Source organism: Shewanella basaltis (genome assembly GCF_023283885.1).
Taxonomy (GTDB): Bacteria; Pseudomonadota; Gammaproteobacteria; order Enterobacterales; family Shewanellaceae; genus Shewanella; species Shewanella basaltis.
Window position 1 is genome coordinate 57,672 of sequence record NZ_JAKILA010000008.1, and the last position, 57,671, is coordinate 115,342.

Annotated in this window: 50 protein-coding genes and 3 tRNA genes (2 of these 53 cut by a window edge); 32 read left to right on the top strand and 21 right to left on the bottom strand. The window is 43.0% G+C overall.

From position 1 onward, the window contains the following. Window positions 1-466, bottom strand: partial view of a peptidylprolyl isomerase gene (locus L2703_RS07940; protein ID WP_248970572.1) — the 5' portion only. The gene continues 29 nt to the left of window position 1, outside the view; the window shows 466 of its 495 coding nt (coding positions 1-466); it begins with the start codon at window positions 464-466; its stop codon lies off the left edge, out of view. A 143-nt stretch (window positions 467-609) separates the two neighbouring features. On the opposite strand from L2703_RS07940, the gene cysS reads away from it, so the two are divergent. Further along, complete coding sequence (gene cysS, locus L2703_RS07945; RefSeq protein ID WP_248970573.1) at window positions 610-1,989, top strand: cysteine--tRNA ligase; 1,380 nt, start codon at window positions 610-612, stop codon at window positions 1,987-1,989. An 88-nt stretch (window positions 1,990-2,077) separates the two neighbouring features. Here cysS and folD read toward each other — a convergent pair whose 3' ends face one another. Beyond that, entirely contained in the window at window positions 2,078-2,932 is an 855-nt protein-coding gene (gene folD, locus L2703_RS07950; protein ID WP_248970574.1) for a bifunctional methylenetetrahydrofolate dehydrogenase/methenyltetrahydrofolate cyclohydrolase FolD, read from the bottom strand. Between the two features lie 280 nt (window positions 2,933-3,212). Between folD and L2703_RS07955 the strand changes: the two genes are divergently transcribed. The 10 genes from L2703_RS07955 (at window position 3,213) to L2703_RS19050 (ending at window position 13,491) form a co-directional block, all read left to right on the top strand. Next, window positions 3,213-3,289 (top strand) — tRNA-Pro (locus L2703_RS07955). Window positions 3,290-3,385: 96 nt separating this feature from the next. After that, window positions 3,386-3,462, top strand: a tRNA-Arg gene (locus L2703_RS07960). 8 nt (window positions 3,463-3,470) lie between these two features. Beyond that, a tRNA-His gene (locus L2703_RS07965) sits at window positions 3,471-3,546 on the top strand. A gap of 380 nt (window positions 3,547-3,926) precedes the next feature. Next, entirely contained in the window at window positions 3,927-5,231 is a 1,305-nt protein-coding gene (tig, locus tag L2703_RS07970; protein WP_248970575.1) for a trigger factor, read from the top strand. Between the two features lie 90 nt (window positions 5,232-5,321). Further along, entirely contained in the window at window positions 5,322-5,933 is a 612-nt protein-coding gene (clpP, locus tag L2703_RS07975) for an ATP-dependent Clp endopeptidase proteolytic subunit ClpP (protein WP_160053354.1), read from the top strand. Window positions 5,934-6,061: 128 nt separating this feature from the next. Beyond that, window positions 6,062-7,342, top strand: a complete 1,281-nt coding sequence (gene clpX / locus L2703_RS07980; RefSeq protein WP_248970576.1) for an ATP-dependent protease ATP-binding subunit ClpX — start codon at window positions 6,062-6,064, stop codon at window positions 7,340-7,342. Between the two features lie 131 nt (window positions 7,343-7,473). Beyond that, the gene (gene lon, locus L2703_RS07985) at window positions 7,474-9,825 is read left to right on the top strand and encodes an endopeptidase La (protein ID WP_248970577.1); all 2,352 of its coding nucleotides are present in this window, start codon (window positions 7,474-7,476) and stop codon (window positions 9,823-9,825) included. A gap of 264 nt (window positions 9,826-10,089) precedes the next feature. Next, window positions 10,090-10,362 carry a nucleoid-associated protein HU-beta gene (gene hupB, locus L2703_RS07990; RefSeq protein ID WP_160053351.1) on the top strand — a complete coding sequence of 91 codons (273 nt, stop codon included), beginning with the start codon at window positions 10,090-10,092 and terminating at the stop codon, window positions 10,360-10,362. A gap of 220 nt (window positions 10,363-10,582) precedes the next feature. Continuing rightward, a complete protein-coding gene (locus tag L2703_RS07995; RefSeq protein WP_248970578.1) occupies window positions 10,583-12,460 on the top strand; it encodes a SurA N-terminal domain-containing protein in 1,878 nt (625 codons plus the stop codon). A 125-nt stretch (window positions 12,461-12,585) separates the two neighbouring features. Then, window positions 12,586-13,491 (top strand): AraC family transcriptional regulator, encoded by a 906-nt coding sequence (locus tag L2703_RS19050; protein ID WP_248970579.1) that lies wholly within the window; start codon window positions 12,586-12,588, stop codon window positions 13,489-13,491. A 319-nt stretch (window positions 13,492-13,810) separates the two neighbouring features. Here the strand turns inward: L2703_RS19050 and fabV are convergent, their stop codons facing one another. From fabV to pspF, 7 genes are all read right to left on the bottom strand, one after another. Next, a complete protein-coding gene (gene fabV / locus L2703_RS08005; protein ID WP_248970580.1) occupies window positions 13,811-15,013 on the bottom strand; it encodes an enoyl-ACP reductase FabV in 1,203 nt (400 codons plus the stop codon). Between the two features lie 105 nt (window positions 15,014-15,118). Then, a complete protein-coding gene (locus L2703_RS08010; RefSeq protein ID WP_248970581.1) occupies window positions 15,119-15,907 on the bottom strand; it encodes a peptide ABC transporter ATP-binding protein in 789 nt (262 codons plus the stop codon). Continuing rightward, window positions 15,885-16,895 carry an oligopeptide/dipeptide ABC transporter ATP-binding protein gene (locus L2703_RS08015; protein WP_248970582.1) on the bottom strand — a complete coding sequence of 337 codons (1,011 nt, stop codon included), beginning with the start codon at window positions 16,893-16,895 and terminating at the stop codon, window positions 15,885-15,887. Before L2703_RS08015 ends, L2703_RS08010 begins: the two co-directional genes overlap by 23 nt. A 3-nt stretch (window positions 16,896-16,898) precedes the next feature. After that, window positions 16,899-17,789, bottom strand: coding sequence for an ABC transporter permease subunit (locus L2703_RS08020; RefSeq protein ID WP_248970583.1), 891 nt, complete (start codon window positions 17,787-17,789; stop codon window positions 16,899-16,901). Then, window positions 17,776-18,807: an ABC transporter permease gene (locus L2703_RS08025; protein WP_248970584.1), complete on the bottom strand. Its 1,032-nt coding sequence runs from the start codon at window positions 18,805-18,807 to the stop codon at window positions 17,776-17,778. The genes L2703_RS08020 and L2703_RS08025 overlap by 14 nt, the downstream gene beginning before the upstream one ends. After that, window positions 18,808-20,433, bottom strand: a complete 1,626-nt coding sequence (locus L2703_RS08030) for an ABC transporter substrate-binding protein (protein ID WP_248970585.1) — start codon at window positions 20,431-20,433, stop codon at window positions 18,808-18,810. A gap of 81 nt (window positions 20,434-20,514) precedes the next feature. After that, window positions 20,515-21,588, bottom strand: a complete 1,074-nt coding sequence (pspF, locus tag L2703_RS08035; RefSeq protein ID WP_248970586.1) for a phage shock protein operon transcriptional activator — start codon at window positions 21,586-21,588, stop codon at window positions 20,515-20,517. 192 nt (window positions 21,589-21,780) lie between these two features. Here pspF and pspA point away from each other — a divergent pair, with 192 nt between their 5' ends. The 6 genes from pspA (at window position 21,781) to L2703_RS08065 (ending at window position 26,206) form a co-directional block, all read left to right on the top strand. After that, window positions 21,781-22,464, top strand: coding sequence for a phage shock protein PspA (gene pspA, locus L2703_RS08040; protein ID WP_248970587.1), 684 nt, complete (start codon window positions 21,781-21,783; stop codon window positions 22,462-22,464). Between the two features lie 20 nt (window positions 22,465-22,484). Further along, window positions 22,485-22,724, top strand: a complete 240-nt coding sequence (pspB, locus tag L2703_RS08045; protein WP_238103304.1) for an envelope stress response membrane protein PspB — start codon at window positions 22,485-22,487, stop codon at window positions 22,722-22,724. Next, a complete protein-coding gene (gene pspC, locus L2703_RS08050) occupies window positions 22,711-23,106 on the top strand; it encodes an envelope stress response membrane protein PspC (RefSeq protein WP_248970588.1) in 396 nt (131 codons plus the stop codon). Before pspB ends, pspC begins: the two co-directional genes overlap by 14 nt. A gap of 68 nt (window positions 23,107-23,174) precedes the next feature. Next, window positions 23,175-24,620 carry a YcjX family GTP-binding protein gene (locus L2703_RS08055; RefSeq protein ID WP_248970589.1) on the top strand — a complete coding sequence of 482 codons (1,446 nt, stop codon included), beginning with the start codon at window positions 23,175-23,177 and terminating at the stop codon, window positions 24,618-24,620. A gap of 21 nt (window positions 24,621-24,641) precedes the next feature. Beyond that, window positions 24,642-25,733: a TIGR01620 family protein gene (locus tag L2703_RS08060; protein WP_248970590.1), complete on the top strand. Its 1,092-nt coding sequence runs from the start codon at window positions 24,642-24,644 to the stop codon at window positions 25,731-25,733. 140 nt (window positions 25,734-25,873) lie between these two features. After that, on the top strand, window positions 25,874-26,206 hold the full coding sequence (locus L2703_RS08065) for a ComEA family DNA-binding protein (RefSeq protein ID WP_248970591.1): 333 nt from the start codon (window positions 25,874-25,876) through the stop codon (window positions 26,204-26,206). 120 nt (window positions 26,207-26,326) lie between these two features. Here L2703_RS08065 and L2703_RS08070 read toward each other — a convergent pair whose 3' ends face one another. After that, a complete protein-coding gene (locus tag L2703_RS08070; protein WP_248970592.1) occupies window positions 26,327-27,067 on the bottom strand; it encodes a YciK family oxidoreductase in 741 nt (246 codons plus the stop codon). A 259-nt stretch (window positions 27,068-27,326) separates the two neighbouring features. On the opposite strand from L2703_RS08070, the gene L2703_RS08075 reads away from it, so the two are divergent. After that, the gene (locus L2703_RS08075) at window positions 27,327-29,816 is read left to right on the top strand and encodes a VolA/Pla-1 family phospholipase (protein WP_248970593.1); all 2,490 of its coding nucleotides are present in this window, start codon (window positions 27,327-27,329) and stop codon (window positions 29,814-29,816) included. Between the two features lie 121 nt (window positions 29,817-29,937). After that, a complete protein-coding gene (gene sohB / locus L2703_RS08080; protein WP_248970594.1) occupies window positions 29,938-30,948 on the top strand; it encodes a protease SohB in 1,011 nt (336 codons plus the stop codon). Window positions 30,949-31,003: 55 nt separating this feature from the next. Here the strand turns inward: sohB and L2703_RS08085 are convergent, their stop codons facing one another. Both L2703_RS08085 and L2703_RS08090 read right to left on the bottom strand, forming a co-directional pair. Then, window positions 31,004-32,074, bottom strand: a complete 1,071-nt coding sequence (locus L2703_RS08085) for a DUF3083 family protein (protein WP_248970595.1) — start codon at window positions 32,072-32,074, stop codon at window positions 31,004-31,006. 440 nt (window positions 32,075-32,514) lie between these two features. Continuing rightward, window positions 32,515-33,072: an arylesterase gene (locus tag L2703_RS08090; RefSeq protein ID WP_248970647.1), complete on the bottom strand. Its 558-nt coding sequence runs from the start codon at window positions 33,070-33,072 to the stop codon at window positions 32,515-32,517. A gap of 61 nt (window positions 33,073-33,133) precedes the next feature. On the opposite strand from L2703_RS08090, the gene L2703_RS08095 reads away from it, so the two are divergent. Then, window positions 33,134-33,883 (top strand): ABC transporter ATP-binding protein, encoded by a 750-nt coding sequence (locus L2703_RS08095; RefSeq protein WP_248970596.1) that lies wholly within the window; start codon window positions 33,134-33,136, stop codon window positions 33,881-33,883. Further along, window positions 33,883-36,366, top strand: coding sequence for an ABC transporter permease (locus tag L2703_RS08100; protein ID WP_248970597.1), 2,484 nt, complete (start codon window positions 33,883-33,885; stop codon window positions 36,364-36,366). Before L2703_RS08095 ends, L2703_RS08100 begins: the two co-directional genes overlap by 1 nt. A gap of 89 nt (window positions 36,367-36,455) precedes the next feature. Here L2703_RS08100 and L2703_RS08105 read toward each other — a convergent pair whose 3' ends face one another. Beyond that, on the bottom strand, window positions 36,456-36,740 hold the full coding sequence (locus L2703_RS08105; protein ID WP_248970598.1) for a TIGR03643 family protein: 285 nt from the start codon (window positions 36,738-36,740) through the stop codon (window positions 36,456-36,458). Between the two features lie 290 nt (window positions 36,741-37,030). On the opposite strand from L2703_RS08105, the gene L2703_RS08110 reads away from it, so the two are divergent. Further along, on the top strand, window positions 37,031-37,750 hold the full coding sequence (locus L2703_RS08110) for a pseudouridine synthase (RefSeq protein WP_248970599.1): 720 nt from the start codon (window positions 37,031-37,033) through the stop codon (window positions 37,748-37,750). Between the two features lie 100 nt (window positions 37,751-37,850). Next, window positions 37,851-38,747 carry a LysR family transcriptional regulator gene (locus tag L2703_RS08115; protein WP_248970600.1) on the top strand — a complete coding sequence of 299 codons (897 nt, stop codon included), beginning with the start codon at window positions 37,851-37,853 and terminating at the stop codon, window positions 38,745-38,747. 294 nt (window positions 38,748-39,041) lie between these two features. Here the strand turns inward: L2703_RS08115 and L2703_RS08120 are convergent, their stop codons facing one another. Further along, the gene (locus L2703_RS08120) at window positions 39,042-39,932 is read right to left on the bottom strand and encodes a TIGR01777 family oxidoreductase (RefSeq protein ID WP_248970601.1); all 891 of its coding nucleotides are present in this window, start codon (window positions 39,930-39,932) and stop codon (window positions 39,042-39,044) included. Between the two features lie 85 nt (window positions 39,933-40,017). Beyond that, on the bottom strand, window positions 40,018-40,386 hold the full coding sequence (folX, locus tag L2703_RS08125) for a dihydroneopterin triphosphate 2'-epimerase (protein WP_248970602.1): 369 nt from the start codon (window positions 40,384-40,386) through the stop codon (window positions 40,018-40,020). Window positions 40,387-40,539: 153 nt separating this feature from the next. On the opposite strand from folX, the gene L2703_RS08130 reads away from it, so the two are divergent. From L2703_RS08130 to L2703_RS08160, 7 genes are all read left to right on the top strand, one after another. Further along, the gene (locus tag L2703_RS08130) at window positions 40,540-41,688 is read left to right on the top strand and encodes an AI-2E family transporter (protein WP_248970603.1); all 1,149 of its coding nucleotides are present in this window, start codon (window positions 40,540-40,542) and stop codon (window positions 41,686-41,688) included. A 33-nt stretch (window positions 41,689-41,721) separates the two neighbouring features. Beyond that, window positions 41,722-42,630, top strand: a complete 909-nt coding sequence (locus L2703_RS08135) for a class I SAM-dependent methyltransferase (RefSeq protein ID WP_248970604.1) — start codon at window positions 41,722-41,724, stop codon at window positions 42,628-42,630. A 366-nt stretch (window positions 42,631-42,996) separates the two neighbouring features. Then, window positions 42,997-43,155 (top strand): periplasmic nitrate reductase, NapE protein, encoded by a 159-nt coding sequence (locus L2703_RS08140; protein ID WP_248970605.1) that lies wholly within the window; start codon window positions 42,997-42,999, stop codon window positions 43,153-43,155. Between the two features lie 44 nt (window positions 43,156-43,199). Then, entirely contained in the window at window positions 43,200-43,457 is a 258-nt protein-coding gene (locus tag L2703_RS08145) for a chaperone NapD (RefSeq protein ID WP_248970606.1), read from the top strand. 2 nt (window positions 43,458-43,459) lie between these two features. After that, the gene (napA, locus tag L2703_RS08150; protein ID WP_248970607.1) at window positions 43,460-45,949 is read left to right on the top strand and encodes a nitrate reductase catalytic subunit NapA; all 2,490 of its coding nucleotides are present in this window, start codon (window positions 43,460-43,462) and stop codon (window positions 45,947-45,949) included. Between the two features lie 11 nt (window positions 45,950-45,960). Next, window positions 45,961-46,428 carry a nitrate reductase cytochrome c-type subunit gene (locus tag L2703_RS08155; RefSeq protein ID WP_248970608.1) on the top strand — a complete coding sequence of 156 codons (468 nt, stop codon included), beginning with the start codon at window positions 45,961-45,963 and terminating at the stop codon, window positions 46,426-46,428. Window positions 46,429-46,448: 20 nt separating this feature from the next. Then, on the top strand, window positions 46,449-47,036 hold the full coding sequence (locus L2703_RS08160; protein ID WP_248970648.1) for a cytochrome c3 family protein: 588 nt from the start codon (window positions 46,449-46,451) through the stop codon (window positions 47,034-47,036). A 107-nt stretch (window positions 47,037-47,143) separates the two neighbouring features. Here the strand turns inward: L2703_RS08160 and L2703_RS08165 are convergent, their stop codons facing one another. Together L2703_RS08165 and L2703_RS08170 are read right to left on the bottom strand one after the other, a co-directional pair. Beyond that, window positions 47,144-48,154: a D-alanine--D-alanine ligase gene (locus L2703_RS08165; RefSeq protein ID WP_248970609.1), complete on the bottom strand. Its 1,011-nt coding sequence runs from the start codon at window positions 48,152-48,154 to the stop codon at window positions 47,144-47,146. Between the two features lie 639 nt (window positions 48,155-48,793). Then, on the bottom strand, window positions 48,794-50,896 hold the full coding sequence (locus L2703_RS08170) for a TonB-dependent siderophore receptor (protein WP_248970610.1): 2,103 nt from the start codon (window positions 50,894-50,896) through the stop codon (window positions 48,794-48,796). 253 nt (window positions 50,897-51,149) lie between these two features. Between L2703_RS08170 and L2703_RS08175 the strand changes: the two genes are divergently transcribed. Both L2703_RS08175 and L2703_RS08180 read left to right on the top strand, forming a co-directional pair. Then, on the top strand, window positions 51,150-52,319 hold the full coding sequence (locus tag L2703_RS08175) for a PepSY-associated TM helix domain-containing protein (RefSeq protein ID WP_248970611.1): 1,170 nt from the start codon (window positions 51,150-51,152) through the stop codon (window positions 52,317-52,319). Then, entirely contained in the window at window positions 52,319-52,792 is a 474-nt protein-coding gene (locus L2703_RS08180; RefSeq protein WP_248970612.1) for a hypothetical protein, read from the top strand. Before L2703_RS08175 ends, L2703_RS08180 begins: the two co-directional genes overlap by 1 nt. Window positions 52,793-52,856: 64 nt before the next feature. On the opposite strand, the gene L2703_RS08185 is transcribed toward L2703_RS08180, so the two are convergent. The 4 genes from L2703_RS08185 to recB all read right to left on the bottom strand — a co-directional run. Further along, window positions 52,857-53,213, bottom strand: coding sequence for a YkgJ family cysteine cluster protein (locus tag L2703_RS08185; protein ID WP_238103268.1), 357 nt, complete (start codon window positions 53,211-53,213; stop codon window positions 52,857-52,859). Window positions 53,214-53,637: 424 nt separating this feature from the next. Beyond that, window positions 53,638-54,072, bottom strand: coding sequence for an excinuclease (locus tag L2703_RS08190; RefSeq protein ID WP_248970613.1), 435 nt, complete (start codon window positions 54,070-54,072; stop codon window positions 53,638-53,640). Between the two features lie 142 nt (window positions 54,073-54,214). Continuing rightward, window positions 54,215-56,275 carry an exodeoxyribonuclease V subunit alpha gene (recD, locus tag L2703_RS08195; RefSeq protein ID WP_248970614.1) on the bottom strand — a complete coding sequence of 687 codons (2,061 nt, stop codon included), beginning with the start codon at window positions 56,273-56,275 and terminating at the stop codon, window positions 54,215-54,217. After that, window positions 56,269-57,671 carry the final stretch of an exodeoxyribonuclease V subunit beta gene (gene recB, locus L2703_RS08200; protein ID WP_248970615.1) on the bottom strand. 2,335 nt of this gene lie beyond the right edge of the window, so the window shows 1,403 of its 3,738 coding nt (coding positions 2,336-3,738); its start codon lies off the right edge, out of view; the stop codon is at window positions 56,269-56,271. Before recB ends, recD begins: the two co-directional genes overlap by 7 nt.

The window sequence follows — 57,671 nt, forward strand, 5'->3', positions numbered from 1 at the left end:
CGACAGCTTCTAAAGGGACATTTTGGTGCATACCGCGGTTACCAGTGGCTACCGCTTTAATTTTTTCCACAACATCCATACCTTCTACGACTTCGCCAAATACACAGTAACCCCAACCTTGAGTTGTTTCTGATTTAAAGTCTAAAAAGGTGTTGTCGTTGATGTTAATAAAAAATTGCGCAGTAGCAGAATGCGGATCCGATGTGCGAGCCATAGCAATAGTGCCTTTGCGGTTTGATAAACCATTGTTGGCTTCATTTTTTACTGTTTCATTGCAACGTTTTTGCGCCATGTCTTCGGTAAAACCGCCACCTTGGATCATAAAGCCATCAATAACACGGTGAAAAATGGTGCTGTCATAAAAACCTTCATCAACATATTTCATAAAGTTAGCAACAGTTAACGGTGCTTTTTCTGCATCAAGTTGTAAAGTGATGTCGCCAAAATTTGTGTGTAAAGTAACCATTGGTATTCGCCTAATATAAATAAGTTGCGCGATTCTAACTTATCTTGATTGCAGCTTAAAGTGCAGTGTTCAAAACAGTCCACATCATGCTAGACTCGACATTAGTATTTACCTTTATAAATTAGTGTAAAAGAGAACTTTCGATGTTGAAAATTTACAATAGTATCAGTCGTGAAAAACAAGAATTTAAACCAATAACTCCAGGTAAAATTGGCATGTACGTGTGTGGCGTGACAATTTACGATTTATGTCATATTGGTCACGGACGTACTTTTGTTTCATTTGACATGATAGTGCGTTATTTACGTTATGTTGGTTACGAGGTTAATTTTCAGCGCAATATTACCGATGTCGATGATAAAATCATCAAACGTGCTGCTGAAAATAATGAGTCATGTGATTCGCTAACAGAGCGTTTAACCGTTGAGATGCATCGCGATTTTGATGCGTTAAATATGTTGCGTCCCGATTTTGAACCTCGTGCCACTTTGCACATGCCAGAAATTATTGACATGGTGCAATTATTACTCGATCGCGGCCATGCCTACGTAGCCCCTGATGGTGATGTGCTCTTTAGCGTTGCTTCTTACAAAGATTATGGCCGTTTATCCGGGCAAAACCTCGACCAGTTGCAGGCTGGCGCGCGAGTTGAAGTGGATCAAACTAAACAAAATCCAATGGACTTTGTATTATGGAAAATGTCAAAGCCGGGTGAACCTACATGGGAGTCACCATGGGGCCCTGGGCGTCCTGGTTGGCACATTGAGTGTTCAGCAATGAACAGCAAACATTTAGGCGTACATTTTGACATTCATGGTGGTGGCAGTGATTTACAGTTCCCACATCATGAGAATGAAATTGCTCAGTCATGCTGTGCTCACGATACACCTTACGTTAACTACTGGATGCATTCTGGTATGGTGATGGTCGACCGTGAGAAAATGTCTAAGTCTTTAGGTAATTTCTTTACTATTCGTGATGTGCTTGAACATTATGATCCAGAAACCGTGCGTTACTTTTTATTGTCTGGTCATTACCGTAGCCAACTAAATTATTCAGAAGATAACTTAAAGCAAGCTCGTGCAGCACTAGAGCGTTTATATACTGCCTTTAAAGATTTAGATTTAACCGTTGCCCCAGCAAACGCAGAGCAATATGTGGCTAAATTTAAACAGGCTATGGATGATGACTTTAATACTCCAGAAGCGTATTCGGTGCTATTTGACATGGTACGTGAAATCAATCGCCTTAAATTAACAGATATGGCAGCTGCATCAGCGCTTGGTGTTAGCCTTAAGCAATTAACTGACGTCTTAGGTCTTGTCAATCAAACACCTGAAGCTTTCTTTAAAGGTGAGGGCAGCGATGATGAAGTGGCTGAAATTGAGGCATTAATTGTTGAGCGTAACCGCGCTCGTACTGAAAAGGATTGGCCTGCAGCTGATGTCGCCCGAAATCGTCTTAATGAACTTGGGGTGATTTTAGAAGACGGCCCAAGCGGCACTACGTGGCGCAAAAAATAGTTACAGGTAGTCTTCGAGATAGTCATAAACAAAAGCCTGCAAGTTGCAGGCTTTTTTAATGTTTTACCGTTGGTTTAACCACGATAAGTTAGCTGTGATATTGCTCACAGGCATAAAGGGTATTTTCTAAAAGACTGGCAATCGTCATGGGACCGACGCCGCCAGGTACAGGTGTAATAAAGGCTGCATGTTGCGCCGCCACATCAAATTCTACATCACCTACTAAGGTGCCATCGTCTAAACGATTAATACCCACATCAATAACAATTGCCCCCGGTTTTATCCACTCACCAGGAATAAAGCCCGGTTTGCCCACAGCAACGACCAATAAATCTGCTTGACGCACTTTTTGCTCTAAGTTTTTTGTAAAACGGTGGCATGTTGTTGTGGTGCAACCTGCTAAAAGTAATTCTAATGTCATTGGACGACCCACAATATTTGATGCGCCCACCACAGTGGCATCTAATCCGTAGGTATCGACACCAGTGGATTTAATTAAAGTCATGATGCCCATTGGGGTACATGAGCGCAGTACGGGAATACGTTGCGCTAAACGTCCTACGTTATATGGGTGGAATCCATCAACATCTTTATCTGGACGAATACGTTCAATGACCTTAGAGTCGTCAATATGATCAGGCAATGGTAATTGGACTAAAATGCCGTCTATTTGAGGGTTGTTATTGCATTCATCTATTAGGGCTAATAATTCGGCTTCGGATGTGCTGGCATCAAGATCAAAAGATTGCGATTTAAATCCGACTTCCTCACATGCTTTGCGTTTACTGCCCACATATACTTGCGATGCCGCATCACTGCCGACTAAAATAACAGCCAGTCCTGGTACACGAAGGCCTGCTTCTTTACGAGCGTTTACCTTGTGTTTGAGAGTACTTCGAATTGATTGTGCAATGGCTTTACCGTCAATAAGTTGAGCAGTCATGGCTGTAGAGTTTCCTTTGAATGACGCAGGTTGAGGCTGATGAATAAAACGGTGTGTATTCTAACAGGCGATTAAAAGAGTGTCATTTGCTAGACAGGGAAATACAGTGAATAAACTATTCGCGCTATGATGCTAATCACTCTTTTTGCTGCTAAATTCAGCATATAAACAATTAGTACAAAAAAATCGTTGACGATAACAAAGTGACTCGTTAAGATGCGCTCCGTTCTTGAGACAAGATGATGATAACCACAGTGTTTAATCGTTAAAGAACACAACTCGGTGATTAGCGCAGCCCGGTAGCGCATCTGCTTTGGGAGCAGAGGGTCAGAGGTTCGAATCCTCTATCACCGACCAAATTCAATTATTTGTTTCAGTCAATCACTAAACAAATAATCAAACAAGTGTTAAACTTGTTTAGCCAGACAGGAAGCAGCATTATTGTTGCAACATGCGCCCGTAGCTCAGTTGGATAGAGCACCCGCCTTCTAAGCGGGTGGTCGCAGGTTCGAACCCTGCCGGGCGTACCATTTCAGTGGTGATTGTAGCTCAGTTGGTAGAGTCCCGGATTGTGATTCCGGTTGTCGTGGGTTCGAGCCCCATCAGTCACCCCATTTTTCTTTTATGAAACCATGTCAGTGCAAAAAAATGCCTGCTGGCAGTCTTTAAAAAAGAACCCTTCCGATAGTTTATTTCAGTTGTTGCATCACAGAGTAATTAGCACATTAAACGTGCAAACACGTCAAAATGGCTAGAACTGGTCGGTTTTATCGCTTAAATCGGCCTTTTCAGGCTCGACTATGCGAAAAACGGTGGCTATAATGTCGCGTCTTGATAAATATCAAAAATAAGCTACCTGAACCAACAGCGTCTTCAGCATCATTAATTTCGCTGTGCTGGCGGCCTTAGCTAAACACACGGTCAAGAAACGAATATCAAATAGTTGAGTTGTCGACTATTACAAAGAACGTTAGACATATTTCGAGGTAAAACAATGCAAGTTTCTGTTGAAACAACTCAAGGCCTAGAGCGTCGCCTAACTATTTCTGTACCTGCTGAGCAAATCGAGAAATTGGTTAAAGACAACGTATTACGTGAAGCAAAACGTGCTCGTCTTCCTGGTTTCCGCCCTGGTAAAGTACCAGTCTCTGAAATCAACAAGCGTTACGGTAAAGCCATTCGTCAAGACATCACTGGTGAAGTGATGCAACGTAACTTTATTGAAGCAATCGTCGCTGAAAAATTAAACCCAGCAGGTGCACCAGTATTTACACCTGGTACTACTGAAGGTGACACTTTCCAGTTTGTTGCGACATTCGAAATCTACCCAGAAGTAACGTTAACTGGTTTAGACACTATTACCGTTGAACAGCCAAAAGCTGAAGTTAACGATGCCGATGTTGACACTATGATTGAAACGCTACGCAAGCAACATGCAACTTATGCAGCTGTTGAGCGTGAAGCCGCTGATGGCGACAAAGTGAAAATGAACTTTGTTGGCTCAATCGACGGCGAAGAGTTTGAAGGCGGCAAAGCTGATGATTTCGAACTTCAAATCGGTTCAAACCGTATGATCCCTGGTTTTGAAACGGGTGTTGTTGGCCATAAAGCCGGTGAAACGTTCGATATCGAAGTGTCATTCCCAGAAGATTACCACGCTGAAAACTTAAAAGGTAAAGCGGCTAAATTCGCGATTACGTTAACTGAAGTTCAAGGTGCCAGCTTACCAGAAGTGAACGACGAATTTGCTTCACTATTTGGTATTGCTGAAGGCGGTTTAGAAGCGCTTAAAGCTGAAATCCGTAAAAACATGACTCGTGAGCTAGAGCAAGCGCTTAAAGCTAACGTGAAAGAGCAAGTGATTACTGGTTTGTTAGCGGCTAACGACATCGTTATCCCTAAAGCATTGGTTGATGGTGAAGTTAACGTATTACGTCAACAAGCTATGCAACGTTTTGGCGGTCAAACTGAAAACATGCCTGAGCTACCAGCTGAATTATTCACTGAACAAGCAGAGCGTCGTGTGAAGATTGGTTTGCTATTAGGCGAAGTCATCAAAACAAATGAGCTAAAAGCTGAAGAAGATCGTGTTAATGCATTGATCGAATCTATGGCTTCTGCGTATGAAGATCCATCTGAAGTTGTTGCTTATTACAACTCAAATAAAGAACTCATGCAAAACATGCGCAACGTTGCACTTGAAGAGCAAGCTGTTGAAGCCCTACTAAAATCAGCTAAAGTGACCACTAAAGACGTCGCTTTTGAAGAATTTATGAACAAGGCTACAGGCAGAGCGTAAGCTAAGCTTGACTTAACAAGGCGTTCGCCATTTATAATGGCTCGTATGAGGTTCCTCATGCGGGCCATTTTTATTTTAGGGAAATGAATAATGCATAAAGCACCAGAATCAGTACTCAATGCGCTTGTACCTATGGTTGTTGAACAAACAGCGAAAGGTGAACGTTCTTATGATATTTACTCTCGTTTATTAAAAGAGCGTGTTATTTTTTTAGTTGGCCAAGTTGAAGAGCATATGGCTAACCTCATTGTGGCCCAACTATTATTTCTTGAGTCAGAAAGCCCAGATAAAGACATTTACCTTTACATCAATTCACCTGGTGGTTCTGTGACAGCAGGGATGGCCATTTATGACACCATGCAATTTATTAAACCAAATGTAAGCACTGTATGTATGGGACAGGCTGCGAGTATGGGGGCGTTTTTACTTGCTGGTGGTACAAAAGGTAAGCGTCATTGTTTACCTAACTCTCGCGTGATGATCCACCAACCATTAGGTGGGTTCCAAGGTCAAGCATCTGATATCGCCATTCATGCACAAGAGATTTTAGGCATTAAGAATAAATTGAACCAAATGTTAGCCGATCACACAGGCCAACCGCTAGAAGTGATCGAGCGTGACACTGATCGTGATAACTTTATGAGTGCCCCTCAAGCAGTTGAATACGGTTTAGTAGACTCGGTATTAACCACACGTAGTTAATACAGGCTGATTTTTTATTGTGACTGGGTTATTCTTCATCCTAATGAATAATCCAGATATACAGTCAGTATGCATATCGACAAGCAGAGCTCAGATGTAAAGTCTAGGCTGCAACCAGAGGTAGAATAATGGGCGATAACAAAAATAACGGTGACAGCGGCAAATTGCTGTACTGCTCTTTTTGCGGAAAAAGTCAACATGAAGTCAGAAAGCTGATTGCTGGCCCATCGGTTTATGTGTGTGATGAATGTGTTGATTTATGCAACGACATCATCCGCGAAGAAATCAAAGAGATTTCACCTAAGCGTGATGAAGACAAATTACCGACACCACATGAACTACGCCAGCATTTAGACGACTATGTCATTGGCCAAGACCAAGCTAAGAAAGTACTGGCCGTAGCTGTGTATAACCACTACAAACGCTTGCGCAATGGTGTGGCCAAAGGTGGTGTAGAACTTGGTAAAAGTAACATTTTGCTTATTGGTCCAACCGGTAGCGGTAAAACCTTGCTGGCAGAAACCTTAGCCCGTTCACTTAATGTGCCGTTTACCATGGCTGATGCCACCACATTAACTGAAGCCGGTTATGTGGGGGAAGATGTTGAAAACATCATCCAAAAGCTACTGCAAAAATGTGATTATGACGTAGAGAAAGCTGAGCGCGGCATTGTTTACATCGATGAAATCGACAAAATTAGCCGTAAATCAGACAATCCATCGATCACTCGAGACGTGTCTGGTGAAGGTGTACAACAAGCTTTACTTAAGCTCATTGAAGGAACGGTTGCCTCTGTGCCTCCTCAAGGCGGGCGTAAGCATCCACAACAAGAATTTTTACAGGTAGACACTTCTAAAATTTTGTTTATCTGTGGTGGCGCATTCGCAGGGCTTGAAAAAGTGATTGAGCAACGTGCTCACACAGGCACTGGTATTGGTTTTGGTGCAGAAGTGAAAGGCGAAGCCGATAAAGCAACCATTTCACAAATTTTAGGCCAAGTAGAGCCGGGTGATTTAGTTAAATTCGGTTTAATCCCTGAGTTTATCGGTCGCTTGCCTGTTGTTGCTACATTAACAGAGTTAGACGAAGCAGCACTGGTACAGATTCTATCTGAACCTAAAAATGCGTTAACTAAGCAATATGGCGCGTTATTTGAAATGGAAAACGTAGAACTAGAGTTCCGCGAAGATGCATTACAAGCCATTGCCCATAAAGCCATGTCACGTAAAACGGGTGCCCGTGGATTACGTTCGATTGTTGAAAGTATTCTGCTTGATACTATGTACGATATTCCGTCAACAGAAGGCGTGATTAAAGCCGTCATTGACGAGTCGGTGGTGAAAGGTGAGTCTGCCCCGATCTTAATTTACGAAAACACCGACACTCAGGTCGCATCAGGCGAACAATAATTACCCTGATAGTCAGTAAATTGAAAAATAAGGAGTCCATTGGGCTCCTTTTTTCGTATAAACCATTGAAACTGACAACATCACCCCAATATACTCAGTATTAAGTCTATTTCATTAAACGGAATCGAGCCATGACCCAAGAGCGTGAAGCGCATATCGAACTCCCCGTATTACCACTGCGAGATGTGGTGGTTTACCCGCATATGGTAATTCCGCTATTCGTAGGACGGGAAAAATCCATTCGTTGCCTAGAATCGGCAATGGAACAAGACAAGCAAATTTTATTAGTCGCCCAGCGTGATGCCGATCTCGACGAGCCAACAAAAGACGATATTTTTGATATCGGTACTGTCGCGTCGATTTTACAGTTGTTAAAACTGCCAGACGGCACGGTAAAAGTACTTGTGGAAGGTGGTCAGCGCGCAAAAATTAAACGGTATACTCAAGAAGAAGAGTTTTTTACCGCAACGGCTGAATACCTAGAATCTCAAGTATTAAGTGACAAAGAAGAAGAAGTACTTGTCCGAAGTGCCATTGGCCAATTTGAAGGTTACATAAAGCTAAATAAAAAAATCCCGCCAGAGGTGCTGACTTCATTGTCGGGCATTGATGAAGCCGCGCGTTTAGCCGACACCATGGCCGCACACATGCCGCTAAAGCTTGAAGACAAGCAATCGGTATTAGAAATGATCAATGTGGGCGAGCGTCTGGAATACCTAATGGCGATGATGGAATCGGAAATCGACTTGCTACAAGTTGAGAAACGTATCCGTACCCGCGTTAAAAAGCAAATGGAAAAAAGCCAACGCGAATACTATTTGAATGAGCAAATGAAAGCCATTCAAAAAGAGCTAGGCGACATTGACGAAAGCCATGACGAATTTGAAGTATTGGCGCGTAAAATTGAAGAAGCGGGCATGCCAACTGACGCCAAAGAAAAGGCCAGTGCTGAACTCAATAAATTGAAAATGATGTCTCCGATGTCAGCAGAAGCGACGGTGGTGCGCAGTTATGTTGATTGGATGACATCTGTACCTTGGAAGCAACGCTCTAAAATTAAGCGTGATTTAGCCAAAGCACAAGAAGTGCTAGACACAGATCACCATGGTCTTGAAAAAGTCAAAGAGCGTATTCTTGAGTATTTAGCGGTACAAAGCCGAGTTAAACAGCTTAAAGGCCCAATTTTGTGTTTAGTAGGACCACCAGGTGTTGGTAAGACTTCACTAGGACAATCTATTGCGAAAGCCACAGGTCGTAAGTATGTGCGCGTGGCATTAGGTGGCGTTCGTGATGAAGCGGAAATTCGTGGTCATCGCCGAACTTACATTGGCTCGATGCCTGGTAAAGTGATTCAGAAAATGGCAAAAGTTGGTGTTAAAAACCCATTGTTCTTACTTGATGAAATAGACAAGATGAGCTCTGACATGCGTGGCGATCCATCATCAGCCTTGTTAGAAGTACTCGACCCAGAACAAAACGCGACTTTTAATGACCATTATTTAGAAGTGGATTACGATTTATCTGACGTGATGTTTGTGGCGACTTCAAACTCAATGGACATTCCTGGTCCACTACTTGACCGTATGGAAGTGATCCGTTTGTCGGGCTACACCGAAGATGAAAAATTGAACATTGCCAAGCAACATTTACTGCCAAAGCAAGTTGAACGTAATGGTCTTAAAGCAAAAGAAATCATTGTCGATGACAGTGCTATTTTAGGCATTATCCGTTATTACACTCGTGAAGCGGGTGTGCGCTCTTTAGAACGCGAATTGTCTAAAATATGCCGTAAAGTGGTTAAACAAATCTTATTAGATAAAACCGTTACAGTGGTTGAAGTTAATCAAGATAATTTAAAATCGTTTTTAGGTGTACAACGTTTTGACTTTGGCAAAGCAGAGTCGAGTAATCAAATTGGTCAAGTGACTGGTCTTGCCTGGACTCAAGTTGGCGGCGATTTGTTGACAATTGAAGCGACCTCTGTTGCCGGTAAAGGTAAATTAACTTATACCGGTTCGCTTGGCGATGTTATGAAAGAGTCGATTCAAGCGGCGATGACGGTAGTACGTGCTCGCGCTGAAAATTTAGGCATTAATAACGACTTTTATGAAAAGCGCGATATTCATGTGCATGTGCCCGAAGGCGCAACGCCAAAAGACGGTCCGTCAGCCGGTGCGGCAATGTGTACCGCCTTAGTATCGAGTTTAACAGGTAATCCTGTGCGAAGTGACGTTGCCATGACTGGCGAAATTACTTTACGTGGTGAAGTATTGCCTATCGGTGGATTGAAAGAGAAGCTATTGGCAGCACATCGCGGCGGAATAAAACACGTATTGATCCCGAAAGAGAACGAACGTGATTTGGAAGAGATTCCGGCAAATGTGATTGCTGATTTAACCATTCACCCTGTACGTTGGGTTGATGAAGTCTTGAAACTGGCGCTTGAGCGACCAGTTGAAGGGTTTGAAGTGGTTAAAAAATAGCTTATCAGTAAAAAAATTGCTGTAGAGCATAAAAAAAGTGAAAAAAGGGGCTTAACAAAACGCTGACCTGTGGTAGCCTAGGTCTGTGGAGAGTCAGACGCACCAAGCCCTTGGGGCATCTGACATTGAGCTGTATCCAATTTTATTTTTTTTGGTTTTCATACTAAGTTTGATGCGTTATCAAACTTATTACAATAAAGCCTCCGCAGACCGCTCTAAACACGGATTTGGTTGCGGCGCGACAATAACATTCAAGGGGATGACATGAACAAATCTGAACTAATCGAGAAAATCGCATCTGGTGCTGATATTTCTAAAGCTGCCGCTGGCCGCGCACTAGACTCATTTATCGCTGCGGTAACTGAAGGTCTTAAAGAAGGCGATAAGATTTCTCTAGTTGGTTTTGGTACATTTGAAGTACGTCAACGTGCTGAACGTACTGGCCGTAACCCACAAACGGGTAAAGAAATTAAAATTGCTGCTGCGAACATTCCTGCGTTCAAAGCTGGCAAAGCGCTTAAAGACGCTGTTAACTAAAAAAGTTAGCAACGTAGCCTTTGTAAGGCATTCGTAATACAAGCACTGCTTAGGCGGTGCTTTTTACGAAAAGCAATATTGTTATGTATACATAATGAATATTGGGAGTATTGGGTTATACCCGTGGTAGCGTCTGATAACTCCATATAATTTACATTAAGGCGCATCCACAAGGTGATGCGCCTTTTTATTTTATTAATCGCAACAAGCGAGAATTCAGATGTTAGAAAAAATCCGTGAAGGATCACAAGGGGTTGTTGCTAAGACAATTCTTGTACTTGTGATACTTTCTTTTGCTTTTGCCGGTGTGAGTAGCTACTTAGGCTCTAATACTGGTGTTCCGGCTGCCATCGTTAACGGTGAAGAAGTCAGCGCCAACGATCTTGAAACTGCATTCCAAAACGAACGTTCGCGCATTGAGCAACAGCTAGGCGAAATGTTTAATGCATTAGCCGCCGATGACAACTACATGAATAGCATCAAGCAAGGCGTGCTAGACCGTTTAGTGGCTGATAAGTTAATTGACCAAGCAGCAAATAAACTGGGTTTACGTGTATCAGATGAGCAAATTAAAAAAGCCATTATCGATGAGCCTGCGTTTCAAACCGATGGTAAATTTGATAATGATCGCTATTTAGCGGTAATTCGCCAATTAGGCTACCAAACCACCAGTTTCAGAAATATGATGCGTGTTGACATGACTCGTCGTCAGTTACTTAATGCCATCGTAGGCAGTGAGTTTGTATTAGACGGTGAAGCAAAACAACTTGCTCAGGTGCAAGGTCAAACCCGTGACATTCGTTATTTAGTGGTGGACTCGACGCCATATTTAGCAAGTGTGTCAGTGTCTGATGAAGAAGCACAAAGTTATTATGATGCAAACCTAGCTCAATTTATGAGCCCAGAGCAGGTTAGTTTAGAATACGTGGAACTTAACGTGGCTGATATGGCTAAAAATAGCCAAACCACAGACGAAGAAGTTAAAGCGTATTACGACGAGCACCAATCTCAATATAAAACCCCTGAAAAACGTTTAGCTGCACATATCTTTGTTGCTGCAACCGATGATGATAGCGCTGATAAAGCTAAAGCAGACGCAATCGTTGCTAAATTGAATGCTGGTGAAGATTTTGCTGCAGTTGCTAAAACTGATTCAGATGATCAGTTAAGCGCAGAACAAGGCGGTAAATTAGATTGGTTTGAACAAGGGGTAATGGATCCTGCTTTTGATGAAGCATTATTTGCATTGCAACAAGACCAAGTATCATCTGTCGTTAAGAGTGAATTTGGATACCACATTATTAAGTTACTTGACTTGCAAGCAAGCCAAGCAACTGCCTTTGATGATGTAAAAGCAAAAATTGTTGCTCAATTGCAAGAAAAGAAAGCCTTAGATGTTTTCTACGGTTTGCAGAGCAAACTGGCTGACACCAGCTATGAAATCCCAGATACGTTAATCGATACAGCTCAAGCCATTGGTGCTAAAGTACAAACTACTGAGCTTTTCTCGCGTGACAGGGTTCCTGCTAAATTTAATAATCCAGAGCTCATCAAAGCTGCTTTCTCTGATCAAGTACTTGCTAGCGGTATGAACAGTGATGTGATTGAACTTGCACCTAACCATGTTGTTGTTATCCGTATGAAACAACATACAATGGCTGGTACTATGGCATTTGCTGATGTAAAAGCTGACATTACAGAACGCCTAAAACAAGACAAAGCTAACGAAAGCGCCCGTGAAAAAGCCGCTGAGTACATGGCTCAATTAAAGGCTGGCAATGATACATTAACGGATGCAACATTAATCGCGTTACCTAAGTTAGGTCGTTTTAATCAAGATATCGATCAAGCGATTACTGACAAAGCCTTTAAGATTGCCGCCCCAGCAGCAAACAGTGTAACCATTGATACTGCTGCATTAGCAACAGGTTATGCGGTTATTGTGGTTGATAAAGTCAATGAAGCACAAGGGATTAACGACAACTTAATCAATACCCTTAAGCAACGCTTAGCGCCACAATACAGCGAAGCAGATTATCGCGCTGTAATTGCAACGCTTAAAGCCGATGCTGAAATTGAGTATCCCGTCGCTGAATAATTAACGGACAATAAATTGCGTTAATCGTCTTAGCGTCAATTCGATTTAGTCAGTTACATTAGTGAAGTAGAAAAGACCTAGGCATACTGTCTAGGTCTTTTTCTTTTATGTCATAAGGAAAACAAGTGAGCCATAAACTCGATCAAGCATTTGAAAAAGCACTCGCCTATATCGACTCTAATATTGCAGCGCCACTGAATATTGATAGCCTAGCAACGATTGCCGACCTGCCAGCGTGTCATTTTCAGCACTTGTTTTACTCGCTATACCGTTTGTCGATAGAGCAATACGTCGAGTTACTTAAAAGTTTGCAGGCGGCTCATCAATTGGGGTTTGGCGAACAAATTCCACTTGAGGCTATCGCGATAAATTTAGGTTATAGCAATGAAGCTGACTTTGTTGACTCGTTCACCCATAGTATTGGCCAAAGCCCTCAATCATTTAGACAAGCGCCCGATTGGAATAATTTTTTTGCTAAACAGCAACCGCTTAAATCGTTTCAATCACCTCAAGATGGAATGTTCTCTGCAGACGTTGAAATAGTGTCAATGAATGCTTTAACGCTGGCTAGTGTTACGCACAATGGCCCCATGAAGGCAATGCCTAAGACTATCGAGCGTTTTATTCGATGGCGTCAACAGTACGCTGTGGGGCCAGGTGTTGGCCGAACCTTTAATCTGGTACACAGTCTGCCACAAGCACAGCCATATCGTATGGATATTGGTGTATCACTTGATGACGAAACGTATGCAAAATTAACGTCAACAGGTTTAACAGAGGAGGGGATTGAGACCAACATTATTGTTGCAGGCCGTTATGCAAAATTATCGGTAACAACAGATAAGCAAAATAGCGATATCAATGCAGTGTTGCACGCAGCAGTTGATTACCTTTATCGTATTTGGTTAAACGAGCATCCATACTCATTACGCAATAGCCCCTTAATGTTTGAGCGACTCAGTATTGGCAGGAGTGTCGAGCCGGGCACTGAGCTGCAACAATCGGTCGACATCTACTTACCTTTGCAATAAATTGACTGATAGTTTGTACTCATTATAGGCGGCTGTGGCTAATAGCCGTTAAATGCAGAGTTAAGGTTTATTAATACCAATCAGCATAAATAAGTGAAAAGAGATTGCGTAGGACAAATCGCTTATAACAAGGCAGATGTTGCATTGAGCAGGTTGTTCTATTTTTAACATGTCATACGAGGTGATAAGCAATGTTAACTTGTAAGCATGGTCACATTTTGTGCTGATAGGTATAGGCTTAAATAAATAAAAAAGCCGCAATACAGTGCATCGCGGCTTTCGTTAATTTAACCTCTTTTAATGAGCATAAAATGGATAGTTACAGCTCAATAACATCAAATTTAACGTTAGGATCCACGTCAGCGTCATAATCGATACCGTCAATACCAAAGCCGAACAGTTTTAAAAACTCTTCTTTGTACTCATTGTAATCGGTTAATTCACTTAGGTTTTCAGTGGTCACTTGTGGCCATAAGTCGCGGCAGTGTTGCTGAATGTCTTCACGCAATTCCCAATCGTCTAAACGAAGACGGTTTTCGCTATCAACAACCGGAGCCTGCATATCTGCGCGATACAAGCGCTCGCTAAACATGCGGTAGATTTGCTCCATACAACCTTCATGCAGGCCTTCTTGGCGCATTTTTTTAAACACCATGGCGATGTACAGTGGCATAACAGGGATTGCAGAACTGGCCTGTGTTACAACACTCTTGAGTACCGCTACATTGGCCGAACCACCCGTCGCAGCAAGTTGAGTGTTAAGCGCATGTGCAGCACGGTCTAAATCCATTTTGGCTTGACCTAACGCACCATGCCAGTAAATTGGCCAAGTTAGCTCTGTGCCAATGTAACTATAAGCTACGGTTTTACAACCATCAGCTAATACACCAGCATCACTTAGCGCGCTCATCCATAATTCCCAGTCTTGGCCGCCCATCACGGTTACAGTATCGGCAATTTCTTGCTCTGTTGCAGGCTCGACAGAGGTTTCAATGATGGTGTTTTTATTGGTATCAACTGCTGTTGCCGTATAAATTTGACCAATAGGTTTTAGTGAGGAGCGGATCACTTCGCCAGTGTCTGGTAATTTACGCACCGGTGATGCTAATGAGTAAACCACCATGTCGATTTGACCTAAATCTTGCTTGATAAGCTCAATCACTTGCTGCTTTGCTTCATGGCTAAAGGCGTCACAGTTAATGCTTTTAGAATATAAGCCTTCAGCTTTAGCAAACTTGTCAAATGCTGCAGAATTATACCAACCTGCAGTGCCAGGTTTGGTTTCTGAACTTGGCTTTTCGAAAAACACGCCAATTGTTGCCGCATCACTGCCAAAGGCTGAAGCAATACGAGATGACAAGCCATAGCCGCTAGAAGAGCCCACAACAAGGACTTTTTTTGGGCCGTTAGCTATTTTTCCTTTGGCTTTAGTGAGCTCAATTTGTTCTTTTACGTTTGCCTCACAGCCAACAGGGTGAGTGGTTGTACAAATAAAGCCACGGATCTTAGGTTTAATAATCATAGTTTGGTTTCTTCCTTTAACTTTGGCTCTAGGATAATTAGTTCAGCGCCTAAATGGCACTGATTTTTGCGAAAATACGTTGAAAACCACAGTGGTTGGAGCAGTTTAGCGTCGTTGCATAAATTGACTTTGCTCTTGGATCAGCCTTTGGGTGTATTCATGTTGAGGTGAGTTAAATAAGGCTTCGGTTGTGGTTTTCTCAACCATAATACCGTTTTGTAACACCATGACTTTGTCGCTCACATGACGGACGATATTAAGGTTATGGGATACAAAAATATACGACAATCCCATCTCTTTTTGGAGATCTAATAATAGGTTGATAATTTGCGAGCGTACTGACATATCCAGCGCTGTTAAAGCTTCGTCAGCAATAATGATTTTAGGGTTGAGCATCAAGGCACGCGCAACGGCTACACGTTGTTTTTGCCCCTCTGAAATCATGTGTGGATAGAAGTTAGCATGTTCAGGCAGTAATCCAACTTTGCGTAGGGTTTCAATCACCAAATCTTTACGTTCTTGGCTATTGAGTGTGGTGTTAAACCGCAAGGGCTCTTTTAGCAAGTTACCAATAGAGAGACGCGGATTAAGCGATGTGGTTGGATCTTGGAAAATCATTCTGATCAATCGACAACGTTGTTTTTGGTTGCGAGTCTCTAATGCTTCACCTTCAAAAAATATTTCACCGCCACTGCGTCTCTCTGCGCCGACTAAAATACGTGCCAACGTACTTTTACCTGAGCCGACAGAGCCGACAATTGCCATCGTTTCGCCACGTTCTAGCTCAAATGAAACAGGCGCTAAAGCCTGATAATATTGAGGTTTAAAACGTTTATAACCGGTGACATATTGTTTGCACAAATTGTTCACTTTAAGCAATGGCGTCGTCGTCATCTTCTTGCTCACTTTGGTAAGGGAAATGGCAGGCGAAATAACGACCTTTACTGTGTTCAAGGTTAGGTTGTTTTACGCATTTACGCTGCGCTTCAGGGCAGCGTGGGCCAAGTCGGCAGCCTGCTGGTAAATGCTGCATTGAGGGTGACGAACCTTGTAATGTCGGTAAGTCAGACTTATGGCGCATCTTTTTGGTGTGATCAGGTAAATTCTTTAATAATGCTCGGGTATAAGGGTGAAACGGCAACTCTGCCATGGCCTCCGCAGGGCCAGATTCCATTACCTGACCACTGTATAAAATGGTTAAATTATCACACCAGTTCACCATAATTTCGAGTTCGTGGCTTACCAGCAATATAGACACATTCTGTAGCTGGTTAAGTTGAGATAATAATCGGAAAATCTGTGCCTGAGTGTTCAGTTCCATAGAGTTGGTGGGTTCGTCTGCGATAAGCAGTTTAGGGTGATTTGCAACCGCCATCGCAATCATGACTTTTTGACATTCGCCCTCAGATAATTCCCACGGATAACATTTCATCAGTTGTTTAGGCGTTTTGATGCCAACTTTATGCAACCATTTTTGGGCATTAAGATAGGTATCGCGACTACGACGCCAAAATGGAACACTTTTATTGGGCATCATGGCTTCAATGAGCTGGCTACCTATGGTTTTTACTGGATCTAAACTACCGGATGGATCTTGAAAAATCATGGCCATATCGCAACCCATTAAATTACGCCGATCTTTAGCGCTCATTTCTAATAGGTTTTTTCCATCCCACATCATACGGTCTGCAACAATATGCCAATTCGGGCCCAGTACCCCAAGAATCGCTTTCGCGAGTAAACTTCGGCCAGAACCCGACTCGCCAACCAAACCGTGGATTTCACCAGGATTGATTGTTAGGCTGACTTTTTCAAGTACTTTGACTCGGCCTTGCGCTGTGTCGAGTTCAATAGTGAGGTTACGTACATCGAGTAATGGCATAGGTTAATTTCTTATTGGTGCAAGTGCTGAACGTAGACCATCACCCACTAAGTTTACCGATAATACGGTAAATAAGATGGCAACCCCTGGTATAGCGACAGTCCATGGTGCAAGCAGCAAATTATCTAGACCTTGTGCCACCATCGCGCCCCATTCAGGGCTTGGTGCCTGGGCGCCTAGGTTTAAAAACCCCAATGCAGCGATATCTAATATGGCTGCCGAAATGGCCATCGTTACCTGAATAATCACCACATCCCACACGTTAGGCATAATCACATACCAAAAAATTTGCAGCGAATTTGCCCCATCTAACCGAGCTGCAGTGACATATTCTTTTTGTAATTCTTCGTGAACGGCCTGGTGAATCACTCTCACAAACTGCGGAACCATGGCAATACCAACACCCCAAAATACATTGTTTAAGCCCGGTCCCATCACAGCGACCACTAAAATAGCCATAAGCAATGACGGAATTGACAATAATGCATCGAGCAAGTGACTTAATACGCTAGATTTTATTCCGCGCATCATTCCCGACAATGAACCAATAACAAACCCAAAAAATAACGATGCACCGACAACTAATAACGACATACCAAAGGTTAATTGTACGCCGTGTAAAATGCGACTAAAAATATCACGCCCGAGATCGTCTGTGCCAAAAAAGTGTTCTACCTTTCCGGCAGGATCCCAAGACGGAGGCAATAGCAGAACTTGTTGATCTTGTGCTTCAGCCGAGAAGGGTGCGATGAAAGGCGCGAATATGGTCAACACCAGCAAAAAAAGCACAGCCCATAATCCGATTAACGCAAAAGGATTAGACGAAAAGCTTTGCCACACGCGCCACATTGGTGAGTCAATATGGTCTTCGTGGTAGATTTTAATGCGAGGCATATAGTTCCTTTCTACTCATCGGATTGATTGCTGTATGCAATAGCTCAATCAAAATGCTTAAGAAAATGATCAGTAGTGATACAGATAAAATCCCTGCTTGAATCACAGTATAGTCTCGCTGATAGATGCCAGACACCAGCCAACTGCCAACTCCCGGCCACGAAAATATCACCTCTACCACGATGCCATAACTAGCAAATGACCCCAGCATTAAGCCAATGCTTTTCAATACTGGGATTAATGCGTTTGGCAAAGCATGACGGACTAGAATTTTAAATGTATGTAATCCTCTGGCTTCTGCTGCGCGGATATAGGTTTGATTCATGACATTGATCATCGCTTGGCGAGTGATTCGAACCACAAGGGTAAAGGGTAGTACCGCCAAGGTTACCGCAGGGAGAATTAGGTGTAATAACGCGTCGTGAAAAGCGGGGATACGGTAAGTAGATTCCGACAACAAGGTGTCAACTAGCATAAACCCTGTTACGGGTTCGATTTCATAAAGTAAATTGATTTGTCCTGATATGGGTAACCAGCCTAAATTAACACCTAACCACATGGCCAGTGTCAGTCCAAGCCAAAACACCGGCATAGAATAACCCGTTAAAGTAAAAGCCAAAATACTGTGCTGTAACATTTTATTTCGGCTTAAAGCGGCTATAACCCCAATGGGTACACCGAAAAATACGGCAATAAAACCAGAAAACAAAGACAATTCGAACGAGGCGGGTAATACCGATGCCAGCTCACCAGCCACTGATTGCTGCGAATTACTTGAAATCCCCAAATTACCCGACAAGCGTTGCCTAAGGTACGCGGTAAATTGCAAGAGTGCGTTGTCGTTTAATTGATAATCGAGTTCTATTTGTTGTTGCTGCAGCGCAGTTGGGTATTGAATACCCGATAACGAATAGGCTTTGTTTGCTGGAAATAATCCAGTAGCAATAAATAAGACCGCTATCATGACTAATGATGTGGCAACAAAAAGGGTGATGCGTCTAAAAAGATAACGCCACATTTATTCGCCTTCCTCTGATGTTTGTATCGCTTTTGCAAACGAGATCCCGCCATAAGGACGAATTTGCATGGCGGTAATATTGTTCTTTTTTAAGACGACTTTTTTCGCATGAGCCAGCGTTACCATAGGGACCTGGTCGCTAATAATTGCTTCGGCTGACTGATAAAATGCTTTGCGTTCAGGTTGTGATGACACACTTTGCGCTTGGGTGAGTAAATGCTCAAAGTCTTTTTGGCACCAACGAGAGCGATTGTTATTTGACTCCAGTGCCGCACAACTTAATAACGGGGTAAAAAAGTTATCGGGATCGCTATTATCTGCGTTCCAGCCAATTAAGACTGAGTCATAGTTAGATGCAGATAATTTTTGCGTAAACACGCTCCAATCATAACTAATGATATTAAGCTTAACCCCAATACGAGCTAAATCGGCTTGAATAAGCTCAGCGGTCTTTAATGCACTTGGATTATAAATCCGTGCCACCGGCATTGCCCAGACATCAATCGATAATTGATTGACTCCGGCCTGCTTTAATAGCTCAATGGCTTTTTGTGGGTTGTAATCATTGGGTGATAGGTTTTTAGAATATGCCCAAGATGCTGGTGGCAGTACACCAGTGGCTTCAACGGCGGTATCATTATATACCGCTTCAAGAATGTTTTGTTTATCGATGGCATGCGCCAAAGCGCGCCTAACACGAACATCGTTTAAGGGGGGCTTTTGGGTGTTAAACGCCCAAAATGACACATTTAATCCTGGTTTTGCATCCACAATTACATCAGGGTGTTGGTTTAGTACTGCTAGTTCACCAGCTTTAGGTAAGGCTGATACACTGCAATCACCAGTGATGAGTTTTGCAATTCGCGCAGTGCTTCTCGGGGTGATATCAAATACTAGCTGATCGAGCTCGACCGTGGGTCCCCAATAAACAGGGTGTTTTTTATAACGAATGTATTCATTTTTCACATACTGACTCAGTTGAAACGGACCGGTACCGACCGCAAAAAAATCAATATCTTCTGGTTTGCCTTCGCTTAGCAACTGATAACCGTACTCTGCCGACAAAATAACGGCAAAATCTGTGGCTAAATTAGATAAAAATGATGCGTCTTTACGGGTTAAGTGAAATATAACCTGGTAGTCATTGACCTTTTCTATCGATTCGATAAGTTCGGCAAACCCTATGCTTTGAAAAAACGGATAACCCGTTCTGCTGACTAAATGATAAGGATGTAAGGGGTTAATAATACGGTTAAATGAAAACAATACATCGTCAGCATTAAAGTCCCTTGAGGGGGTAAATCGACGGGTTTTATGAAAGCTGACATGTTCGCGTAATGTAAACTGATAACTCAACCCGTCTTCAGACATTTGCCATTGAGTGGCAAGTCCAGGAATGATCTCTGCCTTGGCTTGGCTATAATTGACTAAGCGGCTGTATATTTGGTGAGACGTCGCATCAATAGTGGTTCCAGAAGTCACTAATTGCGGATTAAAGCTCTCAGGATTACCTTCGCTGCAATATACCAAACCAGAAGGTAATTGTGCTTGTCCGCATGCAGCCAGCAAAAGACTGGTAATACATAAGGAAATCAGCTGATACCAGCGTTTAACTATAACAAGCATGATGTGATCATTTTTTATCGACTTTGAGTAAGTATTTTAACAGTGTTCTTGTAAGAGGAGCAATCGCTGATACGTGTTCATTTAAGACTTATCAAGTAAGTTGTATTTTTTTAAAATACCTCGTAACTGATGGTAGCTTAACCCAAGTAAGTCGGCGGTTTTCTTTTGATTGTACTGGCCTTCAGCAAGCGCTTTTTGTAACAGGTCTATTTCTGCGTTTTCAGTGTATTCTTTGAAATTGATAGGAAACTCGATGCCATGATGCCCGCTGTGAGTGTCATCATTTGACTTAGTGTCGGTGTTTGTTTGAGTCGCCGTTACTTCAACCGGTGCAGCCTGACGCTCACGAGTCTTAACGCGACTCATAGGCCGGTACGGAGAGGCAAATGGGTCTAAAATAATCCGATCAATTTCCTGACCATCAGAGCCTTCACGGTACACGCTGCGCTCGACCACGTTTTTAAGTTCGCGAATGTTTCCAGGCCAGTTATGCATCATTAACTGTTCAATGGCTATTGCGCCAAAACCACCAAAATAGTCGAGCCCAAGTTGTCTTGCCATGCTAACGGCAAAGTGTTCTGCCAGGGGCATAATGTCTTCTGTACGGCTTCGCAATGGCGGTAACGTTATCACATCGAAAGCTAACCTATCTAATAAGTCGGCTCTAAATTCGCCACTGTCAGCCAGTGCGGGTAAGTCTTCGTTGGCCGCACAAATAAGGCGTACATCTGACTGTACGGTTTTACTCCCACCGACGCGTTCAAATTCGCCGTATTCAATGACCCTTAAAAGCTTTTCTTGGATCAACCCAGAGGTATTTGCTAATTCGTCTAAAAATAACGTCCCGCCGTCAGCCCGCTCAAAACGGCCTTCATGTTTACCTTTAGCACCGGTAAATGCACCAGACTCATGGCCAAACAATTCACTTTCGAGTAAGTTTTCGCTTAATGATGAACAGTTAAGTTTGATAAAACTTTGATCCCATCGGGCTGATAAGTAATGTAAACGCTCAGCAATGAGCTCTTTACCCGTTCCGCGCTCACCTATAATCAGCACAGGCTTAGACAAAGGGGCAATTTTAGACACATGTTCTAACACTTCAAGTAGCGCATTAGATTGGCCGATGAGATTATCTTGTTGGTATTGTTTACTCACAGTGGCTTACTCGCAAAATTGTTAGTGAATTAGACTAATAATTAGTGAAAATCATAATAGATGGCTTAATGAATAAATGAAAGAAAAAGTTAAATATTTGTATAACTGGCTGATATTGTTATAGTTGGCAAAGTTGGCACGCAATGTGTAATACCTATTGCGACATCCACGTTACTTTTTGAGGAATACATTATGGGAATTTTCTCTCGCTTTGCAGATATCGTTAATTCAAATATCAGCGCAATACTTGATAAAGCCGAAGATCCAGAAAAAATGGTTCGCCTTATCATTCAAGAAATGGAAGACACGTTAGTTGAAGTACGTTCAACCTCTGCCAAAGTGTTGGCTGAGAAAAAAGAACTGTTACGTCGTATTAGCCGTGTTCAAGAACAAGTGCAAGATTGGCAGGATAAAGCTGAGTTAGCATTATCGAAAGATCGTGAAGATTTAGCAAAAGCCGCTTTAATTGAAAAGCAAAAAACCACAGCGTTATTACAAACTCTGGAAATGGAATTGCAAGTTGTTGAAGAACATATCACTCGTTTAAAAGACGAAGTGGCACAACTGCAAGAAAAACTCAATGATGCTCGTGCTCGCCAAAAGACCATCATTATGCGTAAGCAAACTGCCACTTCACGTCTAGAAGTGAAAAAGCAGCTTGATTCAAGCAAAATTGATGATGCAATGATGAAGTTTGAGCAATACGAACGCCGTGTTGAAGGCCTTGAAGCTCAAGTTGAATCATATGACTTAGGTAAAAAGAATACCCTTGCAGATGAGTTTGCCGCCCTTGAAGCTGAAGATGCTGTTAATGACGAATTAGCGGCACTAAAAGCCAAAGTAAACGCAAAATCACAACCTAAATCAAAAGCATAATAATTTTTCAGAGGTGAGTTATGGACATGGATCTTCTTATTGCACCAATTATCATATTTTTAGTAATTGTTGCACCCATTTGGTTGATTCTTCACTACCGCAGTAAGCGACAAGTGAGCCAAGGACTCACAGAGGAAGAATTTGCACAGCTTAATGATTTGATTGCGAAAGCTGAAAAAATGAGCCATCGCATCGAAACCTTAGAAGCGATTTTAGATACTGATTCACCAGAATGGAGGGCGAAACATGGGCACAACTAATGATCGTACGCTATATCGCAACCCTAAAAGTGGTAAAATAGCGGGAGTGTGTTCAGGCATCGCTGATTACTTTAACTTTGAAACCTGGTTAGTGCGCGTGTTAGCAGTATCGATATTTCTGCTTGGCGGAACGGGTGTGGTGTTTGTGATATACATTGCGCTGTGGATGATATTAGATGTCAAGCCACAGGCATTAGATTACAACGAACAGCACAAAGACATCGAAGTAAAAAAGAAGGTATGGCAAGCCGGAGAGCCTGCAAAACGTGCCTTATTTGATGTCAGTCGCCAGTTTAATGGGCTTGAAACTCGATTGCAGCGACTGGAGAAACACGTAACGTCAGATAGTTTTGACTTAAAACGGGAAATCAATAGTCTTTAATTATTCTAATGGGCGGTTTACCGCCCTTGTTTTATGGTCAATCTTGCATTGAGGAGCTATCAGCCACCATGAATTTTTTAGATCGTTCCTTGTTTAAAGTCACCCAAACAGCCCAATCTCTTGTGCATCGCAGTACCGACCGACACGTAAGGCTTGCTGTAACCGGTTTATCTGGTGCAGGTAAAACTGCATTTATCAGTGGTTTAGTCAATCAACTATTACATGCAGGTAAAGGGAATAGACATAACGCATTACCTTTGTGGCAAGTTGCCAGAGAAGGCCGGCTCATTGGGGTACAGCGTGCAATGCAGCCGGATTTAGACATTGCCAGTTTTGACTATCAAGGCTCAATGACGGCATTAAATTCATCACCGCCACATTGGCCTGCATCGACACGAACCATTACAGAATTACGCCTAGCAATAAAGTATCAACCTCAACAAGGTATATTGGCTAAATTAACTGACACAGCCACCTTGTATGTGGATATTGTCGATTATCCTGGAGAATGGTTACTAGATTTACCTATGCTCAAACATGACTTTACCCACTGGTGTTTATCGCAACAGCAAAATGTGGCGTGTTTAAGTTATTCTCCTTATTATGATGAATTTGCCCAGGCCGTTAACCAATTAGACTTAGCCGCGGTCGCTGACGAGCAACAACTTAAATGTATTGCCGATCTTTACCAAAATGTGCTGGTTGATTTGGTTCGCAAGCAAGGTTTTTACCATGCTCAACCCGGGCGTATGTTATTACCCGGCGAGTATGAGAACACACCTTTATTAGCTTTTTTCCCTTTATTGTCGGTGAGTCCGTTAACGCATTCAGCGTTGGCCACAAGCCCTAAGGACTCTAATTACCATGTATTAAAGCGCCGTTATGAGGAATATGTCTCCCAAGTGGTAAAGCCATTTTATCGTGATTACTTTTCTCGGTTTGATCGTCAGTTGGTGTTAGTGGATTGTTTAAACGCGTTAAACCATGGTCAAGCTCAATTTAATGATATGGGCAGGGCGCTTAATCAAATTATGGAAAGCTTTCAATTTGGCCAATCTAGTTTATTAAGGCGTTTGTTTTCACCACGTATTGATAAAGTGTTATTTGCAGCAAGTCAGGTCGATCGTGTCACACGCGACCAGCAAAGCCATGTGCTGAATTTACTCAATGCGATGTTGCAACAAAGCCAACACTACGCAAATTTTGAAGGCAGTGATGTTGAAACTATGGCCATTAGTGCCATTAAGGCGACCCAACATGGCATGGTTAAAACAGATAATGGCCAGCAACAAGAAGTGGTAAAAGGAACTGGACTTGACGGTAAACCAATTACTGTTTACCCCGGCGATGTGCCTGCTGTGCTTCCTGATGCCACATTTTGGCAGCAACAGGGCTTTAACTTTAACGCCTTTTTACCGCCCAATATAAGTCAGTTAAATGAGGCTCATCCAACGTTTGAGCATATTCGCCTTGATCATCTTTTAGAGTTTCTATTAGGCGACAAACTAACCTAGGGCACTGTGTGAGTATTTTTTATGAATCAGATAAATAACGCATCGGGACTTAAAAAATCGCAAGTATTTACTGAAGCCGATCTTATTCGTGATGCAACCCCAAGCAAAGTTGCAGAGCCGATTAAACCCGCTCAAGCTTACCGTGACCTTGAATTTGTGTGTGAACAAGCTTTGGATGACTTGCCAGAGTCAATCTCTGACAGTATCACGCCCCGCAAACCCAAACGTTGGTCAAGATTAGCCGTGTTATCACTTTTCAGCGTGGCTGTATTGGCACTGGTGCAAACGGTGTTGGGCCTGATGGAATCGTTTAATCAAAGCCCCTGGTTATTTGGTTTTTATGCTTCGGTACTCGCCATTGTGACGTTATGGGCCACTGTCGCGGTTGTAAAAGAATGGCGAAAATTAGTTAGCCTTAAAAAAGTGGCCGATCATCAGGCCATTGCTGAACGACTATCACAAAGTATGCAAATGGGAGAGGCTAATAAATTTATTACACCTATTTTAGCCAAATACCCTCAAACAGAGGCAAAACAACAATTCATTAAGGCCACTAATAACGAGCATAATGACGCCGAAATCGTCATGCTATTTGATAAAATAGTGCTGAGCGAGCGTGATTTATTAGCTAAAAAAAGAGTCAATCGATTTGCTGCCGAATCGGCATTATTACTTGCAGCAAGCCCATTAGCTGCCCTAGATATGGCGATTATTTTATGGCGTAATCAAAAGATGATTAATGAAGTGGCTGCGATTTATGGTATCGAGTTAGGCTACTGGAGCCGTATTAAGCTTATCCGCAGTATTATTATTAATGTGATTTATGCTGGCAGTACAGAAGTGATAACAGACTTGGGCACTCAACTGTTATCTGTTGAAATGACAGGAAAACTCTCAGCACGAATTGCACAGGGGCTTGGCGGTGGTTTATTAACCGCGCGGTTAGGGTACCAAGCCATGAGCCTTTGTCGTCCAATTGCATTTAGCGCAAAAAATAAACCTAAATTGAGTCAGGTGCATCAGCATTTGCTGGTTGAATTAACGCAATTTACCTCATCTATGATGGCAAAGAAAAAGGCTCCGGCAGCAGAAACAGTGAATAGTAAGTCATAGCGAATTGTGTTTTTTATGTACAATTTTTGATTGTTGACTACATTTAGTCTCCGATCCAGAAACAACATAGCGTTCTGAATCATCACGCTGGATTATGGAGTAAGGAAATTCCAGCAAATTATGGAAATAAGGAGACTCTAATGACCTCATCAACAACATTAACTGCGTTATTCATGTGCTTGGCTTGTTTTTTTAGCACTTCATCTTTTGCCGCTGATACTGTTAAGAGCAACGTGGTTGCCGAAACCGCTAAGAAATCAACCCAAGCAGTTGAACAACATAATGCCATTAATATTAACAAGGCCAGCGCTGAAGAATTACAGTCGCTAAAAGGCATTGGCCAAGCCAAAGCACAGGCAATTGTGGAGTACCGTGAAAAAAACGGTAAATTTAAAGATTTACAGCAATTAACAATGGTGAAAGGTGTCGGTGAAAAGCTGGTCAGCCAAAATGCCAAACAGATTAGTTTTTAATGTGAGTTAATCGGCGCTGTTGCTCTGTGTAGGATGGTGTTGTTTGTGATAATCATTTTGTAAGGGCAACAAACCCTAAAAACGGAAGCTATAGCTTCCGTTTTTGTTGGCTGTTATTTGTTAAGATTGAGCATTAAATGCCTGTCCATTGGTTCCTATGGATTCATCTCCCATTAAAAAGAGATAGGTTGGCATAATTTCTTTGGCTGTTTTCAGGGTTTGTGGATCTTCTGCTGGGTAGGCTTTTGCACGCATTTCAGTGCGTGTGGCACCAGGATTGATACTATTGACTCTAACGTGTGTTTCATCACATTCATCGGCAAGTACTTGCATCATGCCTTCTGTAGCAAATTTAGAAAAGGCATAAGGTCCCCAATAAGCACGACCTTTACGGCCCACGCTGCTAGAGGTAAAAATGATTGAAGCATGCGGCGCTTTACGCATTACAGGTAGCAATGCTTTAGTCATTATTGCTTGTGCGGTCACATTCACTTTCATGATAGTTTCTAACGAAGTCAAATCAATGTGTTCAAAGGGGCCTAATGCGCCCAATTGTGACGCATTATGTAATAAGCCATCTAAATGCCCAAATTGCTCAGCGATAGTCTCAGCCATATCGATATAGTTTTGTTCTGTTGCTCCTTTTAAGTCTAGCGGAACAATAGCAGGAGTCGGATACCCAGCGTGAATGATTTCGTCATACACTTTTTCGAGTTTTTTGACGGTTTTTCCTAATAAAATAACGGTTGCACCGTGCTGTGCAAATTCAATCGCGGCAGCACAACCAATACCGTCTCCAGCACCAGTTACCAAGATAATTTTATTTTTTAGTAAATCTTTTGCAGCTTGATATTCCAACATGATTGATTAATTCCTCTTAGCGCAATCGCCCGTCAAATCTAGAACCGAATAAAAAATAAACGACCGTTTGAAACAAATGATTAATAAATGTATACGAATAGGTCATTTGTATGTAACAAACTTGTAGCTAACTCAATAATTTTGCGTTAACTTGAGAGTAGTTAGGGACTAACATAAGTCCTTACGGTCGCATGATAGGACTATTGTGACCAATTCTTGGGGAAAACAAAATTATTAAAACAAGATTTGGGGAAAAAAGATGAAAAGACTCATTTTGGGTGTTGCAATAACATCTGCTCTTGGCTTAACGGCCTGTGGTGGTGACAGCTTTAACGAAGCAAAAGAAAAAGCTGAGCCATTGGTACCTTTATCACATGTTCAGTTTGATCCGGCAAATGGAAAACTGCCATTACCTAACGATTTACTTTTTAGTGGTACTACCGATGGTACCTTGTCTATTCCGGGTGAAACCGGTGTGGATTACACCAATCCTCAAATCGCACTTGGCGCATTAGACGGATGGTCAACTAGCTCACCAATTTCAATAACAATGGAGCTAGCAAATGACCTTCAGGGCAATGCCTTAACCTTGGATGCCGCTTCTGTATTTCAACCTGGTGCTGTTCGTGTTTTTGAAGCCACAGTTGGCGGGTCGTTATCAACTGATCCAGAATGTACCTCGGCTGCGTCCGTTTCTGCATGTAAAGTGGGCGAAGAATTAACCTTTGGCGTTGACTTTATTACAAAAGCTTCTGGAAACAGTGTGGTTATTGTGCCACTTAAGCCATTAAAGCCTATCCAGTCGTATTTGTATGTTGCTACCAACTTGATCCAAGACTCGTTGGGTCGCAGCATTGCACCGTCAACCACCTATAATTTATTAAAATTAGACATAGAAACTAAACCTTTAGAAACGGCTTCGCAGCTGTTGTTACAAACATTAGTGAACAGCTATGAAAAAGGTGTCGCCGCCGAACATGGTATTGACTCTGAAGACATAATTTACTCAGGTTTATTTACGACACAATCGGTCGCTAATGTGTATGAAACTGCCAAGTTGCTAATGGCTTCGAGCGATCCTTATAAGCCTTCATTTACCAAAACGCCTACTCCAGCAGGTTATACCGCGGCTCAAGCATTAGGATTAACCCCAGCAAGTGGTGTTTCTTACATATTAGCGGACATGGCAGATGTGTACACCGCTGAAATTAAAGTACCATTTTACGGCAACTGCTCATCTGCTAGTTGTGTTATTCCGGTAATTGACGGTGCGCCAGCAGCACCAAATGGTCGCTGGTTTGCTCAAGGTGACAGCCCTGTTTCAGTGTTATTAGCATTACAGGCTGGCACACTTAGTCAAACCAATTTTTTCACTCAAGCTGCTGAGCAAGGGGTTGATGCACAAGCTGCTCTTGCTAACCCTGCACTGCTAGCGGGTAAACAGTGGAAATTAGATGACGGCACATCTGCAGACAAAACCAAGCATTTAACGCGTCTAAATCCTATCCCTGCTATTAAGGGCTATGAAACCATTCCTGTGCAAATTACCTTGCCAAACGCAGCTAAGCTTGCAGCATTTACAACGGCTCAAGGTGGCACATTTGTTCCACCAACCAGTGGCTGGCCAACCACCATTACCATGCATGGTTTAGGTGGTGGTAAAGAAATGAACCTTGCTTATGCCGGTACTTATGCCGCCGCAGGTGTAGCAACAATTTCTATTGATATGCCACTTCATGGTGCTCGCTCATTCGACATCAATGGTGATGGCGTTTATGAAATGTCGGCAACGGCACCTGCATTTGGTAGCTTAATTGGTAAACCTAATGCATTTACCAATGGTAACCCATTAGTGTTTGTTAACATTGCCAGTACCTTAACTGTTCGCGATAATTTCCGTCAGGCGACATTAGATCACTTAGCCTTGCGTTTATTGCTACAAGGTATGGCAGGGCAGTTAGCTGCAGCTAATCAACCTCAAGTGTTTGATGTGTCGAAAATCAGTGCGCAAGGTTTAAGTTTAGGCGGTATTGTTGGTACCACTTTCTCTATTTATGCAAGCACTGGATTGACAGATCCATCAACTGGTGCGTCTTTAGGTAATCCTTATGTGATTAATGCGACGTCCTTAGTGGCACCAGCGGGTGGTTTAGCGGGTTCATTTGCGGGTTCTGCAGCATTTGGTCCCCAACTATTTGCTAACGTTACTGCATCTAGCACCTTTGCAGCGTTATTAGCGGCGGCAAACACGGCGGGTTACGAAGAAGGTACCGCTGAGTACGAAGCATTAGTGCAGGCTGTGTATGCTGGATTTATTCCATCATTTGCACTGGCTGTGCAAACAGCGGTTGACTCAGCTGATCCGTTAAATCATGCGGGTATGTTAGCGGCGACAGAACTACCGGTTCATTTAATTGAAGTGGTAGGCGATGGCGCTGATAACTTATCAGACCAAACCTTACCTAACAGTGTTGCTAATTTCCCACTGTCTGGTACTGAACCGTTAATTGCGGCAATAGGTTTAGATTGTGTTGACTCAACGATGCCAGGCTCTGGTGCTGTTCGTTTCTCTAAAGGTCATCACAGTTCAATTGTTAGCCCAAGTGAAGTACCGGGTGTAACAGACGGCATGGCATCTGCAGCAACTGCAGAGATGCAAGCTCAAGTTGCTGGGTTTGCAAAAACTGCAGGTTTAGGACAAGCAACGATTGCGATATCAAATAGCGACGTGATCCAAAGCTGTAACTAATGCTTACTAATTAGTACATTTATTTAAATAAAACCCAGCTTTTGCTGGGTTTTTTATTCTCTATTTGTAGGGGATTACTGTTAAAATGTCGCTAATTTGTTTTCCCTGTATGGAGCGAAATTTGGAATTTTTATATGAATATGGCTTATTTCTAGCTAAAGCGGTGACGATAGTATTATCAGTGTTGGCGATTGTGGTCTTGGTACTAGCCAGCAGTATTAAGAGTAAAACGGACAAAGGTGAGTTACAACTAACTGATATTTCAGATGAGCTAATACAACTTAAGCATGATTTAAAACAAGAATTGCTCACTAAAAAGCAATTTAAAGCTTATGAAAAGCAAGTCAAAGCAGAAGAAAAAAACGCAGAAAAATCGGATACCGCTAAAGGTAAAGTTTTTGTTATTGATTTTAAAGGCAGCATTGATGCGGGTGAAGTGGCATCTTTACGTGAAGAGGTCACCGCAATTTTAACCATTGCAGACAAAGACGACCAAGTACTGGTAAATGTGGAAAGTGGTGGTGGAATGGTGCATGGTTATGGCCTTGCCTCAAGCCAGCTAGACCGCTTACGCCAAGCGAATATCCCATTGTCTATTTGTATCGATAAAGTTGCCGCAAGCGGTGGCTATATGATGGCGTGTGTGGCAAATAAAGTCTATGCCGCACCTTTTGCCATTGTTGGCTCAATTGGCGTTGTCGCCCAGGTGCCTAACTTTAATCGTTTGCTTAAAAAGCATGATATTGATTACGAACAGCATACAGCCGGCGATTTTAAGCGTACGTTAACCATTTTTGGTGAAAACACCGATGAAGGCCGTGCTAAGTTTCAACAAGAACTTGAAGAAACCCACGTGTTATTTAAAGCGTTTGTGGGCCGTTATCGTCCAGAGATGGATATTGCCAAAGTCGCCACCGGTGAACACTGGTATGGCCAACAAGCCATTAATTTAGGCTTGATTGATGAAGTATCGACTAGTGATGATGTGATTTTGAATTTGGCTAAAACCCATAAAGTGATAAAAATTCGCTATCAGATGAAGAAAAAGTTGGCAGATAAAATTGCACATGCCGCGTCATTATCAATCAATTCGGTCATGAACAAGCTGCTTGAACGTAATCAGTCAGTTTAATGATGTTAAGCATAAAAAACGACAGCGTGTGCTGTCGTTTTTGTTGTATTGAGTATTACTGAGCTTTGTAGCTAATGTGCTGGTGGAAACGTAAAATAACATCAACATGTTCTTTATCGATGTCAAATTCTTGAGTGAAAGTCCGTAAAGCATCTTCTACCTGGTTCATAAAACGACCGTAACCTTCATCGGTTTCGTCGCTTTTACCTGCAACAATTACAAATCTGAACACATCGACGAGCTTATTGCTGTCCCAATGCCCAATAGGTTCTGGAGATTGCGCATGAGGGTCAAAACCAATCATTTGAAACTCATCGGTGCTGGTGAGTTGCTCGTATTTACTGTTACGCACTAAGGGTAATTTACCATTGGCGACCATCGCCACTCGACTAAGCTGTTTGCTTTTGGTTGCCTGAATAAATTTGTCGTAAACCGTTTGGTATACTGAACCAAAATCGACCGTGTCATTAGCCAGTAATTGTTTTTTAATTCGGCGGTCAACTGGAATATTGATGGTAACGTAATTTAATGTGCTGACGTTTTCGGGCAATTGACAATGACGACGTTGATAACGGCTGTCTACGGCGCGTAATTTATAACCATAGGTTTCTTTTAACCCTTTTGCTTTGGCAAAAAAGTCGTAAGAAATATGTTGGTGATCGCGAATTTTTATCGGGACATCTTTAATCGGTAATAACGGGGTTAAATCGGTAATAAACTGCTGGATTTTTGAATGGAAATTAGCCGCATTGCTTCGTAAGTCATTTCCTGTGGCTAAAAAGACAATGCGTAATTTACGTGCGCGAAATCCTGGTATGCTGTGTAATCGGTTTGCCTCATGATGCGCTGGGTTGTAAAAGAACCGTAATTGTTCATTAGAATTTAAACAATATGCTTCGCTGTGAAAGCGAACCATAGGTAATTTGTCTGTAGCAACAACATGAACATTATATAATTCATGTTTTTCTGCGAGTTGATAAACTAATTTGCTAAAGCTATCGTAGCAGGACTCTAAGCTACTGTATGCATTTAGGTATTCGTCGGTTAATGGAAACCCAATCGTAATGTACTGGTTTTTACGGGTGGCAGTGGGTAAATATACTTTTTTTTGACGACTGACGGACATGTTATTTCCTTAATTGTCTGGAGCCAGTTGATCTTTCAAGGTTGTTTTTGCCGCGAATTGTTGACCATTTCTTACATATACCACTGTGCGGCAGAGACTTTAAGGTGTAGTGATTCTACATAAAAAGTCGATAACGCAGTAAAAATGGCCAACAAACGCTGCCTGAAAGGTTCGGCTAAAAACGTGTTATTCTTTGTTGAATAACGCTGTGCGAATAGCGTTGCTTAGATGACTAGGCATCAACCCATTCGCCTCGATAAACACGTTGTTAACTCAAACAACATTCAAGTACCAAAGATCAACAGGCCCTAGTTGTTGTCTAAAGTTTATCGTTATTGAGTTGCTTGTTGAGCTTCCATTCTAAACATTGAAGCTGAAAATAAAATGACTTTTGTTCACTTTAAAGAAATCTTTTTAACATTTGCAATGAAAATCATCTTTTACTCATCAATTGCTTGAGTGATCCACGGTAGCATCCATTGCGTAATTTTACTTTGAGCTTGTTCGTTAGGGTGAATACCATCACGCTGCATTAAACTTTTATCAGCTGCAATCTCTTGCATAAAAAAGGGGATTAAGCTGAGCGAATATTCTTCGGCTAATTGGTAGTAAACATCTGTGAACATTTTGCTGTAGCGTGGACCGTAATTAGGTGGCACCATGATTTCGGTCAATAACACTTTGGCGTTTTGTTCTTTAGCGAGCGTAATGATTTTTGTAAGATTTGATTTCAGCTGATTCGGTGGAAATCCTCGAAGGCCATCGTTACCGCCAAGTTCAATAACAACAATGTCCGGTTGGCTGGAGGCCAGTAAACTTGGGAGTCTTCGTAAACCTCCTGCGGTTGTTTCACCACTAACTGAGCCGTTAATGATAGTGTGTTGTGGTAGTTCATCGCGCAATAATTGTACCCAACCTTGGTTTTCTGGCATGCCATAACCAGCACTTAGGCTATCACCTAAGATCAAAATCGTGGCAGCATAGCCAGGCGCGCACATTAACATTAACGTAAATGCAGCAGCTAACATGCGTTTAAGCGACAAAAAAAAGAAGGATTGTATGTCTAATAATAGCGTTCGTAATACCAGTGCCATAACTGTAACTAACCTTAATAAAACTGTAGTGACCCAAGAGGGAGAGTTGACTATCCTCAACGGCATTAATATAGAAGTCAAGCAGGGTGACAGCATTGCTATTCTTGGGCCATCGGGTTCTGGTAAATCAACCTTACTCGGACTACTCGCTGCACTAGACACCCCCACCTCGGGAGAGATCATGCTCGATGGTGTGGCCTTGTCTGGCTTAAACGAAGAGCAAAAAGCGGCGCTGCGTAAACAAAAAGTCAGTTTTATTTTTCAATCCTTTATGTTGGTCGATACCTTAACCGCGCTAGAAAATGTGATGTTGCCAGCTGAGCTTGCTGGCGTAAAAGATGCCAAGCAAAAAGCCCAAGCCATGCTTGAACGTGTTGGCTTGTCGCATCGCTTAAACCACTTACCGAAACAATTATCGGGCGGTGAGCAGCAACGTGTGGCGATTGCCAGAGCATTTATTTGTGAACCCAAAGTGTTATTTGCCGACGAACCGACCGGTAATTTAGACAGCGTAAATGGCGACAAAATTGCTGACATGTTATTTGCCCTCAACCAAGAAAGCGACACGACCTTGGTACTGGTTACCCATGATTTACACCTTGCCCAGCGCTGTGCAAGGCAACTTGTGATGGAAAGCGGTCATCTATCCGAGCCTGCAGCAGAAGCTACTCAGCGCGAAAGTGCATCTGCTCCACAATTAGTGGAGGCAAACTAATGGAATGGCGCATTGCTTGGCGTTTGTTTAAGCGTGAGCTTGCACAAGGCCAATTAGTTTTAATTGTTTTAGCAATAACCTTAGCCGTTTTGTCGGTCACTGGGCTTGCTCGGGTTAGCGAGCGTTTACAAGTGGCGATTAATGGTGAAGCCGCAAATTTTATAGCAGCCGATCGCATTATCGACTCACCCGTTGAGTTAGACCCTAAAGTGTTAACCATTGCAGGCGAGATTGGCCTTGCCCATGTCACCAATATGCAATTTAATTCAATGGTGTACGCTGGCGATAAGTTTCAGCTTGTGACGGTAAAAGCGGTGGGAGATGGCTACCCATTAAAAGGCGATATTGAACTCAGCACAGGTATCACACAAGCGTTACCGCAAACAGGCCAGGCTTGGTATGAAAATCGCCTTGGTGGTTTGTTGGGTTTTCCTAAAACCATTGAGTTAGGCAACAGTGAGTTGTCACTTACCGAAGAGATAAGTCGCTTACCTGACGCCGGTTTTAATCCGTTTGCCTCATCGCCGGTGTTACTTATTCACTTAAATGATGTAGCAGCGACAGGGATTATTCAGCCGGGCAGCCGCGTGACATACCTGTATCAGTTTACTGGTGATGCACAGCAATTAAGCGCCTTTGAACAACAAGCTAAACCGCTACTTAATAACAGCCAACGCTGGGTTGATGTGCAGTCGGGCGACTCACCGATTGCCTCTGCTGTACAGCGTGCTGAACGTTTTTTATTGCTCGCCAGTTTATTGGGTATTGCATTGGCGTGTGCTGCTATTGGTATTGCGGCGCAGCGTTATTGTCAGCGCCATTACGATGTGGTGGCGATGTTGAAAACCTTTGGTGCTTCAGGTAAGCAAATCCGTGTGCTATTTGGTTTGCATCTTTCATTAGTGACGATATTGGGTATTGGCTTAGGGTTAATTGGCGGCCTGTTACTTGACCTTGGTATTACCGCGTTTTTACCGCCCGAAATCGCAGCGTATTCGCCGCCTTACTTGCGCCCTGTATTATTAGGTGTCAGTACCGGGTTAATCAGTGCATTTATGTTTTCGGCTTATCCGCTAATGCGTTTATTAGCGATACCACCGCTTCGAGTATTGCAACGCCAGCTTGAGGGGTTGCAGCTCGGTATGTGGTTACACTTGCTCCTCAGCCTCGCGGCGATGGCACTTTTAGGCTATTTATATTCAAGAAGCCTCGCGCTCACTATGACGGTAGTGTTGGCAGTCATGTTACTGGGGGTGTTGTTGAGCCTATTAGGGTTTGTAATGATCCGCCTTGGCCACGGCATAGGCATGAAAACCACCAATCCATTGCAACTTGCTTTGGCAGGACTGCGCCGCCGCGCTAGACAAAATGCGGTGCAATTAGTTGGTTTTAGTAGTGCATTAGTGTTGCTACTCACCATTTTGGCATTACGACAAGACCTTCTAAACGAATGGCAAAAACAATTACCAGAAAATGCACCGAATTATTTTCTAGTGAATATTGCCCCTGATGATGCTAAACCGCTCGATGACTTTTTAACCCTTAATCACATTAAGGCCACCGATATTTACCCGGTTGTACGTGGACGCTTAACTCACATCAATGATGAAGAACTCATTTCACGTCGGCAATCAGAAGAGGGCGTCGAAGGCCGTGTTGGTATATCGCGTGAGTTAAATTTAACCTATCGCGATACCTTGCCGCCCAATAATAAATTACTCGAAGGACAATTTAACCAAGCTGATGATGAGGTGTCTGTCGAATCAGGCGTCGCTGAGCGCTTGGAGTTGAAATTGGGAGATAAACTGACATATCGAATCGATAACCAGGATTTGTCGGTGACCGTAGCCAGTATTAGACAGGTGCAGTGGGAAACCCTACAGCCAAACTTTTTTATGATTTTTACGCCTAAGGCTCTGGCGCCGTTTGCGTATACGTCAATGGCCAGTTTTCATCTTAATGATCAACAACTGGCTGATGCAGGTAGTCCATTAACGTCAAATGAGATTGTGCTGCAATTAATTAAGCAGTTTCCAACGGTATCAATCATTGATGTTGGCGCCATGGTAGGGCAGTTAAGGCAAATTATTGAACAAGTGTCTTTGTCTTTGTCATTAGTTTTGGCATTGGTGTTGTTAGCCAGTGCACTCGTGCTGATTGCCCAAACCGAGGCCGGTATGGCAACTCGTCAACGTGAGCTAGCGGTATTACGCACGTTTGGCGCTTCGGGCTGGTTACTGCGGGCATCTACCGGGTTTGAGTTTGCGCTACTGGGTGCAATAGCGGGCTTGTTAGCGGTAATAGTGGCTGAGTTTGCGCTGTACATGCTTAAAACGCAGGTGTTCGAGCTGGTTGTGTATATGCATTGGCCATGGTGGGGGATTGCCCCTGTTGCCGGCGCCGCCATTGTTTCAACACTTGGCGTGTGGCGTTGCAGACAGTTATTGAATAAGTCGTGCAGTGATATGCTAAAAGCGGGTTAACACTGAGCTTACTAACCGCTAATTGAACGAAAAGGGAGATGCAATGTCATCTCCCTTTTGCTTGTGTCGTTGATGTGTTGTTTAGGCCGCTATTTAGATCGCGGCTTATATTGTGTAGGGCAATAACCACGATCAATTCCCTCAGGACGAAGCTTAAGATGTTTGGTTTTTCGGCCTGTAACACGTGCTCGCCACAGTTTGAAACTGCCTGGTTTCATGTTACTGCGCATCAATTTAATGACAGCGGATTCGTTTAAGCCATACAGGTGTTCAATGGCTTCAAATGGGGTTCTGTCTTCCCACGCCATTTCGATAATTCTTGAGGTATCTTGCACTGAAAGCATTGCGTATGATGTCGTTATTGGGTTTGCCATTACATACGTTAAACAGCCTAACTTAGTTTATAGCGTGTTTATAAATAACCTGAGCTCGGGATAATAAATGCCTTTCAAACAGTCCTTTGCCCTGCTCACTGCGTTGAATCGACTTACAATAGGCTAGCTATTGACGTGTCAATTCGCCTTGTTAGCAGAACAAATGACAAGCTTGAAGGTGAGAATGGGTAACATGTTGATTTTAAATAGTATAAGTTCATTCCTTATCCCGAGCTCAGGTTAAATAGTTTAACGACGGTTTAAATCATTATTCTGGATATCACTACCACATGCGTCTTGACCGTTTTGTCAGTAAAAGTACCGAATTAACGCCGCAGCAAGTGAGCGACTGTATCGCCCAAGCCACTGTGTGGGTTAATGGCGTGGCCATTACCGATGAAGCCAGTCAAGTGCATGAAAATAATCTGGTGCAATTAAATGGGCAAACCCTAGTACCGCGTCCTTTTCGTTATCTGTTATTACATAAGCCGCAGCAAACTTTGTGCTCAAACGTCGATGGGGTTTATCCATCGGTATTCTCATTAATGGATATTGAGCGGCCCTCAGAGCTTCATATTGCAGGGCGCTTAGATGCTGATACCACCGGACTGGTGTTAATAACCGACGATGGCCGTTGGACATTTAATATCACCTCGCCCAAATACGCGTGTTATAAAACTTATCGGGTTAATTTGGCTAAACCGATAAAAGAGGATGTGGCCGAGCGTTTTGCTAATGGGATTGCATTGCAGGGTGAAAAGGGCCTGACTTTACCAGCAAAGTTAGAGGTTATCTCGGCACAACAGGTGTTGCTTACACTCACTGAAGGTAAGTTTCATCAAGTTAAACGCATGTTTGCTGCCGTGGGCAACAAAGTGGTCGCGCTGCATCGACAGCGTATTGGTGCGGTAGAACTCGACGTGCCTGAAAGCCAATGGCGCTATTTAACCGCAGAGGAGATCAGCTCTTTTTACACGGCAAATAGCGAAGATGGATCTGATGTTAGCTAACCTCATCTATTTTTAATTTTTTATTAAAAATAGACTTATCGATAATCTCACATTATCAAAGCTGTTATGCTATCGACATCGTGTAGCGTTGGAGTGTGGCATGTTAAATCAGCAATGGTTAACTACCTTTATTAAGTTAGTTGAAGTCGGGCATTTTACCCATACCGCAGAACAGCTGTTTATGACCCAACCCGGGGTAAGCCAGCACATTAAAAAGTTGGAAGAGCAAGTCGGCGTGGCTTTGTTGTACCGGGTTGGAAAACGTTTTGAGCTGACTGAAGCGGGTATTCAATTACATCAACAAGCCTTACTTTGGCAGCAACAACAGCAACAATTGTTGTCACAACTGGCTGTTGATGATGTTCATGTTGGCGAGTGCCGAATAGCCTGCTCTGGCTCGTTGGCACTCTTACTTTATCCGCATTTAATAGACTATCAGCAGCCGCACCAGCAATTACAAATTTCATTAGAAGCAGCACCTAACAAACGCATCATCGACAATGTATTAGCCAACCAGGTCGAACTTGGTATTATCACCCAAGCCGTTCATATCGATGAGCTCGAACTCACGCCACTTGGTCAGCAAGCTTTATGTGTTGTGATGCCGAAAAAATATCAAGATATCGCGATAAACATTGAACATCTCATGGCACTTGGCATGGTCGCGCATCCCGATGGCATGCATTATTGGCAGCAAATAGTGAATCATTACTTTAATGACAAACAAGCCATGGCACAGCAAGTGCCAATAAGAAGTTATGTTAACCAACTGAACCAAATACTCGTGCCAGTAGCAAAAGGCCTAGCTTTTGCCGTATTGCCTCAATTTGCCGTAGACAGTTTTGCCCAGCAAACACAAATATGCATTGCAACGTTTGATAATGCAGGTGAGTCAAAGCAGGGCGTTAGTGAGCCATTATTTTTAATCAATAAAAAGCATCGCCCGCTGGCAAAACGTTACCAACCCATCATTGATATTATTCATAATTTGGTTTGAGTCAGTTTATGATGAACAACCATTACTACATAGCGACGCCTTAATCAAAAACCGCTGGACGCTTTCTGAGTGGTCACTTATTAATGCGCAATGAGTAACAAAGGATTATTGAGATTAAATAAGCTAACCAAAGACCAATTAGACTAGATTGATCAGATAAATCACTGTTCCCAAGAGTCAGTTGTTAAAGTGATTATATTTTATTATAGCCGTGCAACTGTTCGGCTTTCTTTTACCACGACACATTCAATTCACTACAGACCCAATTAAGAGCACATTTAACTCATAAGCCATTTAACTCACCACATCAGTGAGCGCTGCTTCAATATCGGTATAGTTAAACTCATAACCGGCTTTGAGCGCATTAGTCGGCAGCACAAATTGACCTTCAATAAGCAGCTGTGACATTTCTCCCATAGCCAGTTTCAGTGCAAACGGTGGTGTAGTGATAATCGCTGGGCGATTAAGCACTTTGCCTAATGTTTGTGAAAACACTTTATTACTTACCGGATTTGGCGCAGTGGCATTGAACACGCCTTGCAAGGGCGGGCGCTCGAGTAAATAGTGAATTAAGCCCACTAAGTCGCTGATGTGGATCCAGCTCATGCCTTGATCGCCTTTGCCAATTGGCCCGCCAAGCCCCAACTTAAACGGTGGTAACATTTTGGCTAACGCGCCGCCATTTTTACCCAATACAATGCCAATGCGAGTAATGCACACACGGGTTTTGGGTGATTGTGCTTGCAGGGCAAGGTCTTCCCATTTTTGACAAATATCGTGACCAAATTCGGCGTGAAACCCGCTTTGTTCATCAACAGGCGTTGAACCCTGGGCGCCGTAATACCCTATTGCTGAGGCGCTAATAAAGGTGTGAGGCGGGTTGCTGCTATTACGGATAAGTTGGCTAAGAGCGGCGGTAATATCCCAACGGCTATGGCAAATAAGTTGCTTTTGTTGAATAGACCAACGTTTTGCGACTATGGGCTCGCCAGCTAAATTGATCACCGCATCAATGTCGTTGAGGTCGGTTTTATCCGCTAGGCTTGAGCAGTATTGATGTTGCTCACCCAGTTTGGCTTTAGCAGCACTTATATTGCGGCTTAATATCACCAGTTGATGCTGTGTGAGCGAGCCCACTAACTGTTGGCCGACAAACCCCGTGGCGCCAGTGATTAAAATTTTCATGTCAGCTCCCATTTAGTATGGCTGTTAAGCTGTGTAATACGCGACCAAACATTAAAATGATCATCATCTCGCCACGTAGCATGAGTTATTGTGGTTTTTGGTAACACAACTCCATCGACACCGAGTCGGCAAAACGCAATGCATGCGGTTTGTCTATTTCGACACTGGCAAACTCAACCCAATCGTGCTCGCTGGCAATCGCCAGTGTTTGGTTGGTGAGGTTTTCTAATAACGAAAAACGATTATTTTCAATCAAGGCAATGATTTTTTTAGTAATGGTGCGATAATTCAACGCATCGGCAACATTGTTGCTATTACGCGCCTTGTCGGCACAATAATGAATCACAACATTGACGATCACATCTTGTTGATTATTGATTTCGTCTTCTTTAATGCCGATATAAGTACGTAAACGCAAGTTTTTAATGCGTATAATCGCGGTTTCTGGTTTCATATTGTGTGTGTCATTCCCTAAAAGTGATTCGCTAATAATATGGCCAACGTTATAAAGTAAACAATAAAATTTAACTTAATTAGCAACACGTTACTGGGTTCAGCTTAGCATAATCAACCATTTTAATACGTAACAATAAGGATTTTTTACCCTATGAAAGGAATACAAGAGTCGCCTATGGCCGTACGCAGCTTTGTGGTGATGGCGTGTGTGGTGATTATTTTAGCGGGAATAAAAACTGCCAGCCCAATAGTGGTGCCTTTTGTGTTGTCGGCATTTTTGGCCGTGATTTGTAATCCAGCCATTGTGTGGTTGTCTAAGTATCGGGTACCTAAATGGTTATCGATTATTTTATTGATGGCGTTTATCGTGCTTATGGGACTGTGGTTAGCCAGTTTAGTTGGCAGCTCAGTCAATGAATTTTCTAAACAAATGCCCGTGTATCGCCAGCAATTAATTGAACAGTTTGCTTGGGTAATTGAAAAGCTACAAAGTTTAAATATTCAGATATCTAAACAAAAAGTACTCGACTATTTTGATCCCGGTATGGCGTTGTCGATGACCACCAATATGCTTTCGGGCGTGGGTAATGTAATGGCCAACCTGTTTTTGATTATTTTAACGATTGTATTTATGTTATTTGAAGCCCAGTCACTGCCCAAAAAATTCCATTTAGCGTTAGACGACCCTGATATGCGTTTAAAGCAAATTGACAAGTTTCTACACTCTGTAAATCAATACATGGTGATTAAAACCCTAGTGAGTTTAGCCACCGCTGGGGTGATTGGGATTGGCCTTAGCATCATAGGTGTTGATTATGCGCTGTTATGGGCCGTGATTGCATTTTTATTTAATTATATTCCCAATATTGGCTCGATTATAGCGGCGATCCCTGCTGTATTATTAGCATTTATCCAAATGGGCCCCGGTGCTGCGGGTATTACGGGGTTGTTATATTTAGGCACTAATATGGTGATGGGCAATGTGGTTGAACCGCGTTTTATGGGGCGTGGTTTGGGCTTGTCGACCTTGGTGGTATTTTTATCATTAATATTTTGGGGCTGGTTACTCGGGTCGGTTGGTATGCTGTTGTCGGTGCCGCTAACAATGATTGTTAAAATTGGCCTTGAATCAAGTCAGTCAGGCGGCTGGTTGTCGATATTATTGTCCGATGATGTTGAAGACATTGTTAATCAAACAGAAAATATCGAGCAAGTTGTTGCTTCCTCAGCCGATGACACCGTGCAACAAACGGATGAAAGCCCAGTTAATACTGATGATGAACAATCCAAACCATCATAAATTGATGAGTCAATAGCGTAAGTAAGAGAGAGTATGAAGCGTTTTTTACAAGTGTTACCCGGTTTGACTGTTGGCGAAGATGTTTGCCGTTTATTTCATGGTCGTGGCGGTTTATTTGCTGGCGATGAGCACCTTTGTTTAGATTGGTACAAACCGGTATTACTGCTCACTAGCTTTAAACTGTTAGACGACGAGCAGCGTGATGAATTAGTGAGTGCTATTGTCACGTTTTGGCAAACGTCCTACCCAGGCCAGCCACTAAATTTAGTCTATCAATACCGTCATGGTGGTCAAACCGTTAGCGAGTTATTGTTTGGTGATGTGCCAGAGCAACACGTGGTAACTGAAAACGGTTGTCGTTTTTTAGTGCACTTGTTGCGAGGTCAAAACCATGGCTTATTTTTAGACATGGCCAATGGTCGTGCATGGGTAAAGCAACATGCGAAGCACAAAAAAGTGCTTAATTTGTTTGCCTACACGTGTGGTTTTTCGGTTGCGGCATTGCAAGGTGGCGCCGATGAAGTGGTGAATATGGATATGAGTAAAGGTGCGTTAAGCATTGGTAAGCAAAACCATTTACTTAACGATTTACCAGTAGGTGCTCGGTATTTGGGCCACGATATTTTTAAGTCTTGGGGCAAACTGACCAAGCTTGGGCCTTATGACTTAATCGTTGCCGATCCGCCAAGTAACCAGCGTGGCAGTTTTGTGGCCACCAAAGATTACGAGCGGTTGTTAAAACGTTTACCCGATTTGTTAGCGCCGCAAGGAGAAGTGTTATTGTGCCTTAATGCGCCTGAGCTTGGCTGTGATTTTTTAATGCAACAAGTTGCCAATACTGCACCGCAGTTGACCTATGTTGAACGGCTTACAAACCCAAGTGTCTTTGCTGACATCGATGAGCAAAAATCTTTAAAAGTATTGCGTTATCGTTTGAGCTAAACATAACATCATTTTTTGAGTAAACGAAACCGACGCCAATGAGGCGTCGGTTTTTTTATGGGTGTGTCAATTTACAATCTATTAACAAACCTGAGTGTGGTAACTGAATTTAATCATGTTAGCAAAAGGTGATATTTATCAAATAATCGGTAAATAAGTCTTTATTTAATCGGTATTTATGCTTAACAAGTTCGATCTAGATAATGATTTAACTAATTTGATGATCTAGATCATATAACCCTGAGTTTACCAATTTGTGAGTATATAGTTTGTTAATTGATAAACGTTAAACTTCTCCCGAGTCCTAATTAAGAAACAACAAATATAAATCCATGTGTTGTTTTATCCCCCACTACTGGAGGGTCTATGAGTAAAGAAACTACCAATTTAAAAGGTTTGGAACTGAAAATATTCATCTTCTTAACCGTCTTTTTGGCACCTATTTTATCTGTGTTACTGGTCAGTGCACTGGGTTTTAGTATTTGGTTTAGCCAAATACTTACAGGGCCACCAGGTGCTGGTTAATCCATCAATCCAATAATTAAAGTGATTAATATGAGAGTGATGTAATGAGCAATGAACTGCACGTAACCAGCCTAATTGTCCAAGTGCAACCAGATAAAATGGCTGAAGTAAGACAAAAAATCATGGCCATCCCAAATGCTGAATTGTCAGCTAATAATGACGTTAAGTTAGTGGTTGTCGTAGAAGGTCCGAGCCAAAAATCGTTGATGGACGATATCTCAACGATTAATGCCATTCCCGGTGTGTTGTCGGCCACCATGGTGTATCACCAAAGTGAAGCGCTAGAAGAAGGTGAAAAATGAAAATGAATAGACGCGATTTTATGAAAGCCAATGCCGCTTTAGCAGCGGCAAGTGTTGCGGGTTTGGCTTTACCCACTAGTGCCACAAACCTTATTACGAGTTCAGAGCAAACCAAGCTTGAATGGAACAAAGCCCCTTGTCGTTTTTGTGGTACGGGCTGTTCGGTGATGGTTGCAACTCGCGACGGTAAAGTCGTTGCTACCCATGGTGATGCAAAAAGTGAAGTTAACCGCGGTTTAAACTGCATTAAGGGTTACTTCCTTTCTAAAATTATGTACGGCCGTGATCGTTTGCAAACGCCTATGTTGCGTATGACAGACGGAAAATACGACAAACACGGTGAATTTACCCCAATTAGCTGGGAAAAAGCGTTCGACACCATGGCCGAACGCTGGAAAGCCACCATTAAAGCTAAAGGTCCAACTGCTGTAGGTATGTTTGGTTCGGGCCAATGGACAGTGTGGGAGGGCTACGCCGCGGTTAAATTAATGAAAGCCGGCTTTGGTTCAAACAACATCGACCCTAACGCGCGTCATTGTATGGCGTCTGCGGTGGCAGGCTTTATGCGTACCTTTGGTATTGATGAGCCAATGGGATGTTATGACGATATGGAAGCGGCCGATGCCTTTGTACTTTGGGGTTCAAACATGGCTGAAATGCACCCCATTTTGTGGACACGAATAACCGACCGTCGTTTAAGCGCACCACATGTAAAAGTCGCGGTGTTGTCGACCTTTGAGCACAGATCGTTCGACCTTGCTGATTTACCTATGGTATTTAATCCGCAAACCGATTTAGCCATTTTAAATTTTATTGCTAATTACATTATTCAAAACAACAAGGTTAATTGGGACTTTGTGAATAAGCATGTGAATTTCCGCAAAGGTACGACCGATATTGGTTATGGTTTACGTCCTGCTCACCCAACGCAGATGAAAGCCAAAAATGCTGACACCGCAGGCGATTCTACTCCAATCGATTTTGACCAATTTAAGCAGTTTGTCGCTGATTACGATGTTAAGTCTGTGAGTAAATTATCTGGGGTACCAGAGCATAAACTGCTTGAACTGGCTGAGCTTTATGCCGATCCAAACAGGAAAGTGACTTCGTTTTGGACCATGGGTTTTAACCAGCATACTCGCGGCGTGTGGTGTAATAACCTTATGTATAACATCCACTTGCTTGTAGGCAAAATTGCTACACCGGGTAATAGTCCTTTCTCATTAACTGGTCAGCCATCGGCGTGTGGTACGGCACGTGAAGTAGGCACTTTTTCACATCGTTTACCTGCAGACATGGTGGTAACAGAGCCTAAACACAGGGCGATTACCGAAAAAATCTGGAAAATCCCAGCAGGGATTATCCCTGAAAAACCAGGTTTTCATGCGGTTGAACAAAGCCGTCGCTTAAAAGACGGTGACTTGAACTGTTACTGGGTGCAAGTCAATAACAACATGCAAGCAGGCCCTAACATTAACGAAGAAATGTTACCTGGCTACCGTAACCCAGATAATTTCATCGTGGTATCGGATGCTTACCCAACGGTCACCACCCAGGCTGCTGATTTAATTCTACCAACCGCAATGTGGGTTGAGAAAGAGGGCGCCTATGGTAATGCCGAGCGTCGCACGCAGTTCTGGCATCAAATGGTCAAAGCACCGGGTGAGTCTAAGTCTGATCTGTGGCAGTTAATGGAGTTTTCAAAGCGTTTTACCACTGACGAAGTGTGGTCAAAAGACGTGTTAGCGGCTAATCCATCATACAAAGGCAAGACACTGTTTGATGTGCTATTTAAGAATGGTCAAGTTGATAAGTTCCCTGTATCAGACGCTGATCCTAAATACATGAACGCCGAAAATGATGCCTTTGGTTTCTATGTGCAAAAAGGCTTGTTTGAAGAATACGCGACCTTTGGTCGCGGTCATGGTCACGATTTAGCTGATTTTGATACTTACCATAAAGAGCATGGTTTACGTTGGCCAGTGGTTGATGGCAAAGAGACTAAGTGGCGTTTTCGTGAAGGGTCAGATCCTTATGTCAAAGCCGGAAAAGGTTTTGAGTTTTACGGCAAACCAGATGGTAAAGCAGTTATTTTTGCATTGCCTTATGAGCCTGCGGCAGAGTCACCTGATCAAGAGTACGATCTTTGGTTATCAACGGGTCGTGTGCTTGAACATTGGCATTCAGGTTCAATGACCCAGCGAGTACCTGAGTTGTATAAAGCCTTCCCAGATGCGGTGTGTTTTATGCACCCTGAAGATGCTAAAAAGCGTGGCTTACGCCGTGGTGATGAAATCAAGGTGATTTCTCGTCGTGGTGAGATCAAAACCCGTGTAGAAACTCGTGGCCGTAATAAACCTCCTGTTGGACTTGTGTTTGTTCCATGGTTTGATGCCAGTCAGCTCATTAATAAAGTCACTTTGGATGCAACAGATCCTATTTCTAAACAAACTGACTTTAAAAAGTGTGCCATTAAGATTGTAAAGGCTTGAGGAGACCGACTATGAAAACAGGTAAATTTTTATCGATTATCGCGTTATTGGGCTTCTCTGTCAGCGTTATGGCGACCAGCGTACCTGAGGACAAAATCGACACATTGCGTTTAGCCCCCATTAACGTTGAGCCCACTCCGCCAGCGATGCAAGCGGTGATCAATACTGACGTTAAGCAGGTGCGTAACTACCCAATGCAGCCGCCGGTTATCCCACATAAGATTGACGGTTATCAAATTGATCTTAAAGTGAATAAATGTATGCAATGCCATGCTCGTACCAGTACAGGTCATTCACAGGCGCCCATGGTGAGTGTGACGCATTATATGGACCGTGAGAACAACTTTTTGGCTGATTTATCGCCACGTCGTTACTTTTGTACTCAGTGCCATGCACCGCAATTAGATGCCAAGTTACTCGTTGAAAATGATTTTGTTGATATTGATCATTTAATCAAAGCCAACGCAGTTAAGCATTAGGAGTCAATATGTTAGCAAAACTGTTTGATCAACTAAAACTGGTGTGGAAGGTATTGCGACGCCCGAGTGTCCATTACAGTCTTGGCTTTTTGACCATCGGTGGCTTTATTGCGGGGATTATGTTCTGGGGTGGTTTTAACACGGCTTTAGAATTAACTAACCGCGAGGAGTTTTGTATCGGCTGCCACGAAATGGAAAACAACGTTTACCAAGAGTTGCAAACAACGATTCACTTTTCTAACCGCAGTGGTGTGCGTGCAACGTGTCCTGATTGTCACGTACCGCATAACTGGACAGATAAAATTGCCCGTAAAATGCAAGCGTCTAAAGAAGTGTGGGGTAAGGTGTTTGGCACCATTAACACCCGTGAAAAGTTCGAAGCAAAGCGTCGCCATTTAGCTGAAAACGAATGGAACCGCCTTAAAGCCAACGACTCTTTAGAGTGTCGTAACTGCCATAACTTTGATTACATGGATTTTACCCGTCAGTCTAAGCGTGCATCGCAAATGCATTCAACGTCGTTAGCTAGCGGTGAAAAAACCTGTATCGATTGTCATAAGGGGATTGCACACCAATTACCTGACATGGCGGGTGTAGAAGGTTTCTAACGCTCAGTATCATCATAAAATGAACAAGGCCAGCAATTTGCTGGCCTTGTTTTTTGTCTGGTATTAACACCTAGTGCTTATCGCAATCCTATTCATGACAAAATGAGTTACGACAAATCGACTTGTTTGCCAATCACATCAATTAAATACTCAGTAAAATCGTGGCCGTGATGTTGTAACATCTTCGGGAACATCGAAATGGGTGTTAGCCCAGGGAAGGTGTTGATTTCATTGAGTAGAATTTGATTGTCTTGGGTTAAAAAGAAATCAATACGCGATAAATGACGTAGCTTCATGCCTTTAAAGGCTTTTATGGCATAATCTCGAATTTGCTGGCTAAGTTCGGCAGACAAATTGTTCGCCACCACATCGGTGCGTGCCTTGCTGTTTTTGGCGTATTTTTCGTCAAATGAGTAAAAGGTATTGCTGTCGCAAATAATCTCACCGGGTAAGGTTGCAACCACTTCACCTTGATATTCGTACACGGCCACTTCTAATTCGCGAGCGCGAATCGTTTGCTCAACCACCACATAAGGTGCGTAACTAAAGGCATCGTGAAGCACTTTGGCGATACTGGTTTTATCATCGACTTTATAACAGCCTACCGACGAGCCTTGAGAGGCTGCTTTAATAAATACCGAGCCCCATTGATCAAATGCCGCTTCAGTTTGCTTAATGGCGTCATCGTCGAGTTGGTGTAAAAAAATGTACGGCGTATTAGGCACGCCCAGGGCTGAAAACCACATTTTTGCAGTAATTTTATTAAAACAATTGCTTGAGGCTTCTGACTCACAGCCAAAGTAGGGCAGTTGGATTAAATTAAAGTAAGACTGAATATCGCCCGTTTCACCCGGGAAGCCATGAATACAAGGAATGACATAATCTACCGGCCATGCTGGGGTGCTGTCATCTTCAAAACGAATTTCACGACGGTTGGTTAAGTCACATAACTTACCGTCTTCAGTGTGGTAATGCCCGTGCTTGTCGAGTACTAATTTTAGTAGCGAAAATTTATCTGACGTTGCCAGTGATGACTCAAAAAAACGTGCAGACATTAACGAAATATCGTGTTCTGCACCGCCACCGCCGCACAATAACAGCAGATTAATCTTTGGCATGTTTACTCCTGAAAAGACCGACAAAATGGGCTTGGGTGTTGTCCGATTAGCCCTGAAAATGAGTGCTTATGATAAAGACCCACAGCCATGCAGCGCAAGTAAGAGTTAATAATATTTCAGCATATTTAGCCTGGTTTTTGTGGTTGATTGCTGATTTAAGATAATTAATCGGTATACCGCTTATAAGTTACTCACATGATTAAAGCATTGCGTATTCGGGCGGGAGTTTAGTGGCTAAGGCCTGTTGATCTTTGCTGGTTGAATTTTGTTCGAGTTAAAAACGTGTTAATCGAGGCGAATGGATTGTAGCCTAGTCACCTAAGCAACTCTTTATTTGTAAAGCATTGTTCAACAAAGAGTAAAACGTTTTTAGCCGAACCCTGTGGGCAGCGTTTGTTGGTCATTTTTACTGCGTTATCGACTTTTTATGTAGAATAACTACACCTCAAAGTCTCTGCCGCGCACTTGTATATGAGTAATGGTCAACAATTCGCTGCAAAAACAACCTTGAAAGGTCAACAGGCCCTAGGCTAGCAATATAAAAATGACACCCCCTTTATATTTATAAAAGAGGTGTCATGAGGTATCGGCTAGACTCGCGTGGCTAAGGCGTTAACATCAGCCACGGCTAACGTGCGTTTAAAAGCGATAGGTTACGTTAACAGAACCGTTAACCGGTGCGCCGTAATAGCCAACAGTTGCTAAACTATTGATGTACTTCTCGTCAGTCAGGTTATTAATGTTTGCTCTTAAGGTGAGGTCGTCAGACACATCCCAGCTGGCAAAAGCATTAACGACTAGGTAGGCATCTTGCTCAACGTTGTAATCAACATTTTTGGTTTTAGACTGCCATCGACCGCCCAAGCCAACACTCACGTCGGGTAATTGTGGCAGAGTATAATCCATCGAGAAGTTCACCACGTTGCGAGCGGCCCATTCGTTTGCTTTATCGCCGTTTTCATCTTCGACATCAAGCAAGGTATAACCAAATACTGCATTAAGGTTGTCGGTAATACGTCCGGTGACTTCAACTTCAAAGCCCTTAGATTCGACATTCACCCCTTTATAATAGTAATTGCCGTTGGCATTAAGGCCTGCGTAGCTTGCAAGGTTATTTTGCTCAGCACTAAATAACGCAAAGGTTGCCATTAAGTCGTTATCAAGCCAAAGGGTTTTAAGCCCTAGCTCATAGTTAACCCCTTTAGTGGGCGCTAAAAAGTAGCCGTCGTAATCATACTGCTCTTGCGGTTGGTAAATGTCTGAATAACTAAAATAGGTATTGATATCATCTGTGATGCTGTACACCACACCCGCATATGGGCTGAATTCACTTTCATCGTTGTCGATATCAACGCCGCTATTTACACCCTCGCGAGTGTATTTTATTGCATTAAAGCCTGCGACTAAGAATAGGCTGTCATTGATATTGAATTTGGTTGAACCATATGCACGCAGTAAGCTGACATCAATGTCGGAATACTCGACTTTACCGCCCCATTCAGGTTCAGGGATGGCATCAATGTCATATGGGAAAGCAGGGGTAGGGCCAAATGCAGTTGTTGTTGCGTAATCAAATGGGTACTGGTACATGTACTTTTTACTTTGAGAGCCGCTCAATCCTAACGTCATCTCGTGATCTTGACCAAACAAGCTGTAATGCCCAAGAGTGGTAATGTCTAACAAGTCAGCTGAAAAATCAGTGTCATAACGTCCTGGCCAACCGGTTAAGCCTAAGCCCGTGTCTTTATCGATAGTGCCATAGGCGTAAAATAATTTGCTTTGGTCTTCTAGGCTTTGGTGGTTATAAGCAACTTTAACATCCCAGTCATTTGGTAATGTGTAAGTGTATTCAACAAACGCTGTGGTATTGAGGGTGTCCCACATGGTCCATTCTTGGGTGGTTGTTGCGCTTGTGTCCCATTCGGCCTGGGTGCCGTCAGTGTAATTAAACACTAATCCGCCCCAGGTATTGCCATCGGTGTTGGCATCTTGATAAGAAAATCCTAACGCTAAAGTTGAATTATCGGTTAATTGGCCGTCAACGATAGCATAAAGATAGCCACGGTCATTTTCTAGGCCGTCTAAGTAGGAGTCTTTATCTTCGGCAACCGCGACAACCCTAGCAGCCCAACTGCCACTGTCTGTTAACAGGACTGAGTAATCGGCTTGCACGCGTTTAAAATCGTCCGAACCGTATGATACACCCACTTCGCCTTCATTTTCGTTTGTTGGGCGTTTACGTACGTAATTAATGGTACCAGCAGAATTACCAATACCTGTAAGTAAGCCGTTTGCACCGCGAATGACTTCAATTTTTTCGTAACCATAAGCTTCCATTGCGCCGGTCACAATCCCCCAATCATTGGGTAAGCCGACCCCATCAATTTGGGTACTTTTAATTTCAAAACCGCGAGAGGTATATTGCGTACGGTTGGTTTCCCACTCTTCGACATTGATACCGGTCGCCAGACGAAGCACATCATTAAGGTTGTTAGCAGCAAAGTTAGTGATTTGCTCGTTGCTGACCACACTGATTGATTGCGGTGTCTCATCAATCTCCATGGTTAATCCGGTTGCGCCTTGGCTAACACGTTTATAGCGCACGCCTATAATTTGGATTTTTTCGATATTTGGGTCATTGCTTTCTGCATTTTGTTGCTCGGCAGCATAGGCTTGGGGCTGGACGAAAAGGCCCATCGCCAAAGCTAATGTTGAAAGTGCAAAAATATTTTTAGGTTGCATGGTTTGCCTTACCTGATTGCTAAGATGACTGGAATTAACACCGTGACACAATGTTAAGATACACGAATGGTATTGTTAATCATTATCATTTACAACCCAATATTGAGATAAAAAACACAAAATGCGATCAATAAATCATTATTTACAATTAATAATGATTATCATTCTATTGTTGTTGAGATTGGTTATCAATCGTATTAGCATATGGGCAATATTGGTCTTTACATAGGCCGCGAACAGATTCGGAAGACAGATGGCAAAACTTAATAATCGATTTTGGTTCAGGCTGCATGGCTGGTTTTCATTACCCGTGTGGATCATTTTTTGTTTTGTGTGCCTTACAGGGACCATTTCAGTCATTAGCCATGAGTTAACCTGGCTGACTAACCCTGAAGCACGGGCAAGTAATCCACTGCATGCCCAAGAAAAACCGATGTCGGAACTGGTAGAGATTGTTCAGCAAGCGCATCCAACGGCCAGTATTTCAACGGTAATGAGTTTTGAGCCTTATTTGGTTAATGCGGTTATTTTTACCGATAAGGACGTGCCGTTTGCTATTGCTTATGTTAATCAGTACACAGGTGACATCCAGGAGATTAACCAAGGCATCACCTTTATTAATTTTATGCGGTCTTTGCATGGCTGGTTGCTGTTTCCTTGGCATAGTAATTACAGCGTAGGCTATTACATTGTTTGTGCCATGGCCATTGTGATGCTTGGGGCGCTCATTACAGGGCTTGTGGTGTATAAAAATTTCTGGCGGGCTTTCACTCAACCTAAATTACGTGTCACTCAAGGCAAAAAAACACTGCTCGCAGATTTACATCGTTTAGCTGGTGTATGGTCTATGTGGTTTTTACTGCTTATGAGCATTACCGGTTTGTGGTATTTGGCACAAGCAATCATGTGGCACAATCATATTGAGCTTGAAGAGCATGCACCGTTAATAGAAGTGAGTCAGGTGCCTATGTCGTCTAATGACGCGCCGACAAGACCTTATACATTGTCTAATGCATTACACCTAGCTGAGCAGCAATTTCCTGGCTTTAAAAGTACCTATGTGATGTTGCCTGAACACCAAAGAGATACGTATAAAGTGTATGGTCAAGGCGATCATATTTTTTATGATCAGTATGCTTATGGGGTAACGGTTAATCCCTGGAACGGCAATGTTGAAAGCGAGCGAACACCTGCAAAAATGACCACGTTACAAACGCTATCGCACATTGCCGATCCGCTGCATTACGGCACAATTGGTGGGTTGTGGACAAAAGCGATTTGGTTTGTTTTTGGCATTTTTCTAACTGGCATGTCTATTACAGGCTTTTTAATGTGGGCAGGGCGAACCGTTAAAGCTGCCAAAGCTAATGTAGAGGACACTTCGAGTGTTAACTCGCATTTTGTTAAACAGGAGAGTCACTAATGGCCCGCATGCAAAGCACACTTTGGAACCGTTACAAATATAAAATCAATGGCTTAATATTAGTTCTGGTGGGCTATTTTTTATATCAGTCTCTGTTTCCGCAATTTCCTGATGCGCTGCCTACTCAGGAGCTTGGTGCATTTGAAGTCACCCCAATTCCTTATAATGTGGATGCCCCATACTTGCATGATGGCACTTATACCAAGGACTTTTTACTCCTATTCAGTAAAGGGCAGGTAAGTGCAATCCGCCAAGCATATTTAACCATTGGTACAGCACCTTTGCCATTAGCGACTTTAGCCTCGGGTGACGCAGGGATTTTACACGGTAGTCAACATGGACAAGAAGTGCATGCCATTGCACCAGAAGTGTTACTTGCGGAACATAAAATTTGGCTGACCATTGAAGACTGGCAAGGGCAACAACAAGTGACGAGCTGGGCTTTACCTGAAGTATTATATTCTCACCACTGATTGCTAGCCTTGTGTGTTATTTGCTGGCGGTAAACTATCAGTCGCCAGCAATAACGCACAATCGTTAAATGCCAAATGCCTTACGCTCAGATTCACATTCATATTCAGCCATTTCAAATTCACGGCAAATCAGCGGTCTTAGTTCGTAAATCGAACACATCATGGTGTCTCTGTCTAGGGCTGCACACCAACCATCATCAAGTCGACGCATCACTTCTCCGCCCCAATTATCTTTGGCTATATAGGCTTTGGGTACGCCGGTTTCGGTGATTAACATCACTTCTAATCGGCAGCAACAGGCTTGGCAATTTGAGCAGGTTATCGGGTTTTGGCTTGGCGTAGCGGTGTCGATAGCACTGCCTGATTGAGGTGAGGCGCTCGGCGCAATATCGGTAAACTTGGCAATAAGATTTGAAGGCATTAAAGGCTGCGGTTAACTATTTTGGCTAAGGATACCGTAATGTTGGCTGGTTATCCTAATTGCCTATAACAAAATAACCATCAAACGATGCTTGATGGCTATGTCTATACCCAATCAACTTGAAGATCCGTATTTTGGAACGTCATCGTGTTTTCAATACTAGACGCGTTTATGCGGTAACGTAGGTACCTTATAAATTAACGCAACAACGCTCTTGATTTAAAAATCAGGGGAACACGGTGAAACTCCCAAGGGGCAAGTTTTACACGCGTTTATGCTGCGGCTTTTGTTAATTTAGCTGATTTTGGAAAGGGAACAACCATTACCCACAATCAATGCCTTGTCTAAACGTGTATAAATTCTTGCTGAAATCGAGCATCTTCAGGTTGTTTGGGTATAGGTAGCAAACAACGCTTACCATAAATTAGAGTTTGACCACTTTGCCCGTTAATGCGACACCTGCCATTAATGCACCAGCACCACATTGAAACGTGTCATTACTGCTGGTGAGGTTATGCTTGTAGTTTGATTTTATCTCTACCACCGCATTACCGCCTTCTTTTATCGCACGATCTTTTAAGGCTATCATCGCCGATAAAAATACCCATTGGCACGCCTCTAAATCGGTTTTATTAAAGGCATTGGTTTTTTTACTGGTGCTAAACTCTCCCATTGTTTGCTGAGGTTCACCATAAGGTTGATCGCCAAAATAAAAACGGACACTGTCGCCAAGCTTGTTTTTAGCATGATCTGTGTTCATGGCATCTGCTATCGTGTAGTTGCCAATATCATCGCGGGCAAAGGTTGTTGCTGGCAGCAAACAGAGTGCCAAAATCATTGTTGCTAAGGTGTGCTTCATTTATTAAAAAAGTCCTTTTAGTGATTGCTGTTAAATTTAACCCTTAAGCCGAGCAAAATAACATTAAAAATCCTGTATGGCTCTAACCAAAAAGGATGATCTATTTGTGCTAAGTTCACTTTCTAATAAAGGGGAGAATTTATCACTTTGAGTCATCTTCCCCCCATAACCGCCAAGCTAAACCGGAGGCTCGTGAGGTGGCTTGCTGGCTAGCTTTTTCAAATATGCTTGCGCTGCCTAGGCAATAAAAGTGGTTTTTGGCACGGGTTATTGCAGTGTAGAGCAGCTCTTTTGTGAGCAGTTGCCATTGTGACAGGCTAGGGCGCATTGGCAGTACAAAACTGACTTGATCAAATTCGCTGCCTTGGCTTTTGTGCACCGTCATGGCGAAGCAGGTTTCGTGGCTGGGTAGTCGTGCGGGCAATACTTTTAATAAGCTGCCATCTGCCATCACAAAATGCGCCATTAAGCGATCGGGCTTACTGCTGTCTTGTAATATTAAGCCGATATCGCCATTAAACAGCCCAAGATTATAGTCATTACTTTGAATAATGATGGGACGACCAAGGTAAAATTCGCCTTGAGCGCTAATTAATTTAGCCTGTTTTAGGCTTTCGGTCATCGCAATGTTGATGCCCTCAACGCCAAATTCACCGGCGCGCATGGCACACAAAATTCGATATTGATTAAAGCTGTCGATGATGGCTTGTTCGCTATGTGGCAGTGCGATAGCATCAGCGCCATTGGTATTGATAATGGCTTGCTGATTGTCCTGTATTTGCTGTAAATATTGGCCATAGGCGTTGACCGACATTGCTAACAGTTGTTGTTTACCTAAGTTTTCTGCTTGGGCATTGGGTGTGTGTTCAAACCAATTTAGCTCAGCATGATTACTTTGCCACACTTGGCGAATGGCTGAAATATTGCCACGGTTTACCGCGTTGGCTAAGAGACCGATACCTGCATCACCTTTAAATCGGTGGCTGTGCATTAACATGCAGAGGCTGTCACCAATTTGTGGCTGAGGATGAACAAACTGGCTGACGTCTTGACCTGTTAAGAGGGTAATTTTTTCAGATTGCGTGGCACTGTATCGCATCGACCAGGGTGACGGTGCGTGAGGTGAGGTTTGTTTTAACCCAACACAGATGTCGGCTAATACAGCACCTGCTTCAACCGAGGCGAGCTGGTCTTGGTCGCCTAGCAATATTAATCTGCCATGGGGTGGCAGGGCGCTGAGAAGCTTATACATCATGGGTAAATCGACCATTGAGGCTTCGTCAACAACCAGTAAGTCTAGTCGCAGGGGGTTGTGCTGATGGTGCCTAAATTGGTGCGAATTTGGGATCACCCCAAGTAGCCTGTGTAAGGTGGATGCCTCTTCGGGGATCTGCGTGAGCGCATTCATCAGTACAGCGGTAATTCTTGTCTTGGGCTGTTGGGTTAATTCGCTGAGCAAGCGTTGTTTAGAGGCTTTAATCGACTCACTTAGGCGTGCCGCAGCTTTCCCTGTGGGAGCCACTAGGCGAATGGTTAAACTCGATTGTGTCAACAATAACAGCAATAACTTAGTTACGGTGGTGGTTTTACCAGTACCTGGACCGCCGGTAATCACAGCCAGTGCGTTAATTAATGCTGTTGCGGTAGCTATTTTTTGCCAGTCAAATGCTTGCTGTTCGGTCGTGTTTGCCTTAAATAGACTGTTTAGTAATTGCGGTAATTGGCTTTGGCTTAGGTCTATATTGACAGGTTGCTTTGCCAATTGGCTGAGCTTATTGGCCACCTGGGTTTCAAAAAAGTGGTATTTATTTAAGTACAAACGGCCGTGTTCTAAAATGAGTGGTTTATTTTCACCGGCGGCACCCACCGCATCGAATTGACCAATATGCTCAATGAGCTGATGGTGGCTTATTGTAATTTGGCAATTGACTTGCTGTTGTCTATGGCTTTCTTCTGCCATAGGGTTGGCTAAGTTTATTTGCTCAATCACTAAACAACTGTGTTGATTTGATAATTGTTGGCTGAGCAAGGCACACACCAATAAAAATAACGATGATGACCCATTATCAACCTGTTCTGATGGGGTTGCGATAGATTCAATGTGTGCTAACTCGAGTGCAAAATGACGATCAAGCGGCGTTATTAAGCGTTGTGTTTGCCATTGTTTAAGGAGCTCACCGATAGGATGTGTCAGCATTAACATGATGAAGCCTCCTGGGCTGGATTGATGTCTTGCCCACAAAATAGCGTGTCGAGTTGCTCAATTAATGCTTGGGGTGGTTTATCAAAAAACACACCACTACCGGGGTATTCTGGGCTCATGCCGCGTAAAAATAAGTAATAACAGCCGCCCAGGTGTTGCTGGTAATCATAACCGGGTAAGCGTAAACGTAAATAACGATGTAATGCCAGGGTATACAAGATGTACTGCAAGTTATAGCGGTGGCTATTAATGGCTTGTGCCATGGCGCTTTCGCTATAGTCGCTAAACTTGTCGCCAAGGTGGTTAGATTTATAATCGGCAATGTAAAATCGGCCTTGGTGTTCAAAGGTTAAGTCAATAAAGCCTTTGAGCATGCCTTGCAAGGTGTCAAAATCTAGCCCGGCAACATAACCATGTTGTTGTAAAATGCGATTTAGCTGCTGCGCATCTAATCTTGATATGGGTAAGTAAAACTCCATTTCGACCATTTTTTGTTGAGTGTTTAACTGCAACAAGCTTAGGGCGTCAGGCTGGTGAGTTGCTGTTTGATGCTTAGCTAATGGTGCGGCCAATATGTGCTGATACCATTGGGTTAGCGGTTCAAGCCATGTGGCTTCGTCAATGCCATATTGCTTCATGGCTTTGTGTAGTGCGCCAGCAAGTTCGGTGTCTGCTTGGGTAAAATCAAATAGCTCTAACACTAGGTGCATAAAGCTACCTGCGTTGGCGCCCCGTTCGAAACTAAAACGGTCAAGTGCGGGTTGGTCTAGTATTTCATCTTGTAACTGTAATTGCTGTAGTTCATCACTAAAGTCTTCATCGTCGGCACCTGGGGCAACACGTTCATGGGGTAAGTGTTTTACTAAGCCTGAATAGCTGCCAACGCGCCATGCTAGGCTTTGTTGGCGGGTAACTTGCTTTGCACTTAGCTCAATGTCGTTATCATCAACGCTGGTCAGTATGCTGGTGTCAATGTTGTCATTGACTTGTGTCACGCTGATTGCATCGAGTGTGGCGATTTGTTTCACTTTGTGTTTGATAAGATTAAAGTCAGCATTTTTATCGGTTATGCCCAATAAGTAGCCAATGCCAGTTTCGTGCAACTGGCTGCTGATGCCTGCTTTTAAGATTTTGCTTTGGTTGGCGATATACAAGTAGCACACGTAAACCGGGCGGGTTAACGCTACGTATAGCAGGCGTAAATCTTCGGCGAGAATTTCTTGTTTTAATTGCTCCCAGCCTTCATCGGTTGCGTCTATATCCCACACTAACTGCTCACCTTGGTGATAAAGCATTGGCGAAGGGCGCTTGCTACTGTTTCTGGCTAGGCTGATAAACGGCACAAAGCACACCGGATACTCTAGCCCTTTGCTTTTGTGTATTGTGACTATTTGCA

Coding starts and splice junctions, on each gene's coding strand:
- cysS (WP_248970573.1), top strand. CDS start 610: ATGTTGAAAATTTACAATAGTATCAGTCGTGAAAAACAAGAATTTAAA.
- folD (WP_248970574.1), bottom strand. CDS start 2,932: ATGACTGCTCAACTTATTGACGGTAAAGCCATTGCACAATCAATTCGA.
- tig (WP_248970575.1), top strand. CDS start 3,927: ATGCAAGTTTCTGTTGAAACAACTCAAGGCCTAGAGCGTCGCCTAACT.
- clpP (WP_160053354.1), top strand. CDS start 5,322: ATGCATAAAGCACCAGAATCAGTACTCAATGCGCTTGTACCTATGGTT.
- clpX (WP_248970576.1), top strand. CDS start 6,062: ATGGGCGATAACAAAAATAACGGTGACAGCGGCAAATTGCTGTACTGC.
- lon (WP_248970577.1), top strand. CDS start 7,474: ATGACCCAAGAGCGTGAAGCGCATATCGAACTCCCCGTATTACCACTG.
- hupB (WP_160053351.1), top strand. CDS start 10,090: ATGAACAAATCTGAACTAATCGAGAAAATCGCATCTGGTGCTGATATT.
- L2703_RS07995 (WP_248970578.1), top strand. CDS start 10,583: ATGTTAGAAAAAATCCGTGAAGGATCACAAGGGGTTGTTGCTAAGACA.
- fabV (WP_248970580.1), bottom strand. CDS start 15,013: ATGATTATTAAACCTAAGATCCGTGGCTTTATTTGTACAACCACTCAC.
- L2703_RS08010 (WP_248970581.1), bottom strand. CDS start 15,907: ATGACGACGACGCCATTGCTTAAAGTGAACAATTTGTGCAAACAATAT.
- L2703_RS08015 (WP_248970582.1), bottom strand. CDS start 16,895: ATGCCATTACTCGATGTACGTAACCTCACTATTGAACTCGACACAGCG.
- L2703_RS08020 (WP_248970583.1), bottom strand. CDS start 17,789: ATGCCTCGCATTAAAATCTACCACGAAGACCATATTGACTCACCAATG.
- L2703_RS08025 (WP_248970584.1), bottom strand. CDS start 18,807: ATGTGGCGTTATCTTTTTAGACGCATCACCCTTTTTGTTGCCACATCA.
- L2703_RS08030 (WP_248970585.1), bottom strand. CDS start 20,433: ATGCTTGTTATAGTTAAACGCTGGTATCAGCTGATTTCCTTATGTATT.
- pspA (WP_248970587.1), top strand. CDS start 21,781: ATGGGAATTTTCTCTCGCTTTGCAGATATCGTTAATTCAAATATCAGC.
- pspB (WP_238103304.1), top strand. CDS start 22,485: ATGGACATGGATCTTCTTATTGCACCAATTATCATATTTTTAGTAATT.
- pspC (WP_248970588.1), top strand. CDS start 22,711: ATGGGCACAACTAATGATCGTACGCTATATCGCAACCCTAAAAGTGGT.
- L2703_RS08055 (WP_248970589.1), top strand. CDS start 23,175: ATGAATTTTTTAGATCGTTCCTTGTTTAAAGTCACCCAAACAGCCCAA.
- L2703_RS08060 (WP_248970590.1), top strand. CDS start 24,642: ATGAATCAGATAAATAACGCATCGGGACTTAAAAAATCGCAAGTATTT.
- L2703_RS08065 (WP_248970591.1), top strand. CDS start 25,874: ATGACCTCATCAACAACATTAACTGCGTTATTCATGTGCTTGGCTTGT.
- L2703_RS08070 (WP_248970592.1), bottom strand. CDS start 27,067: ATGTTGGAATATCAAGCTGCAAAAGATTTACTAAAAAATAAAATTATC.
- L2703_RS08075 (WP_248970593.1), top strand. CDS start 27,327: ATGAAAAGACTCATTTTGGGTGTTGCAATAACATCTGCTCTTGGCTTA.
- L2703_RS08085 (WP_248970595.1), bottom strand. CDS start 32,074: ATGTCCGTCAGTCGTCAAAAAAAAGTATATTTACCCACTGCCACCCGT.
- L2703_RS08090 (WP_248970647.1), bottom strand. CDS start 33,072: ATGTGCGCGCCTGGCTATGCTGCCACGATTTTGATCTTAGGTGATAGC.
- L2703_RS08095 (WP_248970596.1), top strand. CDS start 33,134: ATGTCTAATAATAGCGTTCGTAATACCAGTGCCATAACTGTAACTAAC.
- L2703_RS08100 (WP_248970597.1), top strand. CDS start 33,883: ATGGAATGGCGCATTGCTTGGCGTTTGTTTAAGCGTGAGCTTGCACAA.
- L2703_RS08105 (WP_248970598.1), bottom strand. CDS start 36,740: ATGGCAAACCCAATAACGACATCATACGCAATGCTTTCAGTGCAAGAT.
- L2703_RS08110 (WP_248970599.1), top strand. CDS start 37,031: ATGCGTCTTGACCGTTTTGTCAGTAAAAGTACCGAATTAACGCCGCAG.
- L2703_RS08115 (WP_248970600.1), top strand. CDS start 37,851: ATGTTAAATCAGCAATGGTTAACTACCTTTATTAAGTTAGTTGAAGTC.
- L2703_RS08120 (WP_248970601.1), bottom strand. CDS start 39,932: ATGAAAATTTTAATCACTGGCGCCACGGGGTTTGTCGGCCAACAGTTA.
- folX (WP_248970602.1), bottom strand. CDS start 40,386: ATGAAACCAGAAACCGCGATTATACGCATTAAAAACTTGCGTTTACGT.
- L2703_RS08130 (WP_248970603.1), top strand. CDS start 40,540: ATGAAAGGAATACAAGAGTCGCCTATGGCCGTACGCAGCTTTGTGGTG.
- L2703_RS08135 (WP_248970604.1), top strand. CDS start 41,722: ATGAAGCGTTTTTTACAAGTGTTACCCGGTTTGACTGTTGGCGAAGAT.
- L2703_RS08140 (WP_248970605.1), top strand. CDS start 42,997: ATGAGTAAAGAAACTACCAATTTAAAAGGTTTGGAACTGAAAATATTC.
- L2703_RS08145 (WP_248970606.1), top strand. CDS start 43,200: ATGAGCAATGAACTGCACGTAACCAGCCTAATTGTCCAAGTGCAACCA.
- napA (WP_248970607.1), top strand. CDS start 43,460: ATGAATAGACGCGATTTTATGAAAGCCAATGCCGCTTTAGCAGCGGCA.
- L2703_RS08155 (WP_248970608.1), top strand. CDS start 45,961: ATGAAAACAGGTAAATTTTTATCGATTATCGCGTTATTGGGCTTCTCT.
- L2703_RS08165 (WP_248970609.1), bottom strand. CDS start 48,154: ATGCCAAAGATTAATCTGCTGTTATTGTGCGGCGGTGGCGGTGCAGAA.
- L2703_RS08170 (WP_248970610.1), bottom strand. CDS start 50,896: ATGCAACCTAAAAATATTTTTGCACTTTCAACATTAGCTTTGGCGATG.
- L2703_RS08175 (WP_248970611.1), top strand. CDS start 51,150: ATGGCAAAACTTAATAATCGATTTTGGTTCAGGCTGCATGGCTGGTTT.
- L2703_RS08180 (WP_248970612.1), top strand. CDS start 52,319: ATGGCCCGCATGCAAAGCACACTTTGGAACCGTTACAAATATAAAATC.
- L2703_RS08185 (WP_238103268.1), bottom strand. CDS start 53,213: ATGCCTTCAAATCTTATTGCCAAGTTTACCGATATTGCGCCGAGCGCC.
- L2703_RS08190 (WP_248970613.1), bottom strand. CDS start 54,072: ATGAAGCACACCTTAGCAACAATGATTTTGGCACTCTGTTTGCTGCCA.
- recD (WP_248970614.1), bottom strand. CDS start 56,275: ATGTTAATGCTGACACATCCTATCGGTGAGCTCCTTAAACAATGGCAA.